Source organism: Croceicoccus gelatinilyticus (assembly GCF_018398395.1).
Taxonomy (GTDB): domain Bacteria; phylum Pseudomonadota; class Alphaproteobacteria; order Sphingomonadales; family Sphingomonadaceae; genus Croceicoccus; species Croceicoccus gelatinilyticus.
Window position 1 is genome coordinate 278,331 of sequence record NZ_JAHCBF010000005.1, and the last position, 55,749, is coordinate 334,079.

Genomic DNA, 55,749 nt, shown 5'->3' on the forward strand with positions numbered 1-55,749 from the left:
AGGCCGCCAGCGCAAGGTTTGCGACCGGGACGGGCCCAACGGCCTGCGCATTCCAAAGCGGGTTGTGCCAAAGCAGCGTGAACCACCCGAAATGCGCCAGCGCCGCGCCCAGCAAGGCAATCGCCGCCGTCCGCGCCCAGGCAAACCGACCCTGCACTTGCGTCAGCGCGAAGGCAGCCGCGACAAGCAGCGCTTCCCAGACAGTTCGTTCGGCAAGGCCGTAGTTCATGAAGCGCGTGTAGCCTTCGATCGCGAAGCCGAGCTTGTAGATGCTGTGCAGCGCGATCACCGCCCCTGCCCCGCCCAAGACCGCGAGACCGCGCACGACATGGCGCGATCCGATGCCCGCCTGTCGCCATGCGAGGACGAGGAACGCCAGTACGCCCGGGACGAGGTACAGCAGCGTGTCTTCCCACTTTTCCAGATCGGAAAGGTAGAACGGCTCACCGGCAATCGCTTCGATACCGATGTCGAACCACGCCATCGTCGGGAAAAACGCGAACACCGCAGCCACAACAGCGAACGCCCGCGCCGCCGCGACACGGCGCGGCAGGCCGAACGCCAGGCCGATGGCCGCCGCCGCACAGGCAATCGCGCCCCAGTCGACGTCCAGCACCTGCGAAATCGCGACGACCGTCGTCAGCGCTGCCGAAGTTTCCAGCAGCCAGACCTTCCAGCCCCTGTCGGGCGCAAGACGCGAGGCAGCGAGCGCAGGCAATGCAGCCAACGCCAGCGATACCGCGCCCATCACCGGCAGGAAGTCATGGAATACATCACCATAATGCCACAGCGCAGCCAGTGCGAGGCCGGGTGCGAAACCGGCGACCTGCACGACGTCGGCGCGAAGGCGCTCTCCCCGCCAGATGTGGAATAGCGGGACCACGGCAAAAATCGCTGCCATCGCCGCGCCGATCAGGGCGAATTCCGCTTCTTCCGGGTTGGGCCAGAATGCGAGCATGAACACCGCAATCGCAGCGGCAAGCGCCTGCGGATCACGCAGTTCGGGCTTTTTCCAAGCCAAGAACGCCAACGCGCCGCCAAGCAGGACGTAGAGCCCCCATGCCAGCAGCGAGTATCCGCCCTGATCGATCAGGATCGCCATCTGCAGCGCGGCAAAAGCCCCTGCCCCTGCGCGCAGCCAGTGGCGGAAAGGCACTTCGCCCAGCGCCGTCGGCAGCACGGCACCGACACCGATCAGGTAGAAACCGACGAAAAGCTGGTCGGCAAAGGTCAGGTCCTGCGAGAACAGCAGGAGCAGACCCCAAAGCAAGCCGCCGCCCATCGCCGCAGCACCCAGCCAGGGACGCTGCTGACGATTGCCGGTCAGGACCAGCCCCGCCGACACGAGCGCGAGATAGATCGACAGGATCGGCAGGTTGGACTCTTCAGCCGACACCAGCATCGGCGCGGCAAACCCGCCCAGCAAACCCAGCACCGCACACGGCAGTCCGAACCGGAACGACAGGTAGATCGCGCCCGCCGTCACGGCGGCGAGCCCTGCAAAGGCGAACCCTGCCCCGATCAGACCATATCCGGTGCCCGCAAGGTAGAAACAGGCATAGAGCGTCGCGATGCCCGCACCCGCCAGCGCCTGCGGCACGCGGATGTCGGCAATACGCTCTTCCATCTTCTCGGCCACGAAAGCCCCGCCAATCAGCACGCCGCCGAAGACGAAACCAAGCAGCACGCGCACGGCAGGCGACAGCAGACCCAGTTCGATCGCGTACATGACAAGGAAAAAGCCCGCGATGGCGAGCGTGATGCCGCCCGCCCAGATCGGCAGTTGGCGACCGAACAGGTCCTCGAAATTGAAAGCGATGCCAGCCTTTTCGCGCGGTGCTTCATCGCTTTTGGAGGGCGCGGCGATCGCGGAAGCGGCGCCGGTCACACGGGCAACGGCCCGCTTTACGCGCGGCACCGTCGTTGCCACCGCCGGTTCGCGAGGTTCAGGGACTTCCGCAGCCGGTTCGGCCACGGGGACAGGCACTTCCTCGACCGGAACGACAGGGCGGCGGCCCAGCATTTCCTGCATCGAGAGCCGTTCCTCCAGCCGCTCGACCCTGCGCCACAACTGGTACAGCGCCACGGCCAATCCGATGATGACAATCCATTCCATCGCGAATGTCCTTCCCCTTCGTCGCGGCGGGGATAACCGATTACTGAACGGTGTTCAATATATTTATTGGACAGTGTTCATTTGTTCGGTTAGACCGCCCTTCATGGGACGCAGGTCAGACCATACGAGAGAAGAACTGCGCGCGCTCTTCATAAGCGAAGGGCACGCCCATCTGGCGCAGGTGGGGCTTGCGAAGTTCTCCGGCCGCGAAGTGGCCAAGCGCGTCGGTTATTCGGTCGGCACGATTTCGAACCTGTTCGGATCGGTCGACGGGCTGATCGTCGCGATCAATTCGCGCAGTTTCGAAGTCTGGGCGCAAATCCTGCGCGACCGGCTGGAAAGCGCGGATGGCGACCGCATTGCCGCGCTGGTCGATGGCTATTTCGCCTTTGCGCAGCAGTCGCCCGAACTTTGGTCGGCGATCTACGCGCACCGGTTGCCCGAAGGACTGGACCTGCCCGACGAGGACAAGGCCCGCCGCGCCGGCTTGACCCAGATCGTCGAGGACGAGATTCGCGCCGTCCTGCCGGCGGGCACCGATGCCGATCTGGTGCGGCTCGCCCGCTCGCTCGTCGCGGTCGTGCACGGGCATTGCAGTTTCGTGGTGTCGGGCAGCTTCGCACTGCTGGAAGAACCCGACCCCCAAGGCGCCGCCCTCGCCCGCGTGCGGGAGAGCTTGGCGGCGCACGGGTATCGCGCTGAAGATTTCAGGTCGGATTCGGGTCTGGGCGACAGCGAAAATCGTAGATCGCTGTGACCCGGAGCGCAGCGTACTTTAGTACGTGAGCACCGGAAGCGCATCGATCCGCGATTTGCAGCCAAGCACAGGTCCGAAGACGATCTGAAATCAGTAGCCCATCAGGGAGAGCACTTCCTTCCGGCTGCGCTGGTCTTCAAGGAACGTGCCCATCATCCGGCTGGTCGTCATCGCGACGCCGGGGGTCCGCACACCGCGCGCGGTCATGCAGGCGTGGCTCGCCTCGATCACGACGGCGACGCCGTGGGGCTGCAAGTGGTCCCAGATGCACTGCGCGACTTCGGCGGTGAGGCGTTCCTGGATCTGCAAGCGGCGGGCATAGCCGTGAAGCACGCGGGCCAGCTTCGAGATGCCGACGACGTGGTCCTTGGGCAGATAGGCGATCGCCGCCTTGCCGATGATCGGGGCCATGTGGTGTTCGCAGTGCGACTGGAACGGGATGTCCTTCAGCAGCACGACCTCGTCATAGCCGCCGACTTCCTCGAACACGCGGGACAGGTGGATCGCGGGGTCTTCCTGATACCCGACGCAATATTCCTTCCACGCGCGCGCCACGCGCTTGGGCGTGTCGAGCAGGCCCTCACGCTCCGGATCGTCACCGGACCAGCGGATCAGCGTGCGGATCGCGTCCTGCACATCGTCGGGCACCGGCGGCTTTCCGAGCGGGTTGTCTTCGTCAGGGCCTACGAGGCTGCTCATTCATCTTCTCCGTTTCGGCCCGTCAGGTAGGGACGATTGTCGCGCTCTGCCAGTCGTTCAGCCATTGGGGTGATAGAAATCGTAGATCTGCCGCGCCACCGCAGCGGAAACGCCGGGCACGCGGCGCAAGTCTTCCAGCCCCGCCGCACGCACTTTTCCGGCCGTGCCGAAGTGCAGGAGCAGCGCCCGCTTGCGCGCAGGGCCGATGCCGGGAATTTCGTCCAGCGGGCTCGCCTGGATGGCGCGGCTGCGCTTGGCGCGGTGGGCGCCGATGGCGAAGCGGTGAACCTCGTCGCGAAGACGTTGCAGGTAGAACAGCACCGGAGAATTGGTCGGCAGCGTCTTTTCGCGTCCGTCGGGGAAATGGAACACCTCGCGCCCGTCGCGGCCGTGGTGCGGCCCCTTGGCGACGCCGACGACATTCACGTCCTCGATCCCCAGTTCTTCCAGCGTGTCCATCACGGCGGACAATTGCCCCTTCCCGCCGTCGATGAGCACCAGATCGGGCCACATACCGCCCTCGCGATCCGGGTCTTCCTTCATCGCGCGGGAAAAGCGCCGCTCCATCACTTCGCGCATCATCGCGAAGTCGTCGTTCGACTGGGCCTTCCTGATGTTGAACTTTCGGTACTGGTTCTTCAGGTACCCCTCCGGCCCGGCCACGATCATCGCGCCGACCGAATTTGTCCCCTGGATGTGCGAGTTGTCGTAGACCTCGATCCGCTGCGGAATGTCCGGCAGGTCGAGGAATTCGGCGGTTTCCCGCATGGTCGCCGCCTGCGTGCTGGTTTCGGCCAATCTGCGGTCCAGCGCCTCTACCGCATTGCGGCTGGCCTGTTCGAGCAAACGGCGTCGGTCGCCGCGCTGCGGCACGCTGATCGCGACGGCGCGGCCTGCGCTTTCGCAAAAGGCTTCTTCCAGCAATTCGCGGTCGGGCAATTCGCGGTCGACTAGGATGGTCTTGGCCGGCGGCACTTCCTCGTAGAACTGGGCAAGGAAGGCGGAGAACACGGCCTCTTCCTCCAGCCCCTCGGTATGGCGCGGGAAGAAGGCGCGGTGGCCCCAGTTCTGGCCGCCGCGAATGAAGAACGCCTGTATCCCGACTTGCCCGCCCTTGGTGGCCATGGCGAAAACGTCCGCATCGCCGACGCCCGCCGCGTTGATCGCCTGGCTGCCCTGGATGAAGGTTGCCGCGCGAAGACGGTCGCGCAGCATGGCAGCGGTTTCGAAGTCGAGCGCTTCGGCGGCCTCTGCCATCTGTTTCTCGATCTTGGCCTGGACCGCGCTGGACTTGCCGGCAAGGAAGTCCTTCGCCTCGCCCACCAGTTCGGCATAGCCGGCCTCGTCTATGCGGCCCACGCACGGGGCCGAGCAGCGCTTGATCTGGTAGAGCAGGCAGGGCCGGTCACGGCGCGAGAAGAAACTGTCGGTGCAGGACCGCAGCAGGAACAATTTCTGCAGCGCATTGATCGTGGTGTTGACCGAACCGGCGCTGGCAAAGGGGCCGTAGTAATTGCCCTTGGCCCGCCGCGCCCCGCGATGCTTCATGATGCGGGGGTAGGAATGGTCCGACCGCAGCAGGATGAAGGGGAAGCTTTTATCGTCGCGCAGAAGCACGTTGTACGGCGGGCGATACCGCTTGATCAGTTGTGCCTCTAACAGCAGCGCTTCCGCCTCGCTGTTGGTCGTCACGATCGTCATCGACCGCGTCTGCGCGACCATGCGCTTGAGGCGCAGCGGCAGGCGTTCGACCTGCGTGTAGTTCGCCACCCGGTTCTTCAGCGCACGCGCCTTGCCGACATAGAGCACGTCGCCGCGCGCATCCTGCATGCGGTAGACACCCGGTTTCGGCTTCAGCGTGCGCTGCACTTCGCGGATGGCGTTGACGCCTGCCTCTATATCCGGCTGCGACCCGCGCACTGCGGCGGTCGCCTTCTCTTCAAGAAAGCGTTCGCTGCCCGTGGGTGTGGGCGGGGTTCCGGCTTTGGCGCGCGACATGGTCGTTCCAGATAGGAATCGCAGCGACCAAAGGGAACCGTCATCCGCCTGTTTCGCCCTGTATTTCGGCGCGGGGGACCGGTTTCGGGCCGACCTCCTGCTGCGAAGGGCCGATGGCACCGCGTTCGGTTGCGCATCGGCAGTGCCGTCATTCTGATGATCTACAGCACTCGCCGGAGGATCCATGACCGCCAGACCGCTCGCCCTCACCCTGACGCTTGCCGCAATATTCGGCTCATCCCCTGCCCTTGCCGCCCCCGGCCTTGGCGCGGCGGCTTCAGGCGCGAATGTCGAGGAGGGGGAGATCGGCGTGCTGGCCCGCTGGGACCGGCTGGTCGGCGATGACCTCGGCGGCGAGGACGTGCTGCGCGGCGAGCTTGGCTATGGCGTGACCGACCGGTTCGGCATTACGCTGGCAGCGGATTTCGTGCGCGTCCCCGGCGAAGGCCGCGATGCCGATGCGGTGGCGATCGAGGGGGTCTATGAACTCGGCTCGCTGGGTAGCGTCGATCTGGCGATGAAGGCCGAATATGTCGCGGTATTGCACGGCACGGACGCGACCGCGCTCTCACTATTGCTCGAACACGAAAGCGGGCCGGTCGCGGTGCTGGTCGATCTAGTCGCAGCCAATGACCTGGCGGGCGGCGAACCGGTGACGTTCGGTTACGCTGTCTTGGCCGACTATGCGGCGAGCGAGCGCCTGCGCCTCGGCTTCGAGGCGTTCGGAGATCTCGGCTCGACCGGCGATTTCCTTGTCGACGACGCCCACTTCGCCGGCCCCGCCGCATCGCTGGCCATCGGCGACAGCCTCGAAGCGACGCTCGGCTTTCTGGTCCCGCTCTCCGACTACGAGGCCGACGGGATGGTCCGCGTCAGCCTCGGCGCGGCCTTCTAGAACCGCTTGCGGAAATCGAGCTCGATGAAGCGGCCCTTGGGGTCGGTGAAGTCGGGCAGGTAGCTGACCGGCACGACGCCGAATTCATCGGTCACGCGCTGCTGCGCATCGAAGATATTGTCGACGCGGATCGAGAAGCGGCTTCCCTTGAGGAAGTCGACGTCCTTGAACTGCCGTTCGAGGTCCACGAACAGGCGGGCGTCGAAGGTGGCATAGGGGTGGAAGTCGAGCGAGGTGGACCCGGTCGCGGTGCTGCCGTCGACGCTGGAACCGCCGTAATAATTGCCCGACAGGCGCAGGCCGATGCCGTTGTAGAAGATGCCACCCTGAAGCTCGACCTCGTGCCGTGCGGTGGGACTGCTGGTCAGGGAATCGCCGTCGAGCAGGTCCAGCGACGGGCCGGTCTCGCTGATCAGAACGTCCTGCTGCAGACGCCACGTGTGATAGATGGCGGCGCTCCACCGCCCGCCACTGCGGCCGCCCGGACGCATGCCGGGTCCGCCGCCGCCGCGCCTTCCGCCGTCTGCGCCCTCTTCTTCATTGCCCGCAATGCGATCGGAAATGTCGAGGCCGTAACGGATGCGCTGGCCATTCTCGCTGGCGAAAGTCACCGGGCGCTGATCGATGGAAACGAGGTTGCCGTCGCCATCGCGCACGACGCGGTCGGGGAACGCGGCCTCGATCGCAGGGGTGAGGACGGGGAATGAGGAGGACACGTTGGTCGAATTCTCGTCGTAATATTCGACGATGAATCGCGAACGGTCGAGTACCGGCAGGTCCCAGTTCAGCGAAAACTTCCAGTCCTTCTGCTTTTCCGCGACGAGGTCGGGATTACCGCCCGACAGGATGTCGACCAGCACGGTCTGCCCGTTGGTGAAGTCATAGACGGTCGAACCCGTGGTAATGACCTGCGGCGCGCCTAGCTGGCTCAGCGTCGGGGCTGCTTCGCGGTAGATATAGCTTGCCTGCAGGTCGAGATTCTCGGTCACGCCCCAGTTAAGACCGGCGCTTCCATCAAACAGCGTGCCGAAGTCGGAGAGGTGATTGACACCGCCCGACAGGTCGAGCGTCAGGTCGCCGATGGCGGACAGGAACCCTTCGCGGCGGCTGGCGATGGGCACGCCGACCGAGAAACCACCGCTGGCATCGCCGCGGGTCAGCTTCGCATCGCTAAGCGGATTGCGCGTGTCGGAACTGTCGATGTCGTCCCAATCGTATCCGGCCTTCAGCACCAGCGACAGTTCGCCTGCAGGCAGAACCACCGGATGTCCGGTCAGCGTGACAAGCGAGGATACGGATTCGGTGTTCGTATCGGCGCGATAGGTATCGCGCGCTTCGACCAGACCGCTCGACAGCAGGGTCGCCACCGGCGCGTCGTAGGCGATCGTCCCGGCCGCCACTGCGGCCTGCAATGCGCTTGCATCGGCGCTGGCGTCAGTGAACGTGCGGGTCTCGTCGTGCGCCCAGTTGGTCGTCGCCGTCAGGCCCCAATCGCCCAGCCGCGTGTCGTAACTTGCGCCCAGTTCAAAGCCCTGGCTCTTCGTATCGCGGATGCGCGGGCCAAAGCCTGCATCCTCGTCATAAAGCGTGCGATAGGCGCTGTTGCCGTCGCCGTCGGTCAGCGTCACCGCGTCCAGCCCGCGCCACGACAGGCTGTCCGAACGCGTGGCCGTGGCGCTCAAAGTGATTGCCCCGCCAAGCCCGCCTTCGCCAAGGCTCTTGGTCCAGTTGGCGTTCAATTGCAGGTCGCGGCTGTCGGCCACGAGCGAGCGGTAGGCCGCCGGATCGGCATCGCCCGTTAGCGGCGTGGCGGAAACCGACGATACGTCACGCTCCGCCTCGGTCAGCATCGAGCTGTCCTCCGCCTCGAACGCAATGTTGAAACGGTTATCGCCGTCGATGCGCAGGAAGGATCCCTCGATCTCGTTGGTCGCATAGCCGCCGCCCGAGGGGAAACCGTATTCAAGGTCCCCGCTGACCGAGACGAAGTTGTCCTTCAGGATGAAGTTCACGACACGCTGGTCGGGGCGGAAACCATACCGAAGCGCCACTTCCTCTGGCAGGATTTCGACACGGCGGATCGCTTCGGGCGGATAGTTGCGCATTTCGCGAAAGCCGTTGACGCGCCGCCCGTTCACCAGAAACGCGGGCCTGCCGCCACCGCGACCACGGGCCGAACCCGTTTGCGGGGCCAGTTCGTCGATCAGTTCGGCAAGGGATGCGACGCCGTAACTGGCGATTTCGTCCTCTTCCAGAACCGCGATCGGGGCCTGCGGTGCCTCCACCTGTCCGCGGATGCGTTCGGCGGTGACGACGATCTCGTTGTCCTCCATCTCGATGACGGGGGCGTCCTGCGCGACAGCAGGGCTGGCACAAAGGGTTACGGCCAGCACTGCGGTGCCGGTCAGGAGGGGGCTGAATTTCATGGCCCCATAGCTGGCAACGGGGGCATTGTGTCACAAGTCGCGCCGCGTATCATTTTGTCGCATCGCGCTGTGATTACGGCGAATTGGGGGCAAACTGCCCTCCAGTCGGGTACAGCCAAATTGAAAAAGCGGCTTGGGCTTCCCATTTCCCGCAGGTGCGGCTAAAGGCGCGCGCACGTTTTTCATAACAAGATGAAGTGAAAGGAAGGGCGCAAGCAGCCCCTTATGGCCAAAGAAGAACTCCTCGAAATGCGCGGCACGGTTGTCGAACTGCTGCCGAACGCGATGTTCCGGGTGCGGCTCGAAAACGATCACGAGATCCTCGGCCACACCGCCGGCAAGATGCGCAAGAACCGCATCCGCGTGCTGGTGGGCGACGAGGTGCTGGTCGAACTCACGCCGTACGACCTTACCAAGGGTCGCATCACCTACCGCTTCATGCCCGGTCGCGGCGGCCCCGGGCCGCAGTAACCTGCGGCCATGGCGCCCCCGCGCCTCATCCTCGCCTCTGCCAGCCCGCGCCGCCGCGACCTGATCGCGCGGCTTGGGCTGGAACCTGACGGCGTATCCCCTGCCGACATCGACGAAAGTCCGCTGAAAGGCGAACTGCCCCGCCCCTATGCCACGCGGATGGCGCGCGAGAAGGCAGAGGCCGCGGCCAGCGATGAAGCGCATGTCCTTGCAGGCGACACCGTGGTCGCCGTGGGTCGCCGCATCCTGCCCAAGGCGGAAGATGCCGACACCGCGCGCGAGTGCCTTCGCCTGATGAGCGGGCGGCGCCACCGCGTCCTGTCCGCCATCGCCCTGCGCGCGCCCGACGGCACGATCCGCGAACGGCTGTCCGAAACGGTCGTGCGTTTCAAGCCGCTGCACCGGCAAGAGATCGAGGCCTACATCGAAAGCGGCGAGTGGGAGGGCAAGGCCGGTGGCTACGCCATCCAAGGCCGCGCCGAAGGGCTGATCGCCTGGATCGAGGGCAGCCATTCGGGCGTGGTCGGCCTGCCGCTGTTCGAGACCCGCGCCCTCCTGAAATCCGCAGGTTTCCCGATTGGCTGAATGGCTGATCGAGGACGGGATCGGCGAGACCCGCGCGATCCTTGTCGAATCCGGCGAAATCGTCGCTGCAAAAGTCGCTTGGCCGGACGAACTGGCCGCAGGCGCGGTGGTGAAGGCAAAGCTAGCCTCGCGCAGCGCCGGATCGAAGCGCGGGACGGCAAGGCTGGATGACGGCACCGAAGTCCTCGTCGACCGCCTGCCGAAAGAGGCCAGCGAAGGCGCCGCGATCCGCATCGAGATCACCCGCGCTGAAATCGGCGAAGGCAGCCGCATCAAGCGCGCACAGGGCCGCCCGAGCGACAAGCGGCTGCGCCCCGCCCCGACGCTCGCCGATGTCCTCAAGGCAGAGGGTCACCCGGTCCGCATGGTCCACCGCTTTCCGGTCGAAGGCTGGGACGAACTGGCGACCGATGCGCTTGACGGCGTGATCGCGTTCAATGGCGGCTCGCTGCTCCTGTCACCCACACCTGCCATGACGCTGATCGACATCGACGGCGCGCTCGCGCCCAAACCGCTGTCGCTGGCCGCCGTGCCCGCGATTGCCGATGCGCTGCACCGCTTCGACATCGGCGGTTCGATCGGCATCGACTTCCCGACGATCGAGGCGAAGGCAGACCGCCGCGAAGTGGACGAGGCGCTGGAAGCTGCGCTGTCCGCTTTCCCGCACGAACGCACCGCAATGAACGGGTTCGGTTTCGTGCAGGTCGTCTCGCGCCTTACCGGCCCGTCGATCCTCCACCGTTATCGCCGCCACCGCATGGCATCGCTCGCACGGATGCTGGTGCGCCGAACAGAGGGCGTCACCGAACCGGGTACGTTGGTGCTGCACTGTCATCCCGGGGTTGCCAGCTTCATTTCGGACGATTGGCAAGCGCAGCTCACCCGCCGGACCGGAAGACAGGTGCGGATCGAATCGGATGGCGGCCTTGCGCCTCACGCCGGATTCGCGCAGGCGGTCCAGCCATGACGACTGCGAAGAAATGCCCGATGTGCGGCAAGCCGCGCAAAGAGGAACACACCCCCTTCTGCTCGCCCCGCTGCCGCGACCGCGATCTCGCGAAATGGCTGGACGACGGCTATGCGATCCCCGGCGAACCGGCCCGCGTGCCGACCGGCGAAGAGGATGAAGAATATTGATGAAATAGGGGCTGGACAGGCGGCGCGGCTTTGGCCATATGCGCCGCTCCCGTCGCCGGACAGCATGGTTGTCCGTTCCGCGACGCGGCCTGCCGCAAGGCAATGCCCGGGTAGCTCAGTTGGTAGAGCATGCGACTGAAAATCGCAGTGTCGGCGGTTCGATTCCGTCCCCGGGCACCACTTTTCCCAAAGCGAAAAAGCAGGCCCCTTCCCGTCTCCGGTATGCGGTCAATCACCCTGACTGGCGGCGGTCTCATCCTTTTATATCAAATGCTAAACCGCTATGCGTGACGTCATGCGCTTTCTTGCTGCCGTTCTCGCCCTGCTTTCCAGCCTCTCTCTCACCGCTTGCGGTGCGGACCCTGCCCCGCGCGCGCCTTTGGTGCTTGCCGCTGCCAGCACGCAGGAGGCGATGACCGAAGCGGCCGACACCTGGGCGGCCAAGGGTCATCTGAAACCCACGCTATCCTTTGCAGGCAGCGGCGCGCTGGCCCGCCAGATCGCGACCGGTGCGCCCGCGGACCTGTTCGTATCCGCCGACACGCGGTGGATGGACTGGCTCGACCAGAACGTTTCGCTGCGCGATGGCACCCGCGACATTCTTGCCAGCAACTCGCTGGTTCTGATCGCACCCAAGGACAGCGACGCCGCCTTTCCCGAAGCCGGTGGCTGGGCCGACGCCATTGGCGAGGGACGCCTTGCTCTGGCCGATCCCGTTGCCGTCCCCGCGGGCCGCTATGGCAAGGCCGCGCTGATCTCGATCGGTGCATGGGGCGAAGTGAAGGATCATATCGCACAGACGGCCGACGTGCGCGCGGCGCTCGCCCTGGTCAGCCGCGGCGATGCCCCGCTGGGCGTGGTATACGGAAGCGACGCGATCGCCGATCAGGACGTGAAGATCGTGGGTCTTTTCCCCGAGGAAAGCCACGCGCCAATCACGTACCCCATCGCCATTCCCGAACGGTCGCAGACCGCAGGGGCTGAGGAATTCCGCGAATTCCTGCTGTCGGCAGAAGGCCGCTCGATCTTCGAAAAATACGGATTCGGTCCGCCGCCGATGGCGGACGAGACCGGGGAAGAAGAGCCGGAGGCCTGATGCTGTCGCCTGCCGAATGGGCGATCGTCGGCCTTTCGCTAAAGGTCGCGGCCGCTGCGATCATCCTGACGCTTCCTATCGCCTTCGCGCTGGCATGGCTGCTGGCGCGCAAGCGGTTCTATGGGCGGATGCTGCTCGACACGCTGGTTCATTTGCCGTTGGTCCTGCCGCCGGTGGTGACGGGCTGGCTGCTGCTGCTGTTCTTTGGCGCGGGCGGATGGGGTGGACGCACACTTTCCGCACTGTTCGGCACGACGCTGATGTTCCGCTGGACCGGCGCGGCGCTAGCGGCGGGAATCATGGCCCTGCCGCTGATGGTGCGCGCGATCCGGTTGTCGCTGGAAGCGATAGACACGCGGCTTGAAACCGCCGCGCGCACGCTGGGCGCGTCGCCCGTGCGCGCCTTTGCCACGATCACGCTACCCCTTGCCCTTCCCGGTATCGGCGCGGCCGTCGTGCTGGGCTTTGCGCGTTCGCTGGGCGAATTTGGCGCGACGATCACTTTCGTTTCGAACGTACCGGACGAGACGCGGACCCTGCCGCTGGCCATCTACACCGCGCTGCAAGTGCCGGGCGCAGAGGCCAGCGTCACGCGGCTGGCAATCGCCTCGGTCGTGCTCTCGCTCGCCGCGCTGCTCGTGTCCGAATGGCTGGTCCGCAAGGGAGGGCGCAGCCATGTCCTTTGACATCGACCTGTCGGTCCCGCGCGGGCGGCGCACCGTATCGGTCCGCATCGCACCGGCGGCAGGGATCACCGCGCTGTTCGGCCCCTCCGGCATTGGCAAGACGACGGTTCTGGACGCAGTGGCGGGACTGGTGCGCCCGACATCAGGCCACGTCCGCATCGGCGACGTCACGCTGTTCGATGCCGATGCGGGGATTGCCCTCCCACCTGAAAAGCGCGGCTGCGGGTACGTATTCCAGGATGGCCGCCTGTTCCCGCACAAGTCGGTGCGCGACAACCTGCTCTACGGCTGGAACCTTGCACCCGAAGATCGCCGCTTCATGGACCTTGGCGAGGCGACCGAATTTCTCGGCATCGGCGCATTGCTCGACCGCTCGGTCCGGCACCTGTCGGGCGGGGAAGCGCAGCGCGTCGCCATCGGGCGGGCGCTGCTGTCCGGCCCCCGCGCGCTACTGATGGACGAACCGCTGTCATCTCTCGACGCAGACCGGCGCGACGGCATCCTGCGGGTTATCGAACGCATCCGCGACGACCTCGCCCTGCCGATTCTCTACGTCAGCCACGACCGCGCCGAAGTCGACCGACTCGCCTCGCAAGTGGTCGAGCTTTCCTAGCCCCGCTTCAGCATGATCCAGCGCGCGGCCATCGCGGGCCGCCCACCGCCCTCGACCTCGAGCTCGACGTCCATCGCATAGCGCGTGCCCAGCTTCACCCGCTCGGCCCCTGCCTCGCGGAAATGCGCGCGGATGCGGCTGCCGCTCGGCACCGGCGCGATGAAGCGCAGGCTATCGAAGCCATAGTTCAACAGGTTCGGCGTATCGCCCAGCGGGTGCCCGCTATCGGACAGCAGGGGCGCCAGCAGCGAGATCAGCAGGAAACCGTGCGCGATCGTCCCCGGCAGGCCCGATGCGCGGGCCGCGTCCTCGTCAACGTGGATCGGGTTCCAGTCCTCGGTCAGGTCGGCGAACTGTTCGACCATGTCCGAACTGACCTCCATCCAGTCGGTCAGCCAGACCTGTCCCCCCGCCTCGTTCATGTCCGTCACGCCCCTTGCAACCCTGCCGCGCAGGTTAAGCGGGGCAAAGGCGCAAGGACAAGCCGCATCGGCTTTGCTTTTGCACCTCGTTCGCTTATAGGGCGGGCAAGACGCCCCGGCAGTTTCCGGTAGACGCTTTTCAAACGGCGGCCGGCAAGGCCGGGGCTTGGTTTTTGCGAAGAAAGTCCAGCCCATGTCGCGTCGCCGCCAGATCTACGAAGGCAAGGCCAAGATCCTTTACGAAGGCCCCGAACCGGGCACCATCATCCAGTACTTCAAGGACGATGCCACCGCGTTCAACGCCCAGAAAAAGGGCACGATCAATGGCAAGGGCGTGATCAACAACCGCATCAGCGAGTTCGTGTTCACCCGCCTGTCGCACATCGGCATCCCGACGCACTTCATCCGCCGCCTCAACATGCGTGAACAGCTCGTCCGCCAAGTCGAGATCATTCCGCTTGAGGTCGTGGTGCGCAACGTGGCCGCCGGCTCGATCTCCAAGCGCCTCGGCCTGGAAGAAGGCGAACCGCTGCCGCACACTCTCCTTGAATATTACTACAAGGACGACGCGCTGGGCGATCCGCTGATCGCGGAAGAGCATATTGCCTGCTTCGGCTGGGCGAACAACGAAGAGATGCAGGACATGTCCGCGATGGCAATCCGCATCAACGACTTCCTGTGCGGCATGTTCGCCGCGGTCGGCATCCGCCTTGTCGACTTCAAGCTGGAATTTGGCCGCATCTGGGACGGCGACTACAGCCGCGTGATCCTTGCAGACGAGATCAGCCCCGACGGCTGCCGCCTGTGGGACATGGCCACCAACGAAAAGCTGGACAAGGACCGGTTCCGCCGCGACCTTGGCGGAGAAGAGGACGCCTATCAGGAAGTGGCACGCCGCCTTGGCGTGTTGCAGGAAGATGGGCCGAGTGAAGTCGCGGACATCGCGCATCACAGGAAGCTCAGAGGAAAGAAATAATCAAAAAACAGCGCGTTACGGGAACCTGGGTCGCACTAGCCGCCCTTCTGCTGACATCCTGCACCACGGCGTACGACGACGCTGACGTCGCCGTCGTGCAGCCGGCCGCCGCACCCGATGCGGCGATCCCGGCCAGCGCGCGACCATCGCAATCCGGCCTGCCGCCTTACGAGGCGATGTTGGCCGCAAGCGATCTCCAGCCCGATCCGGCACTGCGCATCGGTCGTCTGGCGAACGGCATGACGTACGTCATCCGCCACAACGCAACGCCCGCAGGCACCGCCGAAGTGCGCCTGCGTTTCGACACAGGCTCGCTGGACGAAACCGCCGCCGAACAGGGCTATGCCCACTATGTCGAGCACATGGCCTTCAACGGGTCGACCAATGTGCCCGAAGGCGAGATGGTCGCCCTGCTCGAACGCAAGGGGCTGGCCTTTGGCGCGGACACCAATGCATCGACAGGTTTCGATACGACGATCTACAAGCTGAGCCTGCCGACCAACACGCCCGACCTGCTGGACACCGCGCTGATGCTGATGCGCGAAACGGCGGGCGAGCTGCTGTTCGACGACGCAGCGGTGCAGCGCGAAAAGGGCATCATTCTTTCCGAACGCCGCGACCGGAATACTTATCAGTTCCAGGACGTGGTTGACCGGTTCGCCTTCGAAGCGCCCGACGCGACATATCCCGACCGCCTGCCGATCGGCACGCTGGAAACGCTGAACGCCGCCGATGGCGAAGCGCTGCGCGCATATTGGGAACGCAACTATCGGCCAGAACTCGCCGTGCTGACGGTTGTCGGCGACTATCCGGTCGAAGAGGTCGAGGCGCAGATCAAGGCCAAGTTCTCTGACTGGCAGGCGAAGAGCCAGTCGGTCCCCGATCGCGTATATGGCACCGTGGACCTGACCCGCGCGCCTGCCGAAGACATCTACATCCACCCTGCCCTTCCCGAACGCGTCACCGCCACGCGTCAGGGACAGCCGCAACTTGCGCCCGACACGGCCGCATCGCGCCGAAAGGCCGTTCTGCGCTGGGTCGGATATGCCATCGTCAACCGCCGGTTGAAGCGCCTGACAAGGCAGGATGACCCGCCGTTCAAATCAGCCGGCATCGGCACCAGCGACATGTTCCGCATGGGCCGCATCTCGCGCCTCGTCGTCGATACGACAGAGGGCGAATGGAAGCGCGGCATCGATGCCGCCGTCGCCGAATATCGCCGCGCGCTTGCCGGCGGGTTCAGCGAGGCCGAAGTCGCCGAACAGCTCGCCAAGCTGATCACCGCACAGGAAGACGCCGCCGCCGGCGAAACCACGCGCACCAATGCGGCGCTGACGGGCGATATTCTCGAACTTTTTGGCGAAGGCGAAATTCCGACGCTGCCCAGCGCCAGCCTTGAACGCCTGCGCGCAATGGAAAGCCAGATCACGCCCGATGCCGTGCTGGCCGCGCTGAAGGAAGAAATGGTGCCGCTGGACGATGCCATGCTGCGCTATTCGGGCCGGACCGAACCGGAAGGCGGCACCGCCGCCTTGCGCGCCGCATGGGACGAGGCGATGGACGCCCCGCTGGCCGACACCGCACCGCCACAAGTGACCGAGTTCGCCTATACCGACTTCGGCCCCGCCGGAACGGTGGTGAGCGACGGACGCGATCCCGTTTACGACATCCGCCGCGTTACTTTCGCCAACAACGTCCGCCTGAACATCAAGCAGACCGATCTTGCCGAAGACCAGGTGATCGTCCGGGTCTCGCTGGATGGCGGCGACCTCCTCAAGACGAAGGACAACCCTCTCGCGGTCGAACTCGCCCCCACCCTGCCTGCAGGCGGACTTGGCGAACACAGCGCGGACGAACTTGAGACCATCCTTGCCGGACGCAACGTCGGCGCAAGGCTTGGCGCATCGGGTGAGGTGTTTACTTCCACCCGGACGACCACGCCGCGCGACCTTGGCCTGCAACTGCAGTTGGTTGCCGCCTACCTGACCGATCCGGGCTACCGCAGCGAGGCGATCTCCGCCTATCGCCGCCAGTTGCCCGACCGCTTCGCCCGCATGGACGCAACGCCCAACGCGGCGCTTGCCACGCGCCAGATGGAAATCCTGTCAGACAAGGATCCGCGCTACACGATCCAGTCGATCGAGGCTTACGAGGCGCTGGACTTTGCGGACTTGCGCGCAGCCATGGCCGACCGCCTTGCCAAGGGCGCGATCGAGATCGGGATCGTCGGTGCCATCGACGAGGACAAAGCGATCGCCATGGTCGGGAGCACTATCGGCGCCCTGCCCACCCGCGAACCGGCCTTCCTGCCCCGCACCGACGCCCGGCAGCGCAGCTTCACCGCAACGCGCGGCCCTGTCTTCGTGCGCCACGGCGGACAGGAGGACCAGGCCGTCATCCGCTACTTCTTCCCGACGACGGACGACAGCGACGCGGCCCTGACGGCATGGCTGGAACTCTTGCAGAGCGTGGTCGACATCGCGCTGACCGAAGAACTGCGCGAACGTCTGGGCCAGGCCTATTCGCCGGGCGTGGCGTCGTCGATGAGCCAGACCTACCCCGGCTTCGGCCTCTTCCTGCTGAACGTCGGCGTCGATCTCTCGCAAATCCCGCCTTCGGTTGAGGCGATCGAGGAAACGATGCGCAAGCTGCGGGACGAGCCGATCTCCGCCGATCTCGTCCAGCGCGCCCGTCAGCCGATGCTCGACAAGTACGACAACGCGCTGAAGTCGAACGCGGGCTGGCTCGGCCTCGTCGACCGCGCGCAGAGCCAGGATGACCGGCTCGCCAGGTTCGCGGCCTATCGCGGAAGGCTCGAATCGATCACGCCGGAAGAGCTTCAGCAGGCGGCGCGCAAGTGGCTGCCGGCCGGCGGCGCGGTCGAGATGATCGCCATTCCAGAGGGCGCGACAGAGCCGAGCCTGTGAAGCAATGAAGAATAAGTGAAAGTTCATCGTAATTATACTTGTCGATTGTACTTTCGCTTGTTCTCCAACCTCTCATGAGCGAGGCTTTCATCGGCGCAAGTAAGCATCACATTGCTACTTGTTCGTTCTTTGGCCGCACTTGGACTTTGCGGATATTAAGCGGCCATTCATGACGCCTTAACGGCTCGTCGTGCATGAAGAACGCTTCGTGGAACCCGTCCTTGCGACCAATGGGGTTGAACCGACACAAGGCCGCCGGATCACCCAAACGGAGATACTTGGACGATGAAGAAATTCCTCGCTGTTGCGACGCTGGCCGGTGCCCTCACCGCCGCTCCCGCACTCGCTCAGGACGAAGCTGCAGCCGAAGCGCCCGCAGCCGAAGCACCCGCCGCTGCCGCTGCTGAAGAAGCTGCTGCCCCCGAAGCAACGCCGGTCACCGATGCCGACCTCGACAAGTTCGCGGCCGCTGCCATCAAGGTGAACGAAGTCGCCCAGGACGCGACGATGTCGGCTGAAGAAAAGCAGGCCGCCATGGTCGCCGCCGTGAGCGGTTCGGGCCTCGACCCGCACATGTTCAACGAGATCGCGACCAAGTCGCAGACCGACGAAACCATGAAGGCACGCGTTGCCGAAGCGTTCGCCCGCCGCCCGGCCCCCGAGGCCCCGGCTGCTGCCGCGACTGCCGAAGCCGAAGCCGAGACCGAAGAACAGGTCGGCGGCTGATCGCTTTATCGCGATACGCACAAGATCAAGGCCCCGCCCGCAAGGACGGGGCCTTTTTCGTGGTATTGGGGGCGGCTTGCTTGCGGGCGCGGCGCAATCACGGCATAGGCGCACCACGAATCCCAAGTCAGCCATTTCGAAAGGCCCTTCGATGAAGGTCAACGTCCACGTCAGCCTCAAGCCCGGTGTGCTCGATCCGCAGGGCCGCGCGATCCACCACGCGCTCGAAGGACTGGGTTTTTCCGGCGTAAACGACGTGCGCGCAGGCCGCCTGATCGCACTGGATGTCGCCGACGACACCAGTGACGAGGCGCTGGACGAAATGTGCCGCAAGCTGCTCGCCAACATGGTGATCGAGAATTACCGCATCGAGAAGGTGGGCTGACCATGGCCTTCACCGCCGGTGTCATCACCTTTCCCGGCTCCAACTGCGACCGCGACATGGCGGTGGCGATCGAGGCGGTTTCGGGCAAGCCTGCAACCCGCATCTGGCACGGCGATGCCGCCCTGCCCGAAGGCCTCGACTTCATCGCGGTTCCGGGCGGGTTCTCCTATGGCGACTACCTGCGTTCGGGCGCGATGGCCGCGAACAGCCCCGTGATGCGCGCCGTTGCCGAAGCAGCCGAACGCGGCGTGCCGGTGCTGGGCGTATGCAACGGCTTCCAGATCCTTACCGAAACCGGCCTGCTGCCCGGCGCGCTGATGCGCAATGCCGGCATCCACTTCGTCTGCCGCGAAGTGCCGCTGATCGTCGGCAACGATACCTCGCTGTTCACCGCGAAGTATTCCAAGGGTCAGGAAATCGTCATCCCCGTCGCCCACCACGACGGCAACTACTACGCCGATGATGAGACGCTGGACCGGCTTGAAGGCGAAGGCCAGGTCGCGTTCCGCTATGCCGACAACCCGAACGGTTCGGCCCGCGACATCGCAGGCGTCCTGAATACGAAGGGCAACGTGCTGGGCATGATGCCCCACCCCGAACGCAAGATCGAGGCAGCGCAGGGCGGCGATGATGGCCGCGCGCTGTTCGAAGGCGTTTTCGAAGGGCTCTCGGTCGCGTAAACCGGCCGCCGGCATGCTGGACCGGCTGAAACATTGGGCAAAGGCGCTGAAACGCGACGTGATCGCGCTCTGGCTTGCCGCGCGCGATCCGCGTGTGCCGATGGGCGCAAAAGTGCTGGCCGGCGCGGTCGCCGCCTATGCCCTGTCGCCGGTCGACCTGATCCCCGATTTCATTCCCGTGCTGGGCCTGCTGGACGACCTGCTGATCGTCCCTGCGGGCATCTGGCTGGCGCTACGCCTGATACCCGCGCCAGTGATGGCGGACTTGCGCAAACGAGCCGAAACGATGGCAAAGCCGCGCTCTACCGCGGGGCTGATCGCGGTGATCGTGATCTGGGCTGTCGCGCTCGGCGGGGTGTGGCTGATAATCAGATATCGATGACCGCTGCCGTCACCGTCATCATCGCGCAGATCTTTCCCTCTGGCGTTTGAAGGCTCGCCTCCAGAACGGCGGTCGTCCGGCCCAGCTTGATAACCCGCGCTTCACCGATCACCGTCCCCACCGGCGTTGGGGACAGGAAGTTCACAGTGAAGCTCAGCGACGGCACCGCCTTCGTCAGTGGGAGCGAAAGCTTCGCCGCCATCCCCGCTGCCTCATCCAGCATTGCAGTCACGTAACCGCCGTGGAGGTTGCCGAGGATGTTCGTGAATTCGGGCAAAGCCTCGAACGAGAGGGTCACTTTCCGCTCATCCGTATCGTAGGCGATGAACTTCGTGCCCAGCGTGCGACCGCCGGGCGAGAGAACCTTGTCGAACAGTTCGGATGCGTTGTCGGTTTCTGTCTGCATGGCGCGACGCTAGCGGGGCGCCAGCCTTCACCGAACTGACCCTATGAGCAGGGTTTTGCTGTCCTACACACCCCGATGTGGCCATCGTGAGCGCCGCTCTTTCAAATCGTCGGCCCCGCTCCCGCGCAATGTGTCACCCGGCCCTATGCAGGCGAAAGGCGCAGAAATACGCAGTTTTGGCGTGTTGGACTTGGGTGACAGGGTGTCACCTTTGTCACCCAGTGCGACAGTTTAGACCTCAGGCAATCTTGCGGTCCGCATCCCGTGCGAGCAGCGCTGCCGCCTCGATCGCACCCATGGGACGGCCGAACAGGAAGCCCTGGATCTTGGTGCAGCCGAGCTGGCGGATACGGTCGAGTTCGCGTTCGCTTTCGACGCCCTCTGCCGTGGTCGTCATGTCGAGCGCGTCGGCCATGGCGACGACGGCGCGGATGATGGCCAGCGATTCCGGGCTGTCCTTGGCCGCGCCCGTCACGAACGAACGGTCGATCTTGATCGTCGTGAAGCGGTTGTTGCGCAGGTATCCCAGCGACGAATAGCCGGTACCGAAATCGTCGAGCGCAATGCCGCAGCCCAGCGACTGTATCTGGCTGAGCGTGTTCTGAGCCGCCCCGCCATCGCGCAGGAAGATCGATTCGGTGACTTCGAGCTCCAGCCGCTCAGCCGCAAGGCCGCTGCTGGCCAGCGCCGAGACAACGGTGCTGGCAAAGCTGGCGTCCAGCATCTGCTCTGCCGAGACGTTCACCGCGATGCGGATGTTGGAGGGCCAGCGCGCCGCTTCTTCACAGGCGCGGCGCAGGGCCCATTCGCCGATCGGCACGATCAGGCGCGTATCCTCTGCAATCGGGATGAACTTTGCCGGACTGACAGGGCCGAACTCTGCCGAATTCCAGCGCAGCAGCGCCTCGAAGCTCATGACCTGCTCGGTCTCGGCATCGACGACGGGCTGGAAGGCCAGCGTCAGTTCGTCCCGCTCAAGCGCGTGGCGCAGCGCAAATTCGAGCTTGCGACGCTCTTCCGCATGGGCGTGCATCTGGGGCTCGTAAGCGAAGTGGCTGCCGCCGCCCTCGTCCTTCGAGCGATAGAGCGCGAGGTCGGCATTGCGCATCAGTGTTTCGACCGTGCGCGCATCGCGCGGGCCGATGGCGGAACCGACCGAGGCGCCGACGTAAAGCGTGTGGTGGTCGACGTCGTAGGGCTTGGACAGCACGTCGATAATGGCATGGGCCATGCGGTCGACGGCGTTGCGATCGTTGACGTCGGCCATGACGACGGCGAACTCGTCACCGCCTAGGCGTCCGCAAGTATCGTGCTGGCCCATCAAGACGCGCAGGCGGCGCGAAACCTGTGCCAGCAGTTCGTCACCGATCTGGTGGCCAAGAGTATCGTTCACGGCCTTGAAGCGGTCGAGGTCGATCATCAGGAAGGCGCAGCGCGTGCGCCACTGTTCCGCCCGCTGGAGCGCAGTGCCCAGTGCTTCGGTCAGCATCATGCGGTTCGGCAGGCCGGTCAGCTGGTCGTAACGGGCCAGCTGCGCGATCTTCTCGGCGCTTTCGCGCTGTTCGGTAACGTCAGAGCCGACACCGCGGAAGCCGGAGAACTGGCCGTGCTCGTCATGCTTGGGCGTGCCCGACAGTTCCCACCAGCGACTGCGGCCGCCGACGTTCACGCGGACCATTAGGTTGGAGAAGCTCTCGCGGCGCTTCAGGCGCTCGGCAAGGTCGCGCAGGGACGACGGCAGCGAGCCGCTTTCCCAGCCGTCACCCGCAATCAGGCGCAGCAGCGGCTGACCGTCGGCCTGGTGCGGCTGCATCTGCAGGGCGTGGGCGAAACGGGGCGAAACACCGCGAACCCGGCGGGAGCTGTCGACGCTCCACAGCCAGTCGGCGCTATTTTCCTCGAACTCGTGAAGCAGGAGCGAAACGGTCTCGGCCTTTTCGGCAAGGCTCGCCTCGGTAATGCGCAGGCGCAGGTAGAGCCGCGAGAGCGCCAGAGCGCCGCCGGCAATGGTGCCCGAAAAGGCAAGCTGCGCGATGGCCGCGACCCAGTCGCCGCGGATCGCCGGACCGATTGCACCGCCGATCCCGAATATTCCGATGAAGACCATGGCCGCCGTCGGCACGACCGAGAGCGAAAGGACGAAAACGCCGATCAACATGACCATGACCGCATATTGCGGCGCGCTGCCGGTGCTCAGCACTTCGGGGAAGATCAGCATGGGCGCAACCCACAGCGCACCGGCAAGGCCGACGGTGGCTAGGTGGGTGCGAAGTTCGTCGGATCCGAGCTGGCGGCGTTCGGCATCGGTGAAGGTCCGCTCAATCCGCATCATGGCCAGCGCCATCATGACGACAAGCGCAAACCAGCCGCCCACGATCATCCCGCCCGCAGCCGAAGTCCAAACGACCATGGCGGGAAGAGCAGCGGCAATGAAGATCGCAAAGCGCAGCCAGGCACCACGTGCCAATGCGCCATATTGCAGGCCAACGAGGCGGCCGGGTCTTTCCTCCCCGCGGCGCAGCTTGCCCATGACGCGTTTCGCCATGCCATCGCGCGACTCGGGCACGAAAGCGTCTTCGCTCGCTGACGGGGGCGTCGAATTGCCGCCCTTGCGCTTGAGTACAGACCCCAACATGACATCAGGGGTACATGAAACAGGGTTGATAACCGGTAAACGCGCCATCAGCGTCGGGCCGGTCGGAAAGCTGCCCGACGGTAGCCCTCGCTTAACTATGCAAGCGCCCGATCAGCGGTCGAAAACGACGGTCCTTTCACCGTTCAGGAACACGCGGTCTTCAAGATGCGCACGTACCGCACGAGCCAGCACGCGGCGTTCGACATCGCGGCCACGGGCGACCAGCGCTTCGGGAGTGTCGGCATGGGATACGGCTTCGACGTCCTGCGCGATGATCGGCCCTTCGTCGAGGTCGGCCGTCACGTAGTGACTGGTCGCGCCGATCATCTTCACGCCGCGCGCATGGGCCTGGTGATAGGGTTTCGCACCCTTGAAGCCCGGCAGGAACGAGTGGTGGATGTTAATGCATCGACCTGACAGGAATGCGGCCATGTCGTCGGATAGGATCTGCATGTAGCGGGCCAGCACGACCAGTTCGGCACCGGTTTCGTTGATGACCTTCTGGACCGCGGCCTCCTGCTGAGGCTTGGTGTCCTTGGTGATCGGCAAGTGATGGAACGGCGTATCGCCCAGCAGCGTAACTGCCAGTGCTTCCTGCGGATGGTTCGAGATCACTGCGACGACGTCCATTGCCAGTTCCCCGATACGATTGCGATAGAGCAGGTCGCCAAGGCAGTGGTCGAACTTCGAGACCATGAGCACGACCTTCTTGCACTCTTCCCGGTCGCGCAGGCTCCAGTCCATGCCCGCTTCCTCTCCCACCGGGGCAAAACCGGCACGGTAGGCATCGAGCGTTACATCGCCCGGATCGAACTCGACCCGCATGAAGAAACGCTCCGTATCAGGGTCGTTGTACTGCTGCGCGTCGGTAATGTTGCCGCCCTGCCCGGCAAGAAAACCGGCCACCCCGGCGACAAGGCCGGGACGGTCCTGACAGGACAGGCTGAGGACGAAACGTTTCGCCAAGGGTCGCATCTCCATCGGGCGCGTGAACCGCGCGGCCATCGGGCGCGAAAGCCGCGCGCCGAGGCGCTTTAGGCAGGAACGCCGCCGTCCTCAACCGGCCTTTGACTCAAGCAGTGTCAGAAGCGTTCGAGCGCGATGGCCGTCGCCTCGCCGCCGCCAATGCAGATGCTGGCTACGCCGCGCTTCAGATTGCGGTTTTCCATCGCGCCCAGCAGCGTCGTCATGATTCGTGCACCCGATGCGCCGATTGGATGGCCCAGCGCGCAAGCGCCGCCGTTGACGTTGAGACGGTCACGCTCAATCCCCAGATCGCGTTCGGCGATAAGGGCCACGACGGCGAATGCCTCGTTCACTTCGAAAAGGTCGACATCGTCCATGCCCCAGCCGATCTTTTCGAACAGCTTCTTGGTGGCAAAGACCGGAGCAGTCGTGAAGCGCGCGGGTTCGTGCGCGTGGCTGGCATGGCCGACAACGCGGGCGACGGGGGTGAGGCCCATCTTCTCAGCGGTCGATGCGCGGCACATGACGAGCGCGGCCGCGCCGTCCGAAATCGAGGAGCTGTTCGCCGCGGTTACCGTGCCGTCCTTGGCAAAGGCGGGGCGGAGGGAGGGGATTTTTTCGGGATTGGCCTTGGCGGGTTGTTCGTCAGTGTCGATCGTGACTTCAGCCTTGCGGGTCTTGACCGTGACAGGCGTAATCTCACGGTCGAATGCGCCGCTTTCGCCCGCCTCGCGCGCAAGGGTGAGGGAGCGGATCGCGTATTCGTCCTGCGTTTCGCGCGTAAACTGGTATTCCTGCGCTGCGTCCTCTGCGAACGCGCCCATCAGGCGACCGGGATTGTAGGCGTCTTCCAGACCGTCGAGGAACATCGAGTCCTTGACCACGTCATGGCCCAGACGCGCGCCGCCGCGATGCTTAGGCAGCAGATAGGGAGCGTTGGTCATGCTCTCCATCCCGCCGGCAACGACGATATCCGAAGTCCCGGCCAGCAGCGCATCGTGAGCCATGATCGCCGCCTGCATCCCCGAACCGCACATCTTGTTGATGGTCGTCGCCGTCACGTGTTCGCCCAGCCCTGCAAAGATCGCGGCCTGGCGACCCGGTGCCTGCCCCTGCCCTGCCGGAAGAACGCAGCCCATGACGATCTGGTCGACGTCCGAACCCTTGATCCCCGCACGTTCAACCGCGGCGCGAACGGCTTCGGCACCCAGCGTCGGCGCAGCGACTTCTGAAAAGACGCCCTGCATCCCGCCCATCGGAGTGCGGGCGTAGCTGGCGATGACGATCGGGTCAGTGGTCATATCTCTCTCCTTGTCCGGCAAAGGCCGGGCGATTTCATGTATCGGGCAATCAGGTTCGGGGGTTCAGCCCCTGCATCAAAAATTCGACGAGCTGGCCCGCGATCTCTTCTTTCGAAAGCGCACCTTCCGGATCGTGCCAGCGCGCGGGCCAGTTCAGGGCCCCCGCCAGCGCGAAGACGGCAAGCTTCTCGTTCTCGCAAGCAACAGAGCCGTCCTTTACAGCTTCATGCAGGAACTCTCCCATCGCCGCGTCGATATCGCGTTTCAGCGTGCGATATTCGGGCATGCTTTCGGCCTTGAGCTGCTCAACCCCCGTGCGGATTACGCAGCGACCGAAATCCTCCATCGTGATCACGGCATAGCGGCATAGAAAATAGGCGAGCCTGTCACGCCCGCTACCGTCGCGAACGCGCGCTTGGTCCGCCGCGTCCAGCAACTGCCCCAGCCCTTTCTTCAGGCATTCGAGCAGCACCCGGTCCTTGGTTGGATAGTAATGATAGATCGTACGCTTCGACACGCCGAGCTGCGCCGCAACGTCATCGAGCGAGGTATTGGCAAAGCCGCGTTCGTTGAACATCCGCGCCGCCGCCGAAAGCACGGCCTCGCGCTTGGCGGCGCGTTCGGCCTCTTTCTGCTCGGCCGTTCTGAAGGGCGATGCGTCGGTCATATGCTGTCCCTCGATTGACAGAACACGGCGCAGATAGCAATACACTCACGAGTTTTCATCGGCCCCGCAAGCGCGGTTGGCCGCAAGGAAAGAAGGATAGCGAGATGGAACTGAAGGACACGGCCGCAATCATCACCGGCGGCGCATCGGGCCTTGGCAAGGCGACCGCGACAATGCTGGCAGGCGCTGGCGCAAAGGTCGCGATCTTGGACATGAATGAAGAAGCGGGCGAAGCCGTGGCCAAGGAACTGGGCGGCATTTTCCAGAAGGTCGACGTGTCGAGCGAGGAAAGCGTGAAGGCCGCTCTCGACGCAGCCGAAGCTGCGCACGGTACGGCCCGCGTCCTTATCAACTGTGCCGGCATCGCGCCCGCCATCAAGACCGTGAGCCGCGATAACGAGCCGCACCCGCTTGGCGCATACCGCAAGGCGATCGAGGTGAACCTCATCGGCACGTTCAACATGATCGCGCAGTTCGCCGCGCGCCTCGTCCTGCTGGATCCGATTGGTGAGGAACGCGGTGTGATCGTCAACACCGCCTCGGTCGCGGCCTATGACGGACAGATCGGCCAGGCGGCCTATGCCTCGTCCAAGGGCGGCGTTGTCGGCATGACGCTCCCCGTCGCGCGCGACCTGTCGCAGCACCAGATCCGCGTCATGACGATCGCCCCGGGCATCTTCTGGACCCCCATGCTGGCCGGCCTGCCCGAAGCGGCGCAGGAAAGTCTTGGCAAGCAGGTCCCGCACCCCAGCCGCCTTGGCCGCCCAGAGGAATACGCCATGCTGGTCGAATCGATCATGGCCAACCCGATGCTGAACGGCGAGGTCATCCGCCTCGACGGTGCGATCCGCATGGCCCCGAAGTAAGCCGTCACCCTATTGGGCGCGCAGTTGTTCCGGGTCTGGACAGCATCCGGATTGGTGGAAAAACGATTTGTTAAAGGCTGATGGTTACCTGCAGGGTAACGTTATGGATCAGCTGCGCGCCATATTATGCATTTTGGGCAGTGGCCTCGCCTTTGCGGGGCTGCCCGGTATTGCACGCGCGCAAAGCGAATCGACGACGATGTCCATCGGGGCCGAAGTGGCAGAGGCCTGCTCGATCGAGGCGACGACGATGGCCTTCCCCATCACCACGCCCGGCGGCGGCGGCAATGCGACGGCTACGGCCGACATCACGCTCAACTGTTCGCCGGGCGTCGACTACGACATCGCGATGGACAATGGGCAGCACCCCCAGGGCCAGACGCGCAATATGTTCGACCCCGTTCTAGGCACTTACCTGCCTTACGAGGTCTATACGAATGCCAAGATGACTGCCCAGTGGGGCGATCGCAGCGGCATCAATACCGTCAGCGGCCGTTCGCGCCGTGGCGGGGCGACGGTCATCACCGCATACGGCAAGATCAAGTCGACAACGCAGACCGCGCGCAGTGGCAAGTACTCCGACTACGTCGTCGTCACCGTCAATTTCTGATCAGATTCGGGCCGCAACGACCGACGCCCCGGCGCCGGAGGGGTTACTGCGCGCTTAACCGCTATCCCCTTGGAAAATGCGTAGAATTACCAAAAGGTAAATGCGTAATTTACGAACAATACAGGTTTTCCCCCTAGATGGCTGTTTACCCTTTTCGGGTCAGCATAACAGGGAGACCACCCCATGAAGACCATTTTGAAGATCGGCGGCGTTGCTGCGGCGCTGATCGCGGCTCCGGCCTACGCCGCGACCGACGACACGACGATGCCGGTTACGGCAGAAGTGCTCGACGCATGTGAAGTCAGCGCAACCCCGATGGCATTCGGCACGATCCCCGTGCTCGGTTCGCAGGACATCGACGCGCAGGCGACCGTTTCGCTGCTCTGCACCGTCGGCGCCAACTACGACGTTTCCATGGACGTCGGCCTTAACGCTTCGGGCGGCGCCCAGCGTTACCTCGGCAACTCGGCTGGTGCAGCGGACGTGATCCCCTACGAGATCTACACCGATGCGGCTCGCAGCTCGATCTGGGGCAACACGGCCGGCAACACCGTAGGCGGCGTCGCCACCACCGGTCTCGTCGACATCACGGCCTATGGCCGCATCCCCGTTTCGGCCACTCCGGTCGTTGCAGGCTCCTACGAAGATACCGTGACCGTCACGGTCACCTTCTGATCGGAGCAATCTGACATGCGTAACGGTGCCATCGCCCTGCTCGCCCTCCTGGCCGCTACCAGCCCCTTGGCAGCGGAAACGTCCGACGCGCCTGCATCCCCAGCGGGCGCGGCTTCGGACAGGGGTGCGAACATCTCGGTGGCACCGCTGCGTCTTGAACTCGACGGCGCTCAGACCGCCGAAACCCTGCGCCTGCGCAACCCGGCCACGCGCAAGATCGGCGTACAGGTCCGCATTTTCGCGTGGGACCAGGTGGACGGCAAGGACGTCTACTCACCCACGACCGACGTTACCGTCTCGCCCTCGATCATCCAGATCAAGCCGGGCGACACTCAGGTTTTCCGCGTGGTCCGTACCACGCAGGCGGGAGAGGCGGAGAAGCGTTATCGCGTCGCGATCGACCAGCTTCCCGATCCCTCACTGAACCGGCACGGCGAATTTACGCCGCGCCTTCGCTTTACCCTTCCGCTTTTCGTCGATCGCCAGACCGCACAGCCTGCACAGCTGGCGTGGCAGGTCGCGGGCGACAAGCTCATGCTCGACAACGCGGGCGGCCAGACGGTGCGCATTGCCGCCGTGGCCATGAACGACGGCACGGGCGAGGCGCTTCCGCTCGACCGCAGCGGGCTGCGCTATGTCATGGGCAGCACGAGCGCGGAATGGACCATCGGGACCGGATGCCCGTCCGGCCCGATCGAGATCGCGGCTCTCGTCGACGGGGAAGAAACCCGTGTCCAGGCGCAACCGAACTGCGGCTGATCTCCTCGCTGCGACGTTTCTGCTGATCGCGGCGCTGGCCGGGTCGATCGCACCGGCAGCGGCGCAATCGGCCGACCCTTTCGCGCTGCCCGGCGATGTCACCATTGCCGATGCCGTGGACCTGTCCGGCCCCGGCCTTTCCACGATCCGCATCGACGGCAAGAATCAGGAAAAGCTCGTCCGGCTCGCGTGGATCGACGGTACGCTTCACATCGACGCAGACGACGCCCGCATGGTCGGCCTGCCCGTTCCCGAAGACGCGAGCGACATGGAAACGAGCGGCTACGTCCCGCTCGACAGTTTCGTTCTGGCGACATGGGATTTCAGCCAGCTCGACCAGACGCTGATCGTGAAGAAGTTCCGCAAAAGCGACGGGGTCAACTACAAGGACATGGGCCGTCCTATGCGCGATCCGGCCGAGTTCCGCCCGATGGCTGCGTTCCTCATGGACTACGACCTCACCGCCTCGGCAGGGGCGAGCGGAAGCTACGCCGCAGGGGCCTTCGATGCGCGCCTTGCCCGCGGGGACGAGCGGCTGGGCACCAATTTCCGCGTGCTTTCCGATCCGGCTACCGGATACAACACGGTCACCCGCCTCAACACCGCGCTGCAGATGGCAGACCGCGCGCAGGGCGTGACGGTCACGGTCGGCGATCACATCTCGGTCGGTAGCAACAGCCAGCGCCCGCTGCGCTTTGGAGGCATCCAGATCGCCAGTGACTTTGCCTTGCGCCCCGGCATCGTGTCCTATCCCCTTCCAGCCTTCGACGGGCAGGTCGCGGTGCCGACGGGCATCGATCTCATCATCAACGACAAGCGGTTTTCGGCAGGCGAACTGGAAGCGGGCGAATTTGCGGTCCGCAACGTGCCGGTCAGCCCCGGGCGCGGCGAAGTCTCGGTCGTCCTGCGCGACGAACTGGGCCGCGAGGTCGTGCAGACCACCAAGCTCTACGTCTCGCGCGAGTTGCTGCGCAAAGGGCTTTGGGAAGGCGGCGTGAACATCGGGACGATCCGTCGCAATTTCGGCAAGCGCAATGCCGACTACCGCGATCTTGCCGCCACGTTTCTTGCCCGCCGCGGGCTTTCCGACACGCTCTCGCTGGGCGCATCGGGCGAAGTGGGTGCAGGGATCGCGAATATCGGCGCACATGGCGAAGTGGCGCTGGGCGGCGTCGCGCTGGCAACGGCGGAAGTACGAGGCAGCACGGGCGGCGGGTCGTCTGGCGCGCTTGTCCGCATGGGCGTCGAATCCTTCGGGCGCGGCCTTTCAGGCCGGATCGAGGGCGTGTTTCCCACCAAGGGCTACCGCGATCTGGCAGCCGCATCGGGCGATGCCCTGCCCGTTTCGCAGATCAACGCGATGGTTAATTTCGACCTAAGACAATACGACGCCCGCTTCCTCGTCAGCGCCAGCCGGATCACGCGGCAGAAGGACCCGCGCTATCCCACGCTGACCGGCAGCACCACGATCCTGCGCGCCAATGCCCGCAAGTCGCTGGCCGACCGGCTCGACGTCGGGCTCGACCTTGCATGGCGCAAGAGCGACAATTCGCGGATCAGCGCGATGATCGGCATCATGTACCGCTTTGGCGAGCGTACGCAGGCCATGGGCAATGTCTCGCGCAACGGATCGCGCACGTCGATGCAGGCCAGCATCCAGCGCCCCGACGTGCAGCCGGGCGACTACGGCTATGCGGTAGAGGCCACCCACGCGATCACCGACCGGTTGAGCGGGCGCGGCAGCTATCGCACGCCCAACACCCGCGCCGAGATGCAGGCCGAATACGTCTCGGGCCGCTTTGCCGCGCGCACCGGCGTTCGCGGCACCCTGATCGCGACGGGCGGCACCGTCTTTGCCCGCAACCAGACCGGCGGGGCCTATGCCTTTGTCCAGACGGGCAATGTCGGCGGCGTCACCGTGATGCGCGAGAACCGCCTTGCCGGTGTCTCCGACGAAAAGGGCCGCGTGCTGGTCGAACAGGTCACGCCGCTGGTGCCGACCCAGTTCGATATCGACCCCGACGAACTGCCCGCCGATGTCGTCAGCGGATCAACCTACCGCCGCGTCGCGGTGGCGCGCGGTTCGGTGGGCCGGGTGGAAATGGACATAAGCGCGTTCCGCTCACTTCCCGTCCGCGTGATCGACAGCAACGGCAAGCCGCTGCCGCTGGGTATGATGCTCCAGTCGAATAAGGGCGAAAGCTACATGGTCGGTTATGACGGGCTGATCGACTACAACGCACTGTCGCCGGCGAAGACCCTGCGCGGCGAGATGCGACAGGGGCAGGCCTGCACGATCACCATGCCGGACGGGGTCGCCGCGATCGAAGGCATGGCCGAAATCCGCGCAGAATGCAGCCAGACGGTCATCGCCCTAGTGAACTGATCGGGATCGTACTTGCCCCTCCCATACGGGAGTGCAAGACAGAAGCATGCGCGTCCCCAATCTCGGTGAAACGGAACTGCTGGTCCCCCTGCACGAGGGATTTCTGGAGCAGCCCGTCTGGCGCACCTTCCTTGATCGCCTTCGCGCGACGACGGGCACACGGTTTGCGGCACTGGTCCTGCGGTCACGCGACAGCGAGGAGGCAATGCCGCTGTCATCCTCTTCGGGCGACATTCCCGCCAACCTGATCGACCTGTTCGCAGCACGCTACCGCAACGACCAGCTGCTCAGCCGCCTGATGCGCGAAGGCCGGGTCTATGCGCTGGAAGAACTGCTCGAAATGGGGGGAGAGGACGATCTTCGTTATTTCGAAGAATTCCTCTCGCCGCTCGGCATCTCGCACCTGCGCGCAATGCGCCTGCAGGACGAAAGCGGCATCGACGCGTGGCTGATAATCTCAGCATCGGAGCCGATCGGTGCCGACGTCAGCAATCTGCTCGTCGCGCTGACCCCGCACTTGCGCGCGGCCTTGCGGGTCCTTGCCACGCTGGAGCGGGAGCGGGCGCGGTCCATGATCAGCGCACAGGCTTTTCGTCGCATGAATTTCGGCTGGATCTCGGTCGATGCAAAAGGCCGGATCGTCGACATGGACGATCAGGCCGAAACGATGCTGCGCCAGTCATCGGTCCTGCGGCGCGGCCCTTATGACAGGCTCACGCCCCAATCGCCGGCGATAGACCGGCAACTGACCGCACTGCTGCGCGAGTTTTCCGCCGACCGGCGCGCTCGTCCGCGCGCCATCAATCTAAGCGCCGACCCGTGGATCGACATGCTGGTCTCTCCGGTGCGGATCAGCGGCCTGTCCAGCGACAACACCACTGTCGCAGTGATCTATTTCCGTAGCGACCGGACCTCCAGTTCCGACCGGCAGGAACAGCTTTGCGACTTGTTCGACCTGACGCCTACCGAAGCGCGGCTGGCATGGTCGATGGCACAGGGCATGACCATTGCAGAGGCGGCCGAGGCCCACGGCCTGACGATCGAAACGGCGCGCAACTACTCAAAAAAGATCTACGCCAAGACCGGCGCACGCGGCCAGGTCGACCTTGTCCGCCACATCCTGACCGGCGTTCTGGCGCTTGCCTGATGCGGACAATCGCCCCGGCGCTTTGACCTTGGCCGCGACATCGGCAAGGTGGGGCGAAATCCATTTTCCGCATTCGATCGAGGACAGAAATGAGCGCACGGACCATCATCGTCACCGGAGCATTCGGCACTTTGGGAAGCGTGGTCGCCACGGCTTTCGCCGATGCCGGCGATAAAGTTGCCCGCGTCGATTACGCGCCAGCGCCCGACCAGCCGCTTGACGGCGGCATCGATCTTGGCGGCAAGGATCTGAGCGATGCGGATACGGCAAAGGCAGTCGTCGCCGAAGTCGCTGAAAAGCTAGGCTCCATCGATGTGCTGGTGAACATTGCAGGCGGCTTCGTCTGGGAAACGCTGGACGACGGGGATACTGCAACGTGGCAGCGCATGTTCGCGCTCAACGCCATGACCTGTGCGAACATGTGCAAGGCCGCGCTTCCCGAACTGATGAAAGCATCGGGCGCGCATATCGTGAATATCGGCGCGAAAGGCGCGCTGGCCGCCGATGCCGGCATGGGCAGCTATGGCGCATCGAAAAGCGCGGTTCACAAGCTGACCGAAAGCCTCGCCGCCGAGATGTCGGGCAAGGACATCACCGTAAACGCGATCCTGCCCACGATCATCGACACAGAGGCGAACCGCAAGGACATGCCCGATGCCGACTTTTCCGAATGGGTAAAGCCGCAAGCCATCGCGGACGTCATCATGTTCCTTGCATCCGACAAGGCCCGCGCGATCAACGGCGCGCTTGTCCCCGTCAGCAGGGGCGCGTGACTGCGCTGATCGCGCTGCATCGGCGAAGCGATATGAAGGCGCGCCGATTGCCTTGAAGCGGTGCATTCCCGACTGTTCCGGCGAACCGGCCCAAGGGCCGAACGGGACATGAACGGGAGTATCGCGACTTGGCAGACGCATTCATCGTGGAGGCCGTCCGCACCGCAGGCGGACGGCGCAAGGGGCGGCTTGCCGGCTGGCATCCCGCCGACCTTGGCGGAGAGATCCTGAACGCCATCGTCGAGCGCAGCGGCATCGCACCCGACGCCATCGACGACGTCATCATCGGCTGCGTCACCCAAGCCGGCGAACAGGGCTTTGCCTTCGGCCGCAATGTCGTGCTTGCATCGAAATTGCCGCAGACCGTTCCGGCCGTCACCATCGATCGCCAGTGCGGATCGTCACAACAGGCCATGCAGTTCGCGGCTCAGGCCGTGATGTCGGGAACGCAGGACGTGGTGATCGCCGCGGGCGTCGAATCCATGACGCGCGTTCCGATGTTCTCCAACATCACCCTGCATGAACGCGATCACATCGGTACCGGGCCGTTCAGCCAGAGGATACAGGACCGGTTCGGCGTCCCGACGTTCAGCCAGTTCACCGGCGCGGAAATGATCGCGCAGAAATTCGGCTTTAGCCGCGAGGCGCTGGACAGCTATGCCCTGGAAAGTCACCGCCGCGCTGCCCGCGCTACCGAGGACGGAGCCTTTGCGGGCGAGATTATCCCGATCGCCACCGAAGACGGTATGCATACCGTCGATGAAGGTATCCGGTTCAACGCGACGATGGAAGGTCTCGCCGGGCTCGATCCGCTCAACGAAGGCGGCGTGATCTCTCCGGGCAATGCCAGCCAGATCTGCGACGGCGCATCGGGCACCCTGATCGTGTCGGAGCGCGCGCTGAAAAGCCACGGCCTGACGCCGATCGCGCGGATCGTGGACCTGACCGTAACCGGCGGTGACCCGGTCATCATGCTGGAAGAACCGATCCCTGCAACGCGAAAGGCGCTGGCAAAGTCCGGTATGAAGCTGGAGGACATCGACCTTTACGAAGTGAACGAGGCCTTTGCCTCGATCCCGATGGCGTGGATGGAGGCCCTCGACGCCGATCCGGCCAAGTTAAACGTCAATGGTGGTGCCATCGCCCTGGGCCACCCGTTGGGCGCAAGCGGGACCAAGCTGATGTCGACACTGATCCATGCCTTGAAAGCACGCGGCAAGAAGTATGGTCTTCAGACCATGTGCGAAGGCGGCGGCATCGCCAATGTCACGATCGTGGAGGTGCTCTGATGGCTATTCGCACACGCGTGACCAAGATGCTGGGCATCGAACATCCAGTCGTCCAGGGCGGCATGATGTGGGTGGGCCGGGCAGAACTGGCTGCTGCCGTTTCGAATGCGGGCGGCCTCGGAATCCTGACTGCCCTCACCCAGCCTACACCCGATGATCTCAGGCGCGAGATCGAGCGCTGCCGCTCGATGACCGACAAACCTTTCGGCGTGAACCTGACGATCCTGCCATCGGTCAATCCGCCGCCCTATGCCGAATATCGCAAGGCGATCATCGATAGCGGCATCAAGATCGTCGAAACTGCCGGCTACAAGCCGCAGGAACATGTCGACGACTTCAAGGCCCACGGCATTACCGTCCTGCACAAGTGCACGGCGGTTCGCCACGCCTTGTCGGCAGAGCGGATGGGCGTCGACATCATCTCGATCGATGGGTTCGAATGTGCCGGGCATCCCGGCGAAGACGACATTCCGGGCCTGATCCTGATCCCCGCCGCAGCCGACAAGCTGAAGATCCCGATGATCGCATCAGGCGGCATCGGCGACGGGCGCGGGCTTGCCGCGGCGCTGGCATTGGGCGCGGAAGGCATCAACATGGGGACGCGGTTCTGCGCGACGGTCGAGGCGCCGATCCACGACAATATCAAGCAGTTCCTCGTCGAAAATGACGAGCGGGCGACCAACCTCATCTTCCGTCGCTTCCGCAATACCGGCCGCGTGGCGCGTAACAGCGTGTCCGACAAGGTGGTGGAGATCGGCAACCGCGAGGATGCGGAATTTGCCGACGTTCAGCCCTTTGTATCGGGCATGAAGGGCCGCGAAGCGCTGGAAACCGGCAATGTCGATGCAGGGCTTGTCTGGGCCGGCCAGATACAGGGGCTGATCCATGACATTCCGACTTGCAAGGAGCTTGTCGAACGCATCGTCAGCGACGCCGAAGCCATCGTGAAAGAGCGGCTGGCAGGGTTCGTCGCCTGAGCTTTCAGCCGGTAGAGTGGCGGGTTACCGCCCCCTACTGGTCGACCCATTCCGAAGTCAGCGCCCTTGGCGACAAGTACTTCGTGCGGGTCCAGCCCCCGTCCACCACGATGGACTGGCCGTTCACCATCTCGCCGCCGGGCGAACACAGGAAAGCGATCACGCTCGCCACGTCTTCGGGTTCGGCAAGGCGCGGATAAGGCGTCGTTTCAACGTTCACGCGCTTGAAGGTTTCATCCTCGAAACGGTGGCGGACCATGTCGGTCATCGTCACCCCCGGTGCGACGTTGTTACAGCGAATTCCGCGCGGACCATATTCAACTGCCATGTGTTCGGTCAGCGAACGCAAGCCGCCCTTGGCTGCCGAGTAAGGACCGCCACGCTTGCCGCCGATCATGGCGAACGTGCTGGTGACGTTCACGACGGCACTGCCCTCGCTCATGTGGCCGATCGCTTCACGGCAAAGCCGGAACGGCGCACGCAACATGACATCCAGAAACCGGTCCAGAGTCGCGTCGTCGGTTTCGTGAAGCGGTGTCGGACTGCCCAGCCCTGCATTGTTGATCAAGGCATCGATACTGCCGAACCGCGAAAGCGCTGCCTCCACGATCTGTTTGGGGCCGTCGTCCGCCGTGACATCGACGGCAACGGTCACCAGCCTGTCGGTATCGCCCAGCTCGGCGGCCAGCGTCGCCAGCTTGTCCTCGCTCCGCCCGACGCCGACGATGCCGAAACCGGCATCGTGCAGCATCTTCGCTGTCGCCAGGCCAATGCCGCTACCGGCGCCCGTGATAATCGCACACTTCGTCATGTCAGAAATCGTACTCGTGAATCTGGCCGTCGAAGTTGTGCTGCAACGTATTCGTCGCCGCCTTCAGCTTGTCGCTGTCCGCGCCCTTCAGATAACCGTCGATGATACGGTTATAGTTGCTGATCAGGCCCTCGATCCCCTTGCCCAGTCGCATGTAGTCGAAGCCTTCGGCCTTCAGCCCCTGCTGCTGGATCGGAATGTTGGCGTAGTCCTGCCGCGGGATAGGCGGGAATTCATCACTGTCGAACGGAAGAACGGTCGGTTCCGTCACGGCCGTGTGTTCGTCGCTTTCGGCGAACTGGGTCAGCGACCAGATTTCGAACAGGCATTCCTCCGGCCCCAGCGGCCTGATGCGATAGGCGGACGCGCTGCTCATCGTCGGCAGCACGAAATAGTGCGGGAAGATGAATTCCACTGCCTGAACCGGGTGCGATTGCGCCACCGCATTCAGATCGGGCAGATCCTCGCCCCGTGCGCGCAACTGTTCCACGACCTGGTGCTGAACGATGCCATACCACATCGGGATCGCCTGGGCCGGATCCTCGGGAAGTTCCACGTCCAGCAGGTGGCTGGCGATTTCGACTTCCTTGGCGTGGACCATGCCGGCCATTCCCTCGTTCAAAAGCTTCATATGCTCGAACTGGGCCTGCACATTCTGACGGACGGTCAGGTTCGGGTTGATCGGAACGCCGATGCCGCCCGTGTCCATGCCGTACATCGTGTTGTAAAGCTGCGGCAGCATCTGCTGAAGCTGCGGGTGCGTCTTCATGACGTGGTAGCCTTCCATGAAGGCTTCCATCGCGACTTTCCAGTTTGCGGGCAGCTTGGTCGCGTACCACCATTCGGCGCGCTGCTTGTCCATGCCGCGCATTTCCAGCGCTTCCAGCATGGGGCCGATGCTGTCACGCAGCGATGGCGCGTCGTCATCGAAATTGATGAAAGCGCAGCCGATCGCGGTCTCGACCCGGCAGGGGCGCAGCGCTAGGTCAGCGGCGTCCAGTTGATCTTCGCTGAAGAAGTGCTTGCCGTAGACGAAGGTATTCTCACCATCGAGGTTCCAGCGCCAGCCGTGGAACGGGCAGATAAAGCCAGCCGACTTGCAATTGCCATGCCCGCCCGGCGGTGCGACCGGCACACCCCGGTGACGGCAGGCGTTGTGATAGGCCTTCACCCCGTCCTTGGTACGAACGACGATGACCGAGCGGCCCAGGTTCGAATATTCGATCCAGTCACCGACATTTTCGATCAGCTCAAGCCGCGTCGCCATCTGCCAGACATGGGGCCACAGGTCCTTTTTCTCGGCCTCGAAGAAGGCCTCGTCATAATAGCGCGGGGCGGGAATACGCTCGGGATTGTCGACGAGATGCGGAATGTCGAAACGGGCTGCGGGATCGGCCTCGGCCATTGCGGAAGTCCTCTCGATACGGGTTTTTCCCGGTCTTATTGCCTCGACAGGCAATCTCGAAGGGACCGCCCCGGACAACCGCAGGGGCGATGTCGGACACGCTGATCAGGCGAGTTCGGCGCGCAAAACGTGCTTTAAAACCTTGCCGGCCTCGTTCCGGGGAAGGGAATTGCGAAGCTCCACACGCTCTGGATACTTGAAGCGCGTGACCCCAAGGCCAGAAAGGTATTCGGCCAACATGGGCACATCTGGGCGGGCACCCGCGACAGGCACGATCACCGCACAGGCCCGCTCTCCGGTCTTCGGATCGGGGACGCCCACGATCGCAACGTCCTCTATCTCCGGCAGGCGGATGAGAAGGTCCTCGATCTCCTTGGGCGCGATATTCTCGCCGTTGCGGATGATCAGGTCCTTGATGCGGCCCGTGACGGTCAGGAAACCCGCATCGTCCAGCGCGCCCTGATCGCCGCTTCGATAGAAGCCGTCGGCATCGAAGGCGTCAGCCTCGTCTGCCTGACGGATATAGCCTGCCAACATCTGTGGCCCGCGGGCGCGGATTTCGCCGTTTTCGGCAAGAATGACATCGGCAATGCCTGCCTTGCCGTCGGAATGCGCAGCCTGGACCATGCCCTTGTCGGTCAATGCCCCCACCGTGGTGACTGGCACCTCCGTCGAGCCATAGACGCGACTGACGCGCGCATTGGCGAACCAGTCGTTTGCTTCCTCGATCAGCCCGGGCGGGACAGAGGCACCGCCGCAGATAAAGACCTTGAGTTCGGGAAGATGCTCGTCTGCGGCGCGCGCAGCCGCCAGCAGGTGTTCAAGAAACGGCGTTGCCCCGGCCATGTGGGTAATCCGTTCTTCACGCATCAGTTCAAGCGCTGCCAGCGCATCCCAGGTGTCCATCAGGACCGCAGTCGTACCCAGCAATGCAGGCCCCTCGAATGCATAGATCGAACCGCCAATGTGGCTGATCGGTGAAGGGACGAGAAAGCGATCGCCCTCCTCCACCAGCCAGTGCGCGCCTATCTGCTTCAAAAGGGCATTGAGCGTGTTGTGCGTATGAAGAACCCCCTTCGGCCTACCAGTCGTGCCCGAGGTGTACATCACCATCCGCACCGCATCCGGATCAGGTTCTGCGAACCATCCCGGCTCGCTAGCACGCAGGATCTTGGCCAGCCCGCCATCCTCGCTCCTGCCATCGCTGCGAACGACCACGACTTCGAACGTGTCATCCATGTCCGACGCGATGCCGCGCAGCATCTCGGCATAGGCGAACTTACGGAAAGTCTCCGGCACGAAGACGACGCGGCTCTTGCAGTCTTCGACGATGAAGCGGGTATCCCGCTCGCGCAGGCTGGGCAGGATCGGGTTGGCGACAAGCCCTGCGTAAGTCGCGGCGAAATAGACGACGGCTGCCTCGTGCCAGTTGGGCAGCATGAACGACACGACATCCCCCGGCGTGGTCCTGCCCCGAAGCCAGCTCGCAAGCCGTCGCGCCTGATCATGCAGCTGCGTAGCGGTGAGGCGGGTGTCGCCATCAACGATCATCACGCGGTCAGGCGTATCGCCGGCTATTCGCGGCAGGATGTCGGACAGGGTTTCCCTTCCCCACCAGCCATCGCGGCGGGCCTGCACGGCGCGGTCCTCGTCCCAGCGAATGCTCCAGCCATCGATTTCACGGCGTGCCATCGTCGCGCTCTCCCTTTCGCGCGCAATCAAGCCGCTGGCCTCTTGTGATGCAATCTCGCCGCGCGGTTCGTGGGCAAGGCATCGCGCCGGTGATACCCGCACCCTCACTTGCCCCTGCGACGCAGCGCTGGCAACGTGTCGGAAGCGGCACGTTTATTGAAGATGTCGCGGTCTCAGCTGAATTACTGGATCAGGAAGAACTCGGATCAGAGCGCCTGAGGGCGTGCCGGACCTCATTGTTCTGGCGCGCCGAACCGGAAGGAGAACTGACCGGCTCGTGAAAGATTTGCCGATCTTCGGTCTCTAGCCATTCAAATCGTTGGGCCTGCCGTGCGGTGCTGCTATGGGCCGCGCATGCTTACTATCGATGGCATCACTGTCCGGCTTGGCGGTCGGCCCATTCTCGAACGCGCCAGCGCGACAATTCCGCAAGGTTCGCGGGTTGGACTGATCGGGCGTAACGGGGCCGGCAAGTCGACGCTGATGAAGACCCTCATCGGCGAGATCGAACCTGACGACGGCCACATCGGCAGACCTTCGCGGGCCCGCGTCGGCTATATCGCGCAGGAAGCCCCCGATGGCGCGATCACGCCGGAAGAGGCCGTGCTGGCCGCCGACGTGGAACGCGCGCAGCTGCTCGACGAGGCGGAGACATGCACCGACGTCGACCGGCTTGGCGAAGTACACGAACGACTGCTGGCCATCGACGCCTATAGCGCCCCGGCGCGTGCGGCCAAGATCCTCAACGGCCTGGGTTTTGACGAGGAAATGCAGCGCCGACCGCTCAGCAGTTTTTCCGGTGGCTGGAAAATGCGCGTCGCGCTTGGCGCGCTGCTGTTTTCAGAACCGGACGTGCTGCTGCTCGACGAACCGTCGAACCACCTCGACCTCGAAGCGACCTTGTGGCTGGAGAATTTCCTCAAGTCCTATCCAGCAACGCTGCTGGTCATCAGTCACGAACGCGACCTGCTTAACAATGTCGTCGATCACATCCTGCATCTTCAGGGCGGCAAGCTGACGCTCTATTCCGGCGGCTACGATTCCTTCGAAAAGCAGCGCGCCGAACGCGCGGCGCAGCTGGCTTCGGCCAAGGCGGCGCAGGATGCGCAGCGTGCGCGGCTTGAGGATTACGTCGCCCGCAACAGCGCGCGGGCATCGACCGCAAAGCAGGCGCAGGCGCGTGCCAAGATGCTCGCCAAGATGCAGCCGATCGTCGCGCTCATGGAAGACCCCTCGCTCAGCTTTGAATTTCCCTCGCCCGGCGAATTGCGCTCTCCGATGATCACACTCGACGGGGCTGCCGTCGCTTATGGCGATGCGCCGCCGATCCTGAAGCGCCTGAACATGCGGATCGACGCGGATGACCGGATCGCGCTCTTGGGCCGAAACGGCAACGGCAAGACGACGCTGGCTCGCCTGCTCTCGGCCCAGCTTCAGGCCGTGGAAGGCGAGATGTCGGCGCCGGGCAAGCTGAAGGTCGGCTATTTCACGCAGTACCAGGTCGAGGAACTGTCGTCAGATTCGACGCCGCTAGACCTGATGACGCTGGCGATGGAGGGCAAGAACCCCGCCGCCGTTCGCGCGCAACTGGGCCGCTTCGGCTTTTCCGGCCCCCGCGCGACGCAGAAGGTTGAGAAGCTTTCGGGCGGAGAGCGCGCGCGGCTGGCGCTTGCGCTCATCACTCGCGATGCGCCGCATCTGCTGATCCTTGACGAGCCGACGAACCACCTCGACGTCGATGCGCGTGAAGCGCTGGTCCAGGCGCTAAACGATTACTCCGGCGCGGTCATCCTGATCAGCCACGATCGCCACATGGTCGAACTAACCGCGGATCGCCTGATGCTGGTCGATGGCGGAACGGCGCGCGAATATTCCGGCAGCATGGACGACTACATCGACTTTGTGCTGGGCCGGAACCAGCCGAAAAAGGAAGCGAAACAAAGCGCAGGCAAGACCGCGTCCGGCAATTCATCGAAGACGCGCGCCAAGGCCCGTTTCCTCAAGTCGGAACTGGCAACCGCCGAGAAGGCCATGGCCCGGCTGGAATCCAGCTTGAACGAGATCGACGAGACGATGTGCGACCCGGCAAAGGCGCCGCCGCATCTCGCCGACATTGCGATGGGAGATTTGCTCATCCGCCGGACCGAGGTGAGCGAGCGGTTGGCAAAAGCCGAGGCAGAATGGCTGGATTTGGGTGAGCAACTGGAAGCGCTCGAAAACGCTTAGAGCTTATCCCGCGGACCGCTAAGACTGACCTTCAGAAGCCAAGTTCGGTCAGTCCCGGATGCTCGTCGGGCCTCGGACCGAGCGGCCAGAGAAGCTTTCGTTCCGTTTCATCGATAGTGTGCTCGTTGATGCTGGCGATCCTGCGCTGCATGTGGCCCGTTGCATCGAATTCCCAGTTCTCATTGCCGTAGGCGCGGTGCCACTGTCCGCTGCCATCACGGTACTCGTACGCAAAACGGACCGCGATGCGGGCTTCCTCGAAGGCCCAGATTTCCTTTACCAGCCGGTATTCCTGCTCGCGCGTCCACTTGCGGGTCAGAAACGCCCTCACCGCTTCGCGGCCCGTCAGGAATTCCGCCCGGTTTCGCCACTGGGTGTCCTCGCTATAGGCCAGCGCGACCTTGTGCGGATCGCGCGAATTCCAGGCATCTTCGGCAATCTGCACCTTGCGGATCGCCGTTTCGCGAGTGAACGGTGGTAGCGGTTGACGCTCGGTCATCTTTGCCTCCTCTTGATTGGTTTGCGGGAACGCGGTGGCAATGCGCGTCCCGATCTTGACGCCGCGTGCCATTTGCGGGGTATCCTGATACCGAACAGCCGGTCGCTTTCAGCGCGGCGATGACGCCGCATCGATGGGGAAACAGTTGGAAGTTTCATCACTGTTCTCGGCCAAGGCCCTGGCACAGGTCGATGGCGATCTGGCGGAACGTGCGCTCGGGCAACTCGGGCTCGATCGCGAGGTGATAACCACTCCTGCCAATCGGGTACCCGTCGAACAGCACCACGCCCTGTTCGAAGCGCTGGCCCAAACCGAACAGCCCGACATTTCCTTTCACATGCGAACATCGGGTTCGATGCGGCTTGAGGACTTCGGACTGCTGGGTCTGACCATGCGTTCGGCACCGACGCTCCGTCGATCGATCGAGCGGCTGGATCGCTATGCCCGGCTGTTCAATCCCTACTCGGTCTTCGCTTTTGCAGAGCATGGGACGGACGGCTGGTGGACCAACACTCGTACGGTCGCGACGGAAGGGGGACGCCTTTCGAACGAGGCCGCGCTTGGAACTTTGCTGACCTTGTGGCGCGATGCCAACGGGTCGGACCTGACCCCTGCAAGGGTTCAGTTCATGCACCAGCCGGTCGGCTCGATTGAGCCGCTGAGAGCCCATTTCCGGTGCCCGATCACGTACGGCGCGCCGTTCGATGCGATCGTTCTGCGCGGAGAGGATCTCGACCGGCAGAACCGGGTCGGCGATCAGCATATCTGGGACTTTTTGCGCGCGAACCTCGAACAAAGCCTTGGTGTGACCGAGGAGGACGGGGTCGATCGCGAAGTCGTGATCTGCGTCGCCAACGCGTTGAGCGACGGCGTGCCCAGACTTCAGGATGTCGCCCGCGATTTGGGCATCGGCAGCAGAACGCTTCAGCGCCGGCTTGCCGAACGCGGTCACAGCTACCAGTCCCTTGTGGACGAAGCACGGCGCGAGGTTGCCCTTCGCCTCGTGGCCGAAGGCAGACAGTCTTTGGTCGAAGTGGCGTTCCTGACCGGCTTTGCCGAACAAAGTTCGTTTACGCGCGCCTTCAAACGCTGGTCGGGCAAGACACCTCGTGCCTTTCGGGAAGAGGCCCCGCGCGCTCCTGCAATTGCCTCGGCCCAAGCATTGCATCGGAACGGCACGCTCCGGGCCTGAACCAGACGGAAGGGCTCCCTTCGCCGCGACCATTTCACACAGCCCGTTCACGACGCCGGCGAGCCCGCTTTTTTGCGGACATGCATCCGATATCCAACCATGATCGCAATGATAATAAGCAGCAGCCATCCGGCGGCGAGCCAGAGCAGCGCATCCGGCAGGGCCGAAGCGAAGTCGAGAGCATCGACATTTGCTGTCCGCCAGAAAACCCATTCGCCTGCCAGGTCGGTTGCCAGCAAAGGCGTTCCTGTCGAAAGAACCACGATCCCGTCGCCAGTCGCCGGATCGAGCCGCGCAGCGGTATTGATCGCCGGGCCGTTCTGACCGTCATGGCCAATGATGAAACCGCCCCGGTTGTTGGGCGCATAGAGCATCGCGCCAAGGCCCCAGATTTCGGCACCAAGCTGCGAGGCATGGGGAGCCATGACGAGGTCGCGCGAGCCCTTTGAAAGAACGGATTGCCGCCCGTCCGGTCCTTGTGCCTTCACGAATAGCGACAGGTCGCCAGCCGTCGTGAAAAGCGATGTCGCCGCCTTGGCGGTGTACCAGCGGAACGGTTCGGTCGTGCCGTCCGGCCGAAAGTTCTGGACCAGTCCAAGTTCGATGGCGCGATCATGGTCGAATGTCGTGCGCGTCATGCCAAGGGGCGCGAAAACCGCACTGTCCATGTATTCGGAGAATGACTGGCCGGACACCTCTTCGACCAGCAGTTGCAGCAGCGTGTAGCCACCGCCCGAATATTGCCAGCCGCTACCCGGTTCCCTGCCCAGCCGAACCTCTCCGCTCTTGCCCGGCGCTGCGTCGCCCGCGCGGGTCAGCGATTGCTCCAGCGTCTGACGTTCCTCGGCAGAGGCGAAGCCGTCATAGCCGAGGCCGTCTTCAAGGCCGGCAGTATGACTGAGTAACCGCCTGACGGTGACGCCGTCGTTGTCGAATGTGGACGGCGGAAGCTGCCAGCGCGTGAGATAATCCGAAACGGGTGCGTCGATATCGATTTTACCGTCGTCGACCAAGGCCATCACGCCCCATGCCGTGAGCCACTTGCCCAGCGACGCGACCTGAAACACGGAATCCCGGTCGACTGCCTCTCCTTCGGAGAAAGCAAAGCTGCCCGCTTCCTCGCCCTTGGAAATCAGGATCAGCGCGACGTTGCCGCGATTACGCTCCATCGCCTTGTCTTGTGCTGCAGCCAGAAACGCCTTTGCATCATCCGGTGGCGCAATCGCGGCGCGGGTCCAGCCCTCGCTCAACCCGGCAAAGACCAGTCCGGTCCAGAGCATGCCAGCCAGCAGCATGACGACAATCAGGGAGATATATTTCCGCGTCATGCCCGGATCTCCGTGGCAGCGGGCAGCATCGCGGCCACGGGCGCTGTGACTGACAAGGGCCGCGACGCTGCATCGCGTTCCATGCAGCGCAGAGGCGGATTGGCTTGTCCGCCTAAGGCCTCGGCAAGGTGCCTGAACGCGGTTCGCACGCCTTCTTCGATCACCGGGTGGTAGAACGGCATCTGCAAGATCTGCTCGACCGTCATTCCGGCCTCGATCGTCCAGGCCAGCAGATGCGCGATATGCTCCGCCGCCGGACCGAACATCTCGGCCCCAAGAAAGCGGCCCGTGCCATTCTCTGCGTAGACCCGCAGGAGTCCCTTGTTCACGCCCATGACCCGCGCCCTGCCCTGGTCCTCGAACGAAACCTCGGCGACCGCAAAATCGGTTGTGCGGTCGGACAACAGGGCCGCGTGACTTGCACCGACCACGGCGATCTGCGGATCGGAGAAGACGATGCCGATCGGGGTGCGACGGACCCGGCGGTAGAAATCGGGATAAAGCGCCGCGTTCTCCCCCGCGATGCGCCCTTCGTCCGCAGCCTCGTGCAAAAGCGGAAGCTGCGCGGTGGCGTCGCCTGCGATGAAGATGTTCTTCGCCGCCGTCCGTCCGGACAGCGCATCGTACGGCGGCACGTCTTTCTCGTAAGGCGCGAGACTGGTGTTTTCGAGGCCGAGCCAGGCGACATTCGGGCGGCGCCCCGCCGCTGCGATGACGAAGTCGAATTGCTCCTGCTCTTCGGCGGAAGGCCCCCAATTCAGGACGACCTTGTCACCTTCTCTCGATACGGCAGGCTCGACATCCCACGTCATGGGATTCTCGTCTGCCAGACACTTTGCGGCATAGTCTCTGACCACGGGGTCGGTTATCATGCCGACACGGCCACGGCGGCCAAAAAGCCTCACCCGCACGCCAAGACGGTGCAAGGCCTGCCCCAGTTCCAGCCCGATCACGCCCGTCCCCATGACCGCGACAGAGCCGGGCAGATCATGCCAGTCGAATACATCGTCATTGACGATGAGCCGGTCGCCAGCCGCCTGAAGTGTATAGGGAATGACCGGGCTCGACCCGCTGGCGATAACGACCGTGCGCGCGGTAACGGTGCGACCGCTGGAAAGACGCAGCGTGTGATTGTCCTCGAACCGCGCATACTCCCGGATCAGTTCGCACCGGTCGAAAGCCATAATCGCCTGCTCGACAAAGCCGACAAAGCGATCGCGCTCACTACGCACGCGGTTCATGATCGCCTTTCCATCGATGATCGCCGGCCCATGCGTAACGCCGAACATCGCCGCGTGCCGACCGGCTTCGGCAGCTTCGGCTGCTGCGATCAGCAGCTTCGACGGCATGCACCCCACGCGCGCGCAAGTCGTGCCGAGCGGCCCGCCGTCGATAAGGGCAATGCGGTCGGTATAGCGCGACGCTTCGCGATAGGCCGACATGCCAGCAGTACCGGCGCCGATGATCGCGACATCAAAGTCGAACTGGTCTTTCAGCGGGCGGATTGCCCTGTCGGCGAAGCGATGGGTGTGCGAATTCATGAGCCGGGTCCTCCTTGTGCGGGCAGTTCCTGTCGAAAGCCGGTTGGCCCCTTGGAATTACCGGCGCCCGGTGCCGCGTTCTTGTTCGGACCCGTCAATTATTTGACCCGGCGCGCCTTGGGCGACATCGCTCCATGTCCCGGTCTTGCGCGAATGGGGCGAAATTCCATCAGCGACAGTGGTCCAGCGCAGCGGGGAAGCAGCAGGGCGCAAGACGATCCTGTCCGGCGCAAAATTCCACAGTCGCTGCGCCCCCTCGAACTGCTCGACCTGTGGCCCGGAATGAATGATCCGCGCCTTACCGGTCAGTTGCAGCAAGTCGCCGATCGCAAAGTCGACGAACAGCAGTCCCGCGCGTGGATTCACCACGAAATTGCCAAGCGTGTTGAAGTAGAGATTGCCCGCAAAGTCAGGGACGGTGAGCGTACCGTCCGTCTCCACTTTCACGAACCCCGGCAACCCGCCGCGGTGGGACACATCGACCAGCCGCTCGCCGCCGGTGTCGGCATAGGATGCTACGAAAAATGTATCGGCATTCTCGATGATGGCCACTGCCGCCGCATCGAGACTTGTCGTCCTGACCGCGGACTCGGCCGAAGCCAGAGATGGATTGCGATGAAACGCATATTGCCTGAGGCGGACGTGCTTCGGACAATTTCCAAAGGCATGGCGAACGCGGATTTGCATTTGGTTGGGGCCGAATTTGTCGATCAGGCCATTCACGCGATTGCGGCGCCGGGTGTGCAGCTCGATCCCCAGCAGGCCGATTGCACCGCCTTCCCGAAGTCCGTCCAGCGCGGGATCGCTCTCATGAAGGGTAGCCCTTACGGAAAGGTCCGTCGGCGAAGGCGAACTTATAAAGCCCGGCTCTCCGGTCATCAGCGTGGCCCAGACGTCTCCGCCCTCGTCTACTGACGCGGCGACAAGGAAGGGTAACTGTTCGTAGAACTGGCGATGCTGGTCCGGCATAAAGGTTCGGATGACCTTCGGGCCGACAATAGCCATCCGGTCGGCGACACCTGCTGCGCGCTGCATGGCAAGCTCGCCCTCATGGAAGATGTCTTCGTTCGCATGTTCAGGGGGCGCCATGTCGGTCGGTCCTTATGAAGTCGTGGCAGCAGTGCTGAGCGCAGCCGCGATGCCACGACTGCGGTTTCAGGCGGCCGCCTGCGCCAGGCCTACGGGCGATTTCGGGAAGGCGACGAAACCGGGCAGGTCCTCGATACGGCGAAGCCACCGGTTCACTGCGGGGTAACCCGTCAGGTCGACGTTCCCCTCCGGCGCGCTGGAGATATAGCTGTAAAGCGCGACATCGGCGATCGTCGGTTGGGCGGTTTCCGCGATCCAGTCGCGCGTTCCCAGTTCCGCATCGATCACGGCAAGGACCGCATGGGCGCGGGCGATGACTTCGTCGGCGTTGATATCCGCGCCGAAGACCGTGATCAGGCGGGCCGCAGCCGGACCGAAAGCGACCTGACCAGCCGCAACCGACAGCCAGCGCTGAACGGCGGCAGCTTCCTTCGGACTTTCGGGCAGCCAGTCCGTCCGGCCATCCTTTTTCGCCAGATAGACGAGGATCGCATTGGAATCGGAAATGATCGTATCGCCATCGACAAGTACGGGCACCTGCCCGAAGCGGTTCAGCGCGAGAAACTCGGGCTGCTTGTGCTCACCACCGGCGAAGTCGACGTCGATGATCTCCGCCTCCACACCGATCAGTGACAGAAACAGGCGTGCCCGGTGCGCGTGACCTGAAAGGGGTAAGTGATAGAGCTTCATCGGCTGATCCTTCATGGCTTCTGCCGGTGATTTCCGGCGTCACACAAATAAATCGGGTCGCGATCTGGAAGAACCGTCAAAGCATTCATTTCAGTGTTGCAGTTTCCGGAATAATTGAGCCACATGCATCCCGCACCAAGTTAAGACGGCGCAGGAGGGACATGATGGACAGGTTTCATGCAATGCGCGTTCTGGTGCGGATCGCGGACAGCGGCAGCTTTGCCGAAGCAGCACGGCAACTGAACATGAGTCCCCCCGCAGCCAGCCGCGCCGTCGTCGCACTGGAAGACCTGATCGGCGCCCGCCTGCTGACGCGCACGACCCGTTCGGTAAAGCTGACCGAGGTCGGCGCCAGATATGTCGAGGATTGCAGAGAGATACTCGCCTCGATCGAGGAGGCGGAGGCTGCGGCTTCCGGTTCTTTCGCAAGGCCCACGGGCAGCCTGACCGTGACCGCATCCGTACTGTTCGGCCAGATATACATCCTGCCGATCATGACCGAATTTCTCGACCTGCATTCGCAAGTGACCGGGCGGCTCCTGTTCCTCGACCGGGTCACCAACCTTGTCGACGAAGGGATCGATGTCGCGATCCGCATCGGGCACTTGCCGGATTCCAGCTACAGCGCGATCCGGGTCGGATCGGTGCGCCGGGTGATTTGCGGCTCCCCTGACTATTTCGAACGCGCGGGCGTACCGGCAAAACCGTCTGACCTGACCGAACACAGGATCATCGCCGCATCCAGCGCATGGTCCTCGCTCGACTGGAGGTTCGGGCAGGCGACAAAAGAAACCGTTCGCGTTTCACCTTCCCTCTATTCCAATTCGAACCAGAGCGCGATCGATGCAACTTGCGCCGGCTGGGGCCTGACCAGGGTGCTTTCCTATCAGGTGGCACCGGACCTTGAGAGCGGCGCACTCAAGACCGTCCTCGAAGAGTTCGAGGAGGAATCCTTGCCGGTCCACGTCGTGCACCCCGAAGGTCGCAATGCATCGGCCAAAGTCAGGGCATTCGTCGATCTTGCGGTTGAAAGGCTCCGCGCGAACCGTTTCATCAACTGATGATTGTTCCATAATTCAAAACAATCTTTTACATTTTACGCTGATTATCACGTCTGATACCGGGCCCTATCTCCACGCCGTCCCCGCAATCGGGGCTGGAATGGAAACGAAAAATGAATTCAAAACTGCTTATCGCAGCCGTCACGGCAGCAATCGGCCTTGCCGCATCGCCTGTCTCGGCCGAAAGCTTCGACGGTCCCTATTTCGGTGTGCAAGGCGGCTGGAGCCGTACCGAAATCGCCGATCAGGCAAGCGGCAACGCGCCCGTTGATGGCGAGCTTTCGCGCGATAGTTTCGCCTTGGGCGGCTATGCCGGTTACAACTGGAAAATAGAGGACAAGTGGGTCATCGGCACCGAAGCCGGTTTCAGCGGCGCGTTCGATGACGATGTACGCGGGTCGGCTGACGGCAGCGTTTTGATGATCGATCCGCGCTACAGCTTCGACCTGACCGCTCGCGCCGGGCTCGTCATCAGCGACCAGACCCTCGCCTACGTCCGCGCAGGCTACACGAACACCCGCCTACGCACGGACGTCGTGATCGAAAACGGCATCAGCCGAAGCTCCGAAAATCTGGACGGTTGGCTTGTCGGCGGCGGCGTCGAGCGCGCGATCACTGACGATATCTCTACGCGTCTGGAGTATCGTTACAGCGACCTTGGCGACAACGGCGGTCGCTACGACCGGCACCAGTCGCTCGTCGGTATTTCCTACAATTTCTGAATTGTGCAGCGATGCCGATGCCCCGCCACCGGGCACGGCATCCTGACGCCCGGAGAATTCGCATGAACTTCTTATCCGCCTTTGCGCCACCGCGCGACCTGCGTACCCCGGTGCTGAAACTTCAACTCATCGTGAACCCGGCAATGGCCAGCGGATCGCTCACCACCGCCATGCTCAATCTGGCTGCGATTGGCATGCTGAACGGGTTGGCGCACTGGTTTCCCAATCTGTTCGGGATGCGGCGCTGCCCCCCATGCCATGCCTAGCCCAATCACAGGCCGTATCGTCAGCCAGCTGGAGCTCGCCCTGTCGAGCGATTGCCGCTGTCAGAAAACGCTCGGCGCAATCCGTCACAAGGCCAGCCGGTCGGGCCTGACCGAAGCGGAAATCCGGGCTGCCCTCGATCACCGCAGTTTCGACATACGCACCTCTGCGCTGATCGAACTGGCCTGTGCGCTTAAGGCTCGTGAAACGGGGTCGATTACCGCAGCCCGGATCGCGGCCCTTTCCGTCGGCTGGACCTGGGCAGATATCGAACTGCTGGAGGCGATGGCCGAAGCTGCCGGCCAAGGCCTGAAACCGGCCTTTGAACAACCATCACCCAGCCCGCGCCGCGCATAGGACGGGCATTCGGTTTGGCGCCATGCGTCAAAAACTAGGCACCCGCGAACAAGACCGCAGACCCTGCGCTGAACGATCATCCAACCGTCAGCCGATGCTGGCCGATCGAGCCCCTGAAAATGGCGCAGCGTTTTCTTGTTGAACCAAGACCAAGGAGGAAATCATGACCTATTTCGAAACCCACACAATCGACACCGCACCTGAAAAAGCGAAGCCGCTTCTGGATCTGGCCAAAGGCAAGTTCGGCTTCGTGCCCAACCTTTTGGGCACGATGGCCGAAGCGCCGGCCCTTCTCGAAGGTTACCTCACGCTCGCCGGAATTTTCGACAAAAGCGAACTGACAGCCACCGAGCGACAGATCGTGTTGATGACGAACAATCGCCTCAACAACTGCACTTATTGCATGGCGGCGCATACGATGATCGCACGCGCCGAAGGTGTTCCCGATGACGTTATCAACGCCCTGCGCACAAATACCCCGATCGCCGACCGGAAACTTGAGGCACTGCGCGAATTCGCTGCGGTCATCAACGAGACCCGCGGCTGGCCCACGGACTACGACGTACAGGCCTTCGTCGGCGCAGGCTATTCAGAGCAGGCCATTCTCGAAGTCATTCTCGGCACGGCGCTCAAGGTGATGTCGAACTACACGAACCATGTGGCCGTCACGGAACTGGACCGGGCCTTTGCCCCCGCCGCCTGGTCGGCCGCCGTTGCAGAAGCCGCCTGATCGGAAGGTCCTGCGCGCCATCTCATGCGCACAAAGAAAAGCCCCTTCGACTCTCGCCGAAGGGGCTTTTTTCGTTTCCCACCTGCTTACAATCCAAGCTCAGGCAGAGCCGACCGCTTCGGCCGCGACGTCGGCCTGACGCCGGGCCCAGTTGTGCGTCGACGTAAGTGCCGAGCCCTTCGACGTTGCCCAGATGGCTGCCTGCGTCCTGTTGCCGACCTTGATCTTGCGAAGGATCGCCTTCACGTGAACCTTGATCGTCGCTTCGCTGACATCCAGTTTCCGCGCGATCAGCTTGTTGGACAGACCGGCCATCAGGCAGCACAGCACATCCGTTTCACGGTTGGAAAGGTTTGCGCGGCTCAACGATTCCTCGGACGCGTCGTGCCCTTCGAACGAAGGCACCTGGTTCTCGAACTCTTCGATGATCGACGGCGGCACAATCTTCTGACCAGCCGCAATCAGCCTCAACGAAGCCAGAAGGCCATCGCAGTCGAGGTCCTTGATAATGTACCCGTGCGCGCCCTTGCGAAAACAGGAAAGCATCGCGCCCAGTTCGAGCGAGTCGGCCAGGATCACCGGTCGCGCCGACGGGCGGCCCGATGCGATACTGTCGAGGATCTCGTCACGCTTGTCGTGCTCGGGAACGTCGATGACGACAAGGCCGGTCTCATCCGATGCGGGCCAATTTACCGCATCGTATTCACAAGCCGCTTCTACCGAGGTGAAGTCTTCGGCCGAAAGTATTCGGACGAGGCCTTCGCGAGCGATCGCGTTCTGGCATATCAGTGTAACGGAACTGCGCATGTCTTACCCCACTCATGAACAGGCACAGCAATAGGTGAGGGTCGCGACACACCATCGGTGTGCGCAGACCTAACAAACACCCCGACTCACCGATTTTTGTGCGACTGCGATAGAGTGCCAAGAATCTTGGTAAAAAAAAGGTAAATTTCCGTTAATAATTGTTATACCTGCGTTTCTGTTCCATTCTGGGACAGATTTTGAGCCCTCAGAAAAACGACTCCGACACCATGATCGTATCGCCAGGGGCGATCTGAAGCACGCTTTCCTTGAGGTCCACGCGCTTCGGCGAATCCCATGTCGGCCTTTGCAGAACCACGTAATTTTTGGCCGCGCGGGGTGTGTATCCGCCTGCCTTTGCGATGGCCTGAAACAGCGTCATGTCGGTCGAGTAGGCGTATTCCCCAGGCTTCTGGACTTCCCCAAGAACATAGACCGGACGATAGGCGAGCGTTTCGACGTTGACCTTCGGATCGAGGACATAGCCGCCTTCGCTCAGCCGAGTGCTGATCAGCGTTGCGAGCGAGCTTGATGTGTGGCCAGCCGCTTCGACAGTGCCAATAAGGGGAAGCGCCAGATTGCCGTCCGGCCCGATCATGAACTCGCCCGTCAGGGTAGGTTCGTTGAATACGCCGACTTTCACCGTTTCACCCGCGGCCAGCGCATACCCACGTTCGACCGCGCTGTTGGCCGACGATGCAGAAACGGTGCCGTAATCGCTAGACGCGCAACCGGCAAGGCCAAGGGCCGACGCTAGCCCCAGCACAAGTGCGGGGCGGATCCGCATCGACGACATTTTTGCTGCGTTCATTTTGTCGATAGCCATTTCAGAGCTCCTCGTAAGCGATGGACGCGCGGACAGTCTGGTTCGCGCACGTCAATATTGCCGAGGATTGTAAGGCGCGCCCCACAAGGGGACCAAGGGAACAGAAAGATTAGCCCCTGCGGGTAGGTGCTCTAGACCTTATGCCCGTTTGCCTAAAACCCTCTGACAGCCTGACAATATCGCCAACGTCGAGAGGCCGTGCCCATCAGGACATGCCCCTTGCAGTCACGAACAATGTCGAGTGCGAGTTTTGCTAGCCACCAACAACGACCAATTGAAACGTCCTGATCTGGCCTGGCCGGACAGCGCCGCCAACCGGCCGTATCCGGGCAGCAGCGCGCCGAACGGTGTCCGTCAGAAAGACGGCGATAAAGGCGTTGGCGTCGCCCCGCTCAGCGCGTCGGCCGCGATATCAACCGCAGCCGCTAGCGGCATCCCGACTGCACAGAGCGTCATCTTGCTGGCCCGGCCGCAGGCCTGGACCACACGCTGCATCGACGTCGCCGGCGCCGTTCTTCTCCTCGTTTTCCTGATGCCGGTCATGATCATGGTCGCTGCCGCAATCCGCGTTTTCGATCCCGGCCCGGCCCTTTACCGGCAGGCACGGATCGGGCGCGACGGTTCGGAATTTGACTGCCTGAAATTTCGTTCGATGCGCTGCGACAGCGCCGAAGTGCTCAGCATCCTGCTCGACACCGATGCAAAGGCCGCTGCCGAGTGGAAGCTCAACCAGAAGCTGACAAAAGATCCGCGCATCACGCCACTAGGCGCCTTCCTGCGCGCGACCAGCCTTGATGAATTACCGCAACTTTTCAACGTTATACGCGGTGACATGAGCCTTGTCGGCCCGCGTCCGATCGTGCGTGACGAGGTCGCGCGCTATGGCCGTTTCATCGTTCATTATCATGCGACGAAGCCCGGACTCACCGGGCTTTGGCAGGTCACCGGCAGAAGCGGGACCACATACCGGCGGCGCGTTGCCACCGATCGATATTACGCCTGTTCGCGCAGCGTAGGGATGGATTTGAGGATACTGGCGGCGACCGTTCCGGCCGTACTTTTCCGCAGGGGGGCGGTCTGATGAAAGGTTACAGAAGCCAGAAAAGCAGCGCCCATGCGGCAATGGCAACAGGTGCTGCAAACAGCAGTCCGCGCCCGAAAGAACGCTGCGGCCGCGTCGGCTTACCCAAGATGCTCTCCGCAGATTTTGTTATGCCAGACGACAAGGCAAGTTCCATCGTACCCCTCCATCTACCTCTTTTGGATGAGTGTGCGCATAATAGCAAAACGGAAAAGCTCTCAATCCGTGAGGACCTAGCTTATCCCCACTTATCGTTAACAACTGGTAAACCGCGCAGCAGGGCAATCGGCGGGCCCGTCAAGACGATGTGCCTGGCCGCTGCCGCATCGCTGGCGATGACTGTGCCGGGGACGGCTTTTGCCCAGTCGTTCGGCATACAGAACCCGGAAGACCTCCTGATCGACCAGACCCCTCAGGGGCTGCAGTCCGGCCCCCAGGCCTTCTACCCGCGGATCGATTTCGACCTCGCTCGCGATAGCAACATCTATGATCGCGACACGAACAAGATCGCGGACACCTTCGTGTCAGTGCGCCCGAGCGTAAGCTACCGCCCCAACCTTGCCCGGCATGAGATCGATGTCACTGCGAGCGGCGAGATACGCCGTTATTTCGAAGAGTCTTCGGAAAACAGCGAGCAGTACGGACTTCGCGCAAGGACCCGGCTCGATCTGGCAGAACGCATGGTCGTTCGCGGGACGGCCGAGATTGCACGGCGCGTGGAAAGCCGCGGCGAATTCGGCGACAATCCGTTGAGCGACAGCCCGATCGAATACACGCTGGCGTCAGGCGGCCTGAGCGTGGGGCGTTACGGCGGTGTCCTCGAACTCGGTGCCGGGGCCCAGATAAGCCATCGCAGCTATTCCGACGTGTCGATCGGCGGCGTGGACGCTGACCTGTCCTTCCGTGACGTAACGGACAAGCGTGCGTTCGTGGATGGCAGCGTCCGGTTGTCTCCCGGCGTCCGGGCATTTGGCGAGGCTTCGTACCAAGCGACAAGCTATGACGTGAATCCGGTCAGGGACCGCGATTCCGACGGTTACTCGCTGCTCGCCGGTGCGCGCTTCGATGTGTCCGACCTGATCGAGGCGGAAGTTGCCGCCGGTTATGTCCATCGCAGCTATGACGATCCGACGATCCGTTCGTTCAACGGACTGGACTTCAGGGTACTTGGTCGCTGGAGCCCCACCCCGCGCCTGCAGGTCGCTGCCGTGGGCCGCCGGACCATCGAAAGGTCGCCGTCCGTTGGCATTCCGGCCGTGGTGCAAAGTCGTTTTCAGCTTGAAGCGCGCCAAAGCCTGGGATCGCGCATGATCGCATCGCTTTCCGCCGATGTCGCACGATGGAACTATCAGGACAGCCCTGTCCGCGAGACCCGATACGCCATCGACGGATCGTTGAGCGTCCGGCTCGCACGGATGCTGAGGCTTACCGGCGGGGCCGGATATCGCAAGCAAACCGAGACCGGTGGGGGTCGCGCATACGATGGCGCGACGGTCCGCATCGGTTTGGCAGTCGTCATATGACCTATCCAATTTCATCAGGTCCATCAGAAGGTGAGTGACATGCACGGCACCCGTCTCGTCGTACACGGCGCATCCCATGGGTCTCTCGCCGAGATCGGAAGTCGCTCCATCGGTGAAGCCGACGCGATCGATTTTTCGGAAAGCCTTTCCTTCATCAGGCGCCGTTTCAAGCTGATCGCAGCCGTTTTCGCGGCCGTTCTGGCGCTCGGCATTGTCATCACCTTGATCATGCCTCCCTCTTACACGGCGCGCTCGGTCGTCAGCCTTGAATCGCCGTCGCCCGAAAGCCCTGGCGCAGCGGCGAGCAATCCGGACCAGTTGCCGAACAGCGCACTTGTCGACACGCAAATCGAGATCATCGAATCCCGCGAGATGGCCACGCGCGTCGCGGCAGCAGCGGGCCTGCTCAACGGCCAGAGCCCGAATGAGCGCGAGGATGTGATCGATGCTCTCATCGATCGGGTTTCGGCCACG

55 protein-coding genes and 1 tRNA gene (2 of these 56 running past the window's edge) are annotated in these 55,749 nt (G+C 63.5%); 36 read left to right on the top strand and 20 right to left on the bottom strand.

Going from position 1 to position 55,749, the window contains the following annotated elements; genetic code table 11:
• Positions 1-2,116, bottom strand: partial view of a DUF2339 domain-containing protein gene (locus tag KIH45_RS12750; RefSeq protein WP_213176400.1) — the 5' portion only. 449 nt of this gene lie to the left of the window's left edge; the window shows 2,116 of its 2,565 coding nt (coding positions 1-2,116); it begins with the start codon at positions 2,114-2,116; the stop codon falls past the left edge of the window.
• A gap of 103 nt (positions 2,117-2,219) precedes the next feature.
• Between KIH45_RS12750 and KIH45_RS12755 the strand changes: the two genes are divergently transcribed.
• Positions 2,220-2,873 carry a TetR/AcrR family transcriptional regulator gene (locus KIH45_RS12755; protein WP_213176401.1) on the top strand — a complete coding sequence of 218 codons (654 nt, stop codon included), beginning with the start codon at positions 2,220-2,222 and terminating at the stop codon, positions 2,871-2,873.
• 90 nt (positions 2,874-2,963) lie between these two features.
• Here KIH45_RS12755 and folE read toward each other — a convergent pair whose 3' ends face one another.
• Together folE and uvrC are read right to left on the bottom strand one after the other, a co-directional pair.
• Positions 2,964-3,572 (bottom strand): GTP cyclohydrolase I FolE, encoded by a 609-nt coding sequence (gene folE, locus KIH45_RS12760; RefSeq protein WP_213176402.1) that lies wholly within the window; start codon positions 3,570-3,572, stop codon positions 2,964-2,966.
• A gap of 57 nt (positions 3,573-3,629) precedes the next feature.
• Positions 3,630-5,570 (bottom strand): excinuclease ABC subunit UvrC, encoded by a 1,941-nt coding sequence (gene uvrC, locus KIH45_RS12765; protein WP_213176403.1) that lies wholly within the window; start codon positions 5,568-5,570, stop codon positions 3,630-3,632.
• Positions 5,571-5,754: 184 nt separating this feature from the next.
• Between uvrC and KIH45_RS12770 the strand changes: the two genes are divergently transcribed.
• On the top strand, positions 5,755-6,465 hold the full coding sequence (locus tag KIH45_RS12770) for a hypothetical protein (RefSeq protein ID WP_213176404.1): 711 nt from the start codon (positions 5,755-5,757) through the stop codon (positions 6,463-6,465).
• Here the strand turns inward: KIH45_RS12770 and KIH45_RS12775 are convergent.
• Positions 6,462-8,891 (bottom strand): TonB-dependent receptor domain-containing protein, encoded by a 2,430-nt coding sequence (locus KIH45_RS12775; RefSeq protein ID WP_213176405.1) that lies wholly within the window; start codon positions 8,889-8,891, stop codon positions 6,462-6,464. The two genes, KIH45_RS12770 and KIH45_RS12775, sit on opposite strands and share 4 nt — an antisense overlap.
• Before the next feature lie 225 nt (positions 8,892-9,116).
• Between KIH45_RS12775 and infA the strand changes: the two genes are divergently transcribed.
• The 8 genes from infA (at position 9,117) to KIH45_RS12815 (ending at position 13,479) form a co-directional block, all read left to right on the top strand.
• Positions 9,117-9,362 carry a translation initiation factor IF-1 gene (gene infA, locus KIH45_RS12780; RefSeq protein WP_066761159.1) on the top strand — a complete coding sequence of 82 codons (246 nt, stop codon included), beginning with the start codon at positions 9,117-9,119 and terminating at the stop codon, positions 9,360-9,362.
• Positions 9,363-9,371: 9 nt separating this feature from the next.
• The gene (locus KIH45_RS12785; protein ID WP_213176406.1) at positions 9,372-9,947 is read left to right on the top strand and encodes a Maf family protein; all 576 of its coding nucleotides are present in this window, start codon (positions 9,372-9,374) and stop codon (positions 9,945-9,947) included.
• A complete protein-coding gene (locus KIH45_RS12790) occupies positions 9,940-10,914 on the top strand; it encodes a ribonuclease E/G (protein ID WP_213176407.1) in 975 nt (324 codons plus the stop codon). Before KIH45_RS12785 ends, KIH45_RS12790 begins: the two co-directional genes overlap by 8 nt.
• Positions 10,911-11,084 carry a DNA gyrase inhibitor YacG gene (locus tag KIH45_RS12795; protein ID WP_066761162.1) on the top strand — a complete coding sequence of 58 codons (174 nt, stop codon included), beginning with the start codon at positions 10,911-10,913 and terminating at the stop codon, positions 11,082-11,084. The genes KIH45_RS12790 and KIH45_RS12795 overlap by 4 nt, the downstream gene beginning before the upstream one ends.
• Before the next feature lie 104 nt (positions 11,085-11,188).
• Positions 11,189-11,264, top strand: a tRNA-Phe gene (locus KIH45_RS12800).
• Positions 11,265-11,367: 103 nt separating this feature from the next.
• Complete coding sequence (modA, locus tag KIH45_RS12805) at positions 11,368-12,180, top strand: molybdate ABC transporter substrate-binding protein (RefSeq protein WP_225899886.1); 813 nt, start codon at positions 11,368-11,370, stop codon at positions 12,178-12,180.
• Positions 12,180-12,866, top strand: coding sequence for a molybdate ABC transporter permease subunit (gene modB, locus KIH45_RS12810; RefSeq protein ID WP_213176408.1), 687 nt, complete (start codon positions 12,180-12,182; stop codon positions 12,864-12,866). Before modA ends, modB begins: the two co-directional genes overlap by 1 nt.
• Positions 12,856-13,479: an ATP-binding cassette domain-containing protein gene (locus KIH45_RS12815; protein WP_213176409.1), complete on the top strand. Its 624-nt coding sequence runs from the start codon at positions 12,856-12,858 to the stop codon at positions 13,477-13,479. The genes modB and KIH45_RS12815 overlap by 11 nt, the downstream gene beginning before the upstream one ends.
• Here KIH45_RS12815 and KIH45_RS12820 read toward each other — a convergent pair.
• Positions 13,476-13,901, bottom strand: a complete 426-nt coding sequence (locus tag KIH45_RS12820; RefSeq protein WP_213176410.1) for a MaoC/PaaZ C-terminal domain-containing protein — start codon at positions 13,899-13,901, stop codon at positions 13,476-13,478. The two genes, KIH45_RS12815 and KIH45_RS12820, sit on opposite strands and share 4 nt — an antisense overlap.
• A gap of 193 nt (positions 13,902-14,094) precedes the next feature.
• Here KIH45_RS12820 and purC point away from each other — a divergent pair, with 193 nt between their 5' ends.
• The 6 genes from purC to KIH45_RS12850 all read left to right on the top strand — a co-directional run bounded on the left by purC (position 14,095) and on the right by KIH45_RS12850 (position 19,977).
• Positions 14,095-14,877: a phosphoribosylaminoimidazolesuccinocarboxamide synthase gene (gene purC / locus KIH45_RS12825; RefSeq protein WP_213176411.1), complete on the top strand. Its 783-nt coding sequence runs from the start codon at positions 14,095-14,097 to the stop codon at positions 14,875-14,877.
• Between the two features lie 95 nt (positions 14,878-14,972).
• A complete protein-coding gene (locus KIH45_RS12830; RefSeq protein ID WP_213176412.1) occupies positions 14,973-17,804 on the top strand; it encodes a M16 family metallopeptidase in 2,832 nt (943 codons plus the stop codon).
• Positions 17,805-18,089: 285 nt separating this feature from the next.
• A complete protein-coding gene (locus KIH45_RS12835) occupies positions 18,090-18,530 on the top strand; it encodes a DUF4168 domain-containing protein (protein ID WP_213176413.1) in 441 nt (146 codons plus the stop codon).
• Between the two features lie 151 nt (positions 18,531-18,681).
• Positions 18,682-18,915, top strand: coding sequence for a phosphoribosylformylglycinamidine synthase subunit PurS (gene purS, locus KIH45_RS12840; protein ID WP_225899887.1), 234 nt, complete (start codon positions 18,682-18,684; stop codon positions 18,913-18,915).
• A 2-nt stretch (positions 18,916-18,917) separates the two neighbouring features.
• A complete protein-coding gene (purQ, locus tag KIH45_RS12845) occupies positions 18,918-19,595 on the top strand; it encodes a phosphoribosylformylglycinamidine synthase subunit PurQ (protein ID WP_213176415.1) in 678 nt (225 codons plus the stop codon).
• Positions 19,596-19,608: 13 nt separating this feature from the next.
• Positions 19,609-19,977, top strand: a complete 369-nt coding sequence (locus tag KIH45_RS12850; protein ID WP_213176416.1) for a YkvA family protein — start codon at positions 19,609-19,611, stop codon at positions 19,975-19,977.
• Here the strand turns inward: KIH45_RS12850 and KIH45_RS12855 are convergent.
• From KIH45_RS12855 to KIH45_RS12875, 5 genes are all read right to left on the bottom strand, one after another.
• Complete coding sequence (locus KIH45_RS12855) at positions 19,964-20,383, bottom strand: PaaI family thioesterase (RefSeq protein ID WP_213176417.1); 420 nt, start codon at positions 20,381-20,383, stop codon at positions 19,964-19,966. The two genes, KIH45_RS12850 and KIH45_RS12855, sit on opposite strands and share 14 nt — an antisense overlap.
• Before the next feature lie 238 nt (positions 20,384-20,621).
• Positions 20,622-23,018, bottom strand: coding sequence for a putative bifunctional diguanylate cyclase/phosphodiesterase (locus KIH45_RS12860; protein WP_225899888.1), 2,397 nt, complete (start codon positions 23,016-23,018; stop codon positions 20,622-20,624).
• A gap of 111 nt (positions 23,019-23,129) precedes the next feature.
• A complete protein-coding gene (purU, locus tag KIH45_RS12865) occupies positions 23,130-23,984 on the bottom strand; it encodes a formyltetrahydrofolate deformylase (RefSeq protein ID WP_213176418.1) in 855 nt (284 codons plus the stop codon).
• Between the two features lie 116 nt (positions 23,985-24,100).
• A complete protein-coding gene (locus KIH45_RS12870) occupies positions 24,101-25,285 on the bottom strand; it encodes an acetyl-CoA C-acyltransferase (RefSeq protein WP_213176419.1) in 1,185 nt (394 codons plus the stop codon).
• 49 nt (positions 25,286-25,334) lie between these two features.
• Complete coding sequence (locus KIH45_RS12875; protein WP_213176420.1) at positions 25,335-25,952, bottom strand: TetR/AcrR family transcriptional regulator; 618 nt, start codon at positions 25,950-25,952, stop codon at positions 25,335-25,337.
• Between the two features lie 104 nt (positions 25,953-26,056).
• Here KIH45_RS12875 and KIH45_RS12880 point away from each other — a divergent pair, with 104 nt between their 5' ends.
• The 9 genes from KIH45_RS12880 (at position 26,057) to KIH45_RS12920 (ending at position 35,434) form a co-directional block, all read left to right on the top strand.
• Entirely contained in the window at positions 26,057-26,818 is a 762-nt protein-coding gene (locus tag KIH45_RS12880; RefSeq protein ID WP_213176421.1) for an SDR family NAD(P)-dependent oxidoreductase, read from the top strand.
• Between the two features lie 199 nt (positions 26,819-27,017).
• Positions 27,018-27,428 (top strand): Csu type fimbrial protein, encoded by a 411-nt coding sequence (locus KIH45_RS12885; protein ID WP_213176422.1) that lies wholly within the window; start codon positions 27,018-27,020, stop codon positions 27,426-27,428.
• Positions 27,429-27,611: 183 nt separating this feature from the next.
• The gene (locus KIH45_RS12890) at positions 27,612-28,103 is read left to right on the top strand and encodes a Csu type fimbrial protein (RefSeq protein ID WP_213176423.1); all 492 of its coding nucleotides are present in this window, start codon (positions 27,612-27,614) and stop codon (positions 28,101-28,103) included.
• Positions 28,104-28,118: 15 nt separating this feature from the next.
• Complete coding sequence (locus KIH45_RS12895; protein ID WP_213176424.1) at positions 28,119-28,862, top strand: fimbrial biogenesis chaperone; 744 nt, start codon at positions 28,119-28,121, stop codon at positions 28,860-28,862.
• Positions 28,834-31,248 carry a fimbria/pilus outer membrane usher protein gene (locus tag KIH45_RS19475; protein WP_213176425.1) on the top strand — a complete coding sequence of 805 codons (2,415 nt, stop codon included), beginning with the start codon at positions 28,834-28,836 and terminating at the stop codon, positions 31,246-31,248. The genes KIH45_RS12895 and KIH45_RS19475 overlap by 29 nt, the downstream gene beginning before the upstream one ends.
• 46 nt (positions 31,249-31,294) lie before the next feature.
• The gene (locus KIH45_RS12905; protein ID WP_213176426.1) at positions 31,295-32,395 is read left to right on the top strand and encodes a helix-turn-helix transcriptional regulator; all 1,101 of its coding nucleotides are present in this window, start codon (positions 31,295-31,297) and stop codon (positions 32,393-32,395) included.
• A gap of 89 nt (positions 32,396-32,484) precedes the next feature.
• Entirely contained in the window at positions 32,485-33,168 is a 684-nt protein-coding gene (locus KIH45_RS12910) for an SDR family NAD(P)-dependent oxidoreductase (protein WP_213176427.1), read from the top strand.
• Positions 33,169-33,296: 128 nt separating this feature from the next.
• Positions 33,297-34,457 (top strand): acetyl-CoA C-acetyltransferase, encoded by a 1,161-nt coding sequence (locus KIH45_RS12915; protein WP_213176428.1) that lies wholly within the window; start codon positions 33,297-33,299, stop codon positions 34,455-34,457.
• Entirely contained in the window at positions 34,457-35,434 is a 978-nt protein-coding gene (locus tag KIH45_RS12920) for an NAD(P)H-dependent flavin oxidoreductase (RefSeq protein WP_213176429.1), read from the top strand. Before KIH45_RS12915 ends, KIH45_RS12920 begins: the two co-directional genes overlap by 1 nt.
• Positions 35,435-35,468: 34 nt before the next feature.
• On the opposite strand, the gene KIH45_RS12925 is transcribed toward KIH45_RS12920, so the two are convergent.
• The 3 genes from KIH45_RS12925 to KIH45_RS12935 form a co-directional block, all read right to left on the bottom strand.
• A complete protein-coding gene (locus KIH45_RS12925; RefSeq protein WP_213176430.1) occupies positions 35,469-36,245 on the bottom strand; it encodes an SDR family NAD(P)-dependent oxidoreductase in 777 nt (258 codons plus the stop codon).
• A 1-nt stretch (position 36,246) separates the two neighbouring features.
• Positions 36,247-37,650, bottom strand: coding sequence for an aromatic ring-hydroxylating oxygenase subunit alpha (locus KIH45_RS12930; RefSeq protein WP_213176431.1), 1,404 nt, complete (start codon positions 37,648-37,650; stop codon positions 36,247-36,249).
• Positions 37,651-37,755: 105 nt separating this feature from the next.
• Complete coding sequence (locus KIH45_RS12935) at positions 37,756-39,342, bottom strand: AMP-binding protein (protein ID WP_213176432.1); 1,587 nt, start codon at positions 39,340-39,342, stop codon at positions 37,756-37,758.
• Between the two features lie 108 nt (positions 39,343-39,450).
• Between KIH45_RS12935 and KIH45_RS12940 the strand changes: the two genes are divergently transcribed.
• Both KIH45_RS12940 and KIH45_RS12945 read left to right on the top strand, forming a co-directional pair.
• Positions 39,451-39,561, top strand: coding sequence for a helix-turn-helix domain-containing protein (locus KIH45_RS12940; protein WP_213176433.1), 111 nt, complete (start codon positions 39,451-39,453; stop codon positions 39,559-39,561).
• 135 nt (positions 39,562-39,696) lie between these two features.
• On the top strand, positions 39,697-41,568 hold the full coding sequence (locus KIH45_RS12945) for an ABC-F family ATP-binding cassette domain-containing protein (protein ID WP_213176434.1): 1,872 nt from the start codon (positions 39,697-39,699) through the stop codon (positions 41,566-41,568).
• Positions 41,569-41,599: 31 nt separating this feature from the next.
• Here the strand turns inward: KIH45_RS12945 and KIH45_RS12950 are convergent, their stop codons facing one another.
• Complete coding sequence (locus KIH45_RS12950; RefSeq protein WP_213176435.1) at positions 41,600-42,067, bottom strand: nuclear transport factor 2 family protein; 468 nt, start codon at positions 42,065-42,067, stop codon at positions 41,600-41,602.
• Between the two features lie 145 nt (positions 42,068-42,212).
• Between KIH45_RS12950 and KIH45_RS12955 the strand changes: the two genes are divergently transcribed.
• Positions 42,213-43,259, top strand: coding sequence for an AraC family transcriptional regulator (locus tag KIH45_RS12955; RefSeq protein ID WP_213176436.1), 1,047 nt, complete (start codon positions 42,213-42,215; stop codon positions 43,257-43,259).
• A 47-nt stretch (positions 43,260-43,306) separates the two neighbouring features.
• Here KIH45_RS12955 and KIH45_RS12960 read toward each other — a convergent pair whose 3' ends face one another.
• The 4 genes from KIH45_RS12960 to KIH45_RS12975 form a co-directional block, all read right to left on the bottom strand.
• Complete coding sequence (locus KIH45_RS12960) at positions 43,307-44,587, bottom strand: serine hydrolase domain-containing protein (RefSeq protein WP_213176437.1); 1,281 nt, start codon at positions 44,585-44,587, stop codon at positions 43,307-43,309.
• Positions 44,584-46,128, bottom strand: coding sequence for a dihydrolipoyl dehydrogenase (locus KIH45_RS12965; protein WP_213176438.1), 1,545 nt, complete (start codon positions 46,126-46,128; stop codon positions 44,584-44,586). The genes KIH45_RS12960 and KIH45_RS12965 overlap by 4 nt, the downstream gene beginning before the upstream one ends.
• A gap of 57 nt (positions 46,129-46,185) precedes the next feature.
• The gene (locus KIH45_RS12970) at positions 46,186-47,217 is read right to left on the bottom strand and encodes a pyridoxamine 5'-phosphate oxidase family protein (protein ID WP_213176439.1); all 1,032 of its coding nucleotides are present in this window, start codon (positions 47,215-47,217) and stop codon (positions 46,186-46,188) included.
• A gap of 66 nt (positions 47,218-47,283) precedes the next feature.
• Complete coding sequence (locus KIH45_RS12975) at positions 47,284-47,907, bottom strand: glutathione S-transferase family protein (RefSeq protein ID WP_213176440.1); 624 nt, start codon at positions 47,905-47,907, stop codon at positions 47,284-47,286.
• Positions 47,908-48,068: 161 nt separating this feature from the next.
• Between KIH45_RS12975 and KIH45_RS12980 the strand changes: the two genes are divergently transcribed.
• The 5 genes from KIH45_RS12980 to KIH45_RS13000 all read left to right on the top strand — a co-directional run bounded on the left by KIH45_RS12980 (position 48,069) and on the right by KIH45_RS13000 (position 51,041).
• A complete protein-coding gene (locus tag KIH45_RS12980; RefSeq protein ID WP_337925486.1) occupies positions 48,069-48,968 on the top strand; it encodes a LysR family transcriptional regulator in 900 nt (299 codons plus the stop codon).
• Positions 48,969-49,081: 113 nt separating this feature from the next.
• Entirely contained in the window at positions 49,082-49,690 is a 609-nt protein-coding gene (locus KIH45_RS12985; protein WP_213176441.1) for an outer membrane protein, read from the top strand.
• A gap of 62 nt (positions 49,691-49,752) precedes the next feature.
• Complete coding sequence (locus KIH45_RS12990) at positions 49,753-49,956, top strand: hypothetical protein (RefSeq protein ID WP_213176442.1); 204 nt, start codon at positions 49,753-49,755, stop codon at positions 49,954-49,956.
• Positions 49,949-50,311 (top strand): hypothetical protein, encoded by a 363-nt coding sequence (locus tag KIH45_RS12995; RefSeq protein ID WP_213176443.1) that lies wholly within the window; start codon positions 49,949-49,951, stop codon positions 50,309-50,311. Before KIH45_RS12990 ends, KIH45_RS12995 begins: the two co-directional genes overlap by 8 nt.
• A 163-nt stretch (positions 50,312-50,474) precedes the next feature.
• The gene (locus tag KIH45_RS13000) at positions 50,475-51,041 is read left to right on the top strand and encodes a carboxymuconolactone decarboxylase family protein (protein ID WP_213176444.1); all 567 of its coding nucleotides are present in this window, start codon (positions 50,475-50,477) and stop codon (positions 51,039-51,041) included.
• A 99-nt stretch (positions 51,042-51,140) separates the two neighbouring features.
• On the opposite strand, the gene KIH45_RS13005 is transcribed toward KIH45_RS13000, so the two are convergent.
• The gene (locus KIH45_RS13005) at positions 51,141-51,848 is read right to left on the bottom strand and encodes a LuxR C-terminal-related transcriptional regulator (protein WP_213176445.1); all 708 of its coding nucleotides are present in this window, start codon (positions 51,846-51,848) and stop codon (positions 51,141-51,143) included.
• 205 nt (positions 51,849-52,053) lie between these two features.
• On the bottom strand, positions 52,054-52,671 hold the full coding sequence (locus KIH45_RS13010) for a polysaccharide biosynthesis/export family protein (RefSeq protein ID WP_225899889.1): 618 nt from the start codon (positions 52,669-52,671) through the stop codon (positions 52,054-52,056).
• 274 nt (positions 52,672-52,945) lie between these two features.
• Here KIH45_RS13010 and KIH45_RS13015 point away from each other — a divergent pair, with 274 nt between their 5' ends.
• The 3 genes in view from KIH45_RS13015 to KIH45_RS13025 are tightly spaced (at most 39 nt apart) and all read left to right on the top strand, a layout consistent with a single transcriptional unit that may run on beyond the window.
• A complete protein-coding gene (locus tag KIH45_RS13015) occupies positions 52,946-53,752 on the top strand; it encodes a sugar transferase (protein ID WP_225899890.1) in 807 nt (268 codons plus the stop codon).
• Positions 53,752-55,275, top strand: coding sequence for an outer membrane beta-barrel protein (locus tag KIH45_RS13020; RefSeq protein ID WP_213176446.1), 1,524 nt, complete (start codon positions 53,752-53,754; stop codon positions 55,273-55,275). The genes KIH45_RS13015 and KIH45_RS13020 overlap by 1 nt, the downstream gene beginning before the upstream one ends.
• 39 nt (positions 55,276-55,314) lie before the next feature.
• Positions 55,315-55,749 carry the 5' end (the start) of a GumC family protein gene (locus KIH45_RS13025; protein ID WP_213176447.1) on the top strand. Its footprint extends 1,680 nt past the window's final position, so only the first 435 of its 2,115 coding nucleotides appear in the window; the start codon lies at positions 55,315-55,317; its stop codon lies beyond the right edge, outside the window.

What these genes read in the sequence shown, in the direction of transcription:
- KIH45_RS12945 (WP_213176434.1), top strand. Translation starts at nt 39,697, where the DNA reads ATGCTTACTATCGATGGCATCACTGTCCGGCTTGGCGGTCGGCCCATT.
- KIH45_RS12870 (WP_213176419.1), bottom strand. Translation starts at nt 25,285, where the DNA reads ATGACCACTGACCCGATCGTCATCGCCAGCTACGCCCGCACTCCGATG.
- modA (WP_225899886.1), top strand. Translation starts at nt 11,368, where the DNA reads ATGCGTGACGTCATGCGCTTTCTTGCTGCCGTTCTCGCCCTGCTTTCC.
- KIH45_RS12880 (WP_213176421.1), top strand. Translation starts at nt 26,057, where the DNA reads ATGGAACTGAAGGACACGGCCGCAATCATCACCGGCGGCGCATCGGGC.
- KIH45_RS12975 (WP_213176440.1), bottom strand. Translation starts at nt 47,907, where the DNA reads ATGAAGCTCTATCACTTACCCCTTTCAGGTCACGCGCACCGGGCACGC.
- uvrC (WP_213176403.1), bottom strand. Translation starts at nt 5,570, where the DNA reads ATGTCGCGCGCCAAAGCCGGAACCCCGCCCACACCCACGGGCAGCGAA.
- KIH45_RS12875 (WP_213176420.1), bottom strand. Translation starts at nt 25,952, where the DNA reads ATGACCGACGCATCGCCCTTCAGAACGGCCGAGCAGAAAGAGGCCGAA.
- KIH45_RS12905 (WP_213176426.1), top strand. Translation starts at nt 31,295, where the DNA reads ATGCGCGTCCCCAATCTCGGTGAAACGGAACTGCTGGTCCCCCTGCAC.
- purC (WP_213176411.1), top strand. Translation starts at nt 14,095, where the DNA reads ATGTCGCGTCGCCGCCAGATCTACGAAGGCAAGGCCAAGATCCTTTAC.
- KIH45_RS12960 (WP_213176437.1), bottom strand. Translation starts at nt 44,587, where the DNA reads ATGACGCGGAAATATATCTCCCTGATTGTCGTCATGCTGCTGGCTGGC.
- KIH45_RS12930 (WP_213176431.1), bottom strand. Translation starts at nt 37,650, where the DNA reads ATGGCCGAGGCCGATCCCGCAGCCCGTTTCGACATTCCGCATCTCGTC.
- KIH45_RS12925 (WP_213176430.1), bottom strand. Translation starts at nt 36,245, where the DNA reads ATGACGAAGTGTGCGATTATCACGGGCGCCGGTAGCGGCATTGGCCTG.
- KIH45_RS12820 (WP_213176410.1), bottom strand. Translation starts at nt 13,901, where the DNA reads ATGAACGAGGCGGGGGGACAGGTCTGGCTGACCGACTGGATGGAGGTC.
- infA (WP_066761159.1), top strand. Translation starts at nt 9,117, where the DNA reads ATGGCCAAAGAAGAACTCCTCGAAATGCGCGGCACGGTTGTCGAACTG.
- purQ (WP_213176415.1), top strand. Translation starts at nt 18,918, where the DNA reads ATGGCCTTCACCGCCGGTGTCATCACCTTTCCCGGCTCCAACTGCGAC.
- KIH45_RS12910 (WP_213176427.1), top strand. Translation starts at nt 32,485, where the DNA reads ATGAGCGCACGGACCATCATCGTCACCGGAGCATTCGGCACTTTGGGA.
- KIH45_RS12895 (WP_213176424.1), top strand. Translation starts at nt 28,119, where the DNA reads ATGCGTAACGGTGCCATCGCCCTGCTCGCCCTCCTGGCCGCTACCAGC.
- KIH45_RS12985 (WP_213176441.1), top strand. Translation starts at nt 49,082, where the DNA reads ATGAATTCAAAACTGCTTATCGCAGCCGTCACGGCAGCAATCGGCCTT.
- KIH45_RS12920 (WP_213176429.1), top strand. Translation starts at nt 34,457, where the DNA reads ATGGCTATTCGCACACGCGTGACCAAGATGCTGGGCATCGAACATCCA.
- KIH45_RS12775 (WP_213176405.1), bottom strand. Translation starts at nt 8,891, where the DNA reads ATGAAATTCAGCCCCCTCCTGACCGGCACCGCAGTGCTGGCCGTAACC.
- KIH45_RS12965 (WP_213176438.1), bottom strand. Translation starts at nt 46,128, where the DNA reads ATGAATTCGCACACCCATCGCTTCGCCGACAGGGCAATCCGCCCGCTG.
- KIH45_RS13005 (WP_213176445.1), bottom strand. Translation starts at nt 51,848, where the DNA reads ATGCGCAGTTCCGTTACACTGATATGCCAGAACGCGATCGCTCGCGAA.
- KIH45_RS12990 (WP_213176442.1), top strand. Translation starts at nt 49,753, where the DNA reads ATGAACTTCTTATCCGCCTTTGCGCCACCGCGCGACCTGCGTACCCCG.
- KIH45_RS12970 (WP_213176439.1), bottom strand. Translation starts at nt 47,217, where the DNA reads ATGGCGCCCCCTGAACATGCGAACGAAGACATCTTCCATGAGGGCGAG.
- KIH45_RS12950 (WP_213176435.1), bottom strand. Translation starts at nt 42,067, where the DNA reads ATGACCGAGCGTCAACCGCTACCACCGTTCACTCGCGAAACGGCGATC.
- purS (WP_225899887.1), top strand. Translation starts at nt 18,682, where the DNA reads ATGAAGGTCAACGTCCACGTCAGCCTCAAGCCCGGTGTGCTCGATCCG.
- KIH45_RS12835 (WP_213176413.1), top strand. Translation starts at nt 18,090, where the DNA reads ATGAAGAAATTCCTCGCTGTTGCGACGCTGGCCGGTGCCCTCACCGCC.
- KIH45_RS12785 (WP_213176406.1), top strand. Translation starts at nt 9,372, where the DNA reads ATGGCGCCCCCGCGCCTCATCCTCGCCTCTGCCAGCCCGCGCCGCCGC.
- KIH45_RS12860 (WP_225899888.1), bottom strand. Translation starts at nt 23,018, where the DNA reads ATGTTGGGGTCTGTACTCAAGCGCAAGGGCGGCAATTCGACGCCCCCG.
- KIH45_RS12995 (WP_213176443.1), top strand. Translation starts at nt 49,949, where the DNA reads ATGCCTAGCCCAATCACAGGCCGTATCGTCAGCCAGCTGGAGCTCGCC.
- KIH45_RS12890 (WP_213176423.1), top strand. Translation starts at nt 27,612, where the DNA reads ATGAAGACCATTTTGAAGATCGGCGGCGTTGCTGCGGCGCTGATCGCG.
- KIH45_RS12795 (WP_066761162.1), top strand. Translation starts at nt 10,911, where the DNA reads ATGACGACTGCGAAGAAATGCCCGATGTGCGGCAAGCCGCGCAAAGAG.
- folE (WP_213176402.1), bottom strand. Translation starts at nt 3,572, where the DNA reads ATGAGCAGCCTCGTAGGCCCTGACGAAGACAACCCGCTCGGAAAGCCG.
- KIH45_RS12850 (WP_213176416.1), top strand. Translation starts at nt 19,609, where the DNA reads ATGCTGGACCGGCTGAAACATTGGGCAAAGGCGCTGAAACGCGACGTG.
- KIH45_RS12980 (WP_337925486.1), top strand. Translation starts at nt 48,069, where the DNA reads ATGATGGACAGGTTTCATGCAATGCGCGTTCTGGTGCGGATCGCGGAC.
- KIH45_RS13010 (WP_225899889.1), bottom strand. Translation starts at nt 52,671, where the DNA reads ATGGCTATCGACAAAATGAACGCAGCAAAAATGTCGTCGATGCGGATC.
- KIH45_RS12885 (WP_213176422.1), top strand. Translation starts at nt 27,018, where the DNA reads ATGTCCATCGGGGCCGAAGTGGCAGAGGCCTGCTCGATCGAGGCGACG.
- KIH45_RS12935 (WP_213176432.1), bottom strand. Translation starts at nt 39,342, where the DNA reads ATGGCACGCCGTGAAATCGATGGCTGGAGCATTCGCTGGGACGAGGAC.
- KIH45_RS12855 (WP_213176417.1), bottom strand. Translation starts at nt 20,383, where the DNA reads ATGCAGACAGAAACCGACAACGCATCCGAACTGTTCGACAAGGTTCTC.
- KIH45_RS12755 (WP_213176401.1), top strand. Translation starts at nt 2,220, where the DNA reads ATGGGACGCAGGTCAGACCATACGAGAGAAGAACTGCGCGCGCTCTTC.
- modB (WP_213176408.1), top strand. Translation starts at nt 12,180, where the DNA reads ATGCTGTCGCCTGCCGAATGGGCGATCGTCGGCCTTTCGCTAAAGGTC.
- KIH45_RS12770 (WP_213176404.1), top strand. Translation starts at nt 5,755, where the DNA reads ATGACCGCCAGACCGCTCGCCCTCACCCTGACGCTTGCCGCAATATTC.
- KIH45_RS13000 (WP_213176444.1), top strand. Translation starts at nt 50,475, where the DNA reads ATGACCTATTTCGAAACCCACACAATCGACACCGCACCTGAAAAAGCG.
- KIH45_RS13020 (WP_213176446.1), top strand. Translation starts at nt 53,752, where the DNA reads ATGAAAGGTTACAGAAGCCAGAAAAGCAGCGCCCATGCGGCAATGGCA.
- KIH45_RS12815 (WP_213176409.1), top strand. Translation starts at nt 12,856, where the DNA reads ATGTCCTTTGACATCGACCTGTCGGTCCCGCGCGGGCGGCGCACCGTA.